The 56,823-nt window shown below is 61.8% G+C and carries 53 protein-coding genes (1 of these 53 only partly in view); 35 read left to right on the plus strand and 18 right to left on the minus strand.

Features of this window, described 5'->3' with window-relative positions; translation table 11 throughout:
- Positions 1 to 634: 634 nt before the first annotated feature.
- Complete coding sequence (locus AD665_RS22605; protein ID WP_053193863.1) at positions 635 to 1,114, minus strand: nuclear transport factor 2 family protein; 480 nt, start codon at positions 1,112 to 1,114, stop codon at positions 635 to 637.
- 57 nt (positions 1,115 to 1,171) lie between these two features.
- The gene (locus tag AD665_RS22610; RefSeq protein ID WP_024777329.1) at positions 1,172 to 1,741 is read right to left on the minus strand and encodes a TetR/AcrR family transcriptional regulator; all 570 of its coding nucleotides are present in this window, start codon (positions 1,739 to 1,741) and stop codon (positions 1,172 to 1,174) included.
- A 194-nt stretch (positions 1,742 to 1,935) separates the two neighbouring features.
- On the opposite strand from AD665_RS22610, the gene pssA reads away from it, so the two are divergent.
- Both pssA and AD665_RS22620 read left to right on the plus strand, forming a co-directional pair.
- On the plus strand, positions 1,936 to 3,279 hold the full coding sequence (gene pssA / locus AD665_RS22615; RefSeq protein WP_024777328.1) for a CDP-diacylglycerol--serine O-phosphatidyltransferase: 1,344 nt from the start codon (positions 1,936 to 1,938) through the stop codon (positions 3,277 to 3,279).
- A gap of 11 nt (positions 3,280 to 3,290) precedes the next feature.
- Positions 3,291 to 4,307: an AraC family transcriptional regulator gene (locus tag AD665_RS22620; protein ID WP_024777327.1), complete on the plus strand. Its 1,017-nt coding sequence runs from the start codon at positions 3,291 to 3,293 to the stop codon at positions 4,305 to 4,307.
- A 25-nt stretch (positions 4,308 to 4,332) separates the two neighbouring features.
- Here the strand turns inward: AD665_RS22620 and AD665_RS22625 are convergent, their stop codons facing one another.
- Genes AD665_RS22625 through arnB form a run of 8 tightly spaced genes read right to left on the minus strand, consistent with a single transcriptional unit; the run spans position 4,333 to position 13,130 of the window.
- Positions 4,333 to 5,712 carry a UDP-glucose dehydrogenase family protein gene (locus tag AD665_RS22625; RefSeq protein ID WP_024777326.1) on the minus strand — a complete coding sequence of 460 codons (1,380 nt, stop codon included), beginning with the start codon at positions 5,710 to 5,712 and terminating at the stop codon, positions 4,333 to 4,335.
- Positions 5,709 to 6,110 carry a 4-amino-4-deoxy-L-arabinose-phosphoundecaprenol flippase subunit ArnF gene (arnF, locus tag AD665_RS22630; RefSeq protein ID WP_024777325.1) on the minus strand — a complete coding sequence of 134 codons (402 nt, stop codon included), beginning with the start codon at positions 6,108 to 6,110 and terminating at the stop codon, positions 5,709 to 5,711. Before arnF ends, AD665_RS22625 begins: the two co-directional genes overlap by 4 nt.
- Entirely contained in the window at positions 6,107 to 6,451 is a 345-nt protein-coding gene (gene arnE / locus AD665_RS22635) for a 4-amino-4-deoxy-L-arabinose-phosphoundecaprenol flippase subunit ArnE (RefSeq protein WP_024777324.1), read from the minus strand. The genes arnF and arnE overlap by 4 nt, the downstream gene beginning before the upstream one ends.
- The gene (gene arnT / locus AD665_RS22640; RefSeq protein WP_024777323.1) at positions 6,448 to 8,097 is read right to left on the minus strand and encodes a lipid IV(A) 4-amino-4-deoxy-L-arabinosyltransferase; all 1,650 of its coding nucleotides are present in this window, start codon (positions 8,095 to 8,097) and stop codon (positions 6,448 to 6,450) included. The genes arnE and arnT overlap by 4 nt, the downstream gene beginning before the upstream one ends.
- A complete protein-coding gene (gene arnD, locus AD665_RS22645; protein WP_024777322.1) occupies positions 8,094 to 8,978 on the minus strand; it encodes a 4-deoxy-4-formamido-L-arabinose-phosphoundecaprenol deformylase in 885 nt (294 codons plus the stop codon). The genes arnT and arnD overlap by 4 nt, the downstream gene beginning before the upstream one ends.
- Positions 8,978 to 10,969, minus strand: coding sequence for a bifunctional UDP-4-amino-4-deoxy-L-arabinose formyltransferase/UDP-glucuronic acid oxidase ArnA (gene arnA / locus AD665_RS22650; protein WP_053193867.1), 1,992 nt, complete (start codon positions 10,967 to 10,969; stop codon positions 8,978 to 8,980). The genes arnD and arnA overlap by 1 nt, the downstream gene beginning before the upstream one ends.
- The gene (arnC, locus tag AD665_RS22655; protein ID WP_024777320.1) at positions 10,966 to 11,985 is read right to left on the minus strand and encodes an undecaprenyl-phosphate 4-deoxy-4-formamido-L-arabinose transferase; all 1,020 of its coding nucleotides are present in this window, start codon (positions 11,983 to 11,985) and stop codon (positions 10,966 to 10,968) included. Before arnC ends, arnA begins: the two co-directional genes overlap by 4 nt.
- Positions 11,982 to 13,130, minus strand: a complete 1,149-nt coding sequence (gene arnB, locus AD665_RS22660) for a UDP-4-amino-4-deoxy-L-arabinose aminotransferase (RefSeq protein WP_053193870.1) — start codon at positions 13,128 to 13,130, stop codon at positions 11,982 to 11,984. The genes arnC and arnB overlap by 4 nt, the downstream gene beginning before the upstream one ends.
- A gap of 577 nt (positions 13,131 to 13,707) precedes the next feature.
- Between arnB and AD665_RS22665 the strand changes: the two genes are divergently transcribed.
- The 9 genes from AD665_RS22665 (at position 13,708) to AD665_RS22705 (ending at position 23,081) form a co-directional block, all read left to right on the plus strand.
- Positions 13,708 to 14,679, plus strand: coding sequence for an NAD-dependent epimerase (locus AD665_RS22665; RefSeq protein ID WP_024777318.1), 972 nt, complete (start codon positions 13,708 to 13,710; stop codon positions 14,677 to 14,679).
- 30 nt (positions 14,680 to 14,709) lie between these two features.
- The gene (locus AD665_RS22670) at positions 14,710 to 15,453 is read left to right on the plus strand and encodes a glycosyltransferase family 2 protein (RefSeq protein ID WP_024777317.1); all 744 of its coding nucleotides are present in this window, start codon (positions 14,710 to 14,712) and stop codon (positions 15,451 to 15,453) included.
- A 1-nt stretch (position 15,454) separates the two neighbouring features.
- Positions 15,455 to 15,748, plus strand: a complete 294-nt coding sequence (locus AD665_RS22675) for a lipid-A-disaccharide synthase N-terminal domain-containing protein (RefSeq protein ID WP_024777316.1) — start codon at positions 15,455 to 15,457, stop codon at positions 15,746 to 15,748.
- The gene (locus AD665_RS22680) at positions 15,711 to 17,273 is read left to right on the plus strand and encodes an ArnT family glycosyltransferase (protein WP_080996611.1); all 1,563 of its coding nucleotides are present in this window, start codon (positions 15,711 to 15,713) and stop codon (positions 17,271 to 17,273) included. Before AD665_RS22675 ends, AD665_RS22680 begins: the two co-directional genes overlap by 38 nt.
- Positions 17,274 to 17,514: 241 nt before the next feature.
- Entirely contained in the window at positions 17,515 to 19,179 is a 1,665-nt protein-coding gene (locus tag AD665_RS22685; protein ID WP_024777314.1) for an AMP-binding protein, read from the plus strand.
- A 16-nt stretch (positions 19,180 to 19,195) separates the two neighbouring features.
- The gene (locus tag AD665_RS22690; RefSeq protein ID WP_024777313.1) at positions 19,196 to 19,957 is read left to right on the plus strand and encodes an SDR family NAD(P)-dependent oxidoreductase; all 762 of its coding nucleotides are present in this window, start codon (positions 19,196 to 19,198) and stop codon (positions 19,955 to 19,957) included.
- 12 nt (positions 19,958 to 19,969) lie between these two features.
- Entirely contained in the window at positions 19,970 to 21,157 is a 1,188-nt protein-coding gene (locus AD665_RS22695) for an acetyl-CoA C-acyltransferase (RefSeq protein ID WP_024777312.1), read from the plus strand.
- Positions 21,158 to 21,166: 9 nt separating this feature from the next.
- A complete protein-coding gene (locus AD665_RS22700; protein WP_024777311.1) occupies positions 21,167 to 22,294 on the plus strand; it encodes an acyl-CoA dehydrogenase in 1,128 nt (375 codons plus the stop codon).
- A gap of 13 nt (positions 22,295 to 22,307) precedes the next feature.
- Positions 22,308 to 23,081 carry an enoyl-CoA hydratase gene (locus tag AD665_RS22705; RefSeq protein ID WP_024777310.1) on the plus strand — a complete coding sequence of 258 codons (774 nt, stop codon included), beginning with the start codon at positions 22,308 to 22,310 and terminating at the stop codon, positions 23,079 to 23,081.
- Positions 23,082 to 23,295: 214 nt separating this feature from the next.
- Here the strand turns inward: AD665_RS22705 and AD665_RS22710 are convergent, their stop codons facing one another.
- A complete protein-coding gene (locus AD665_RS22710; protein ID WP_338107578.1) occupies positions 23,296 to 24,963 on the minus strand; it encodes a diguanylate cyclase domain-containing protein in 1,668 nt (555 codons plus the stop codon).
- 180 nt (positions 24,964 to 25,143) lie between these two features.
- Entirely contained in the window at positions 25,144 to 25,245 is a 102-nt protein-coding gene (locus tag AD665_RS28310; protein WP_448649300.1) for a small membrane protein YohP, read from the minus strand.
- Between the two features lie 160 nt (positions 25,246 to 25,405).
- On the opposite strand from AD665_RS28310, the gene AD665_RS22715 reads away from it, so the two are divergent.
- Complete coding sequence (locus AD665_RS22715; RefSeq protein ID WP_024777308.1) at positions 25,406 to 26,185, plus strand: DeoR/GlpR family DNA-binding transcription regulator; 780 nt, start codon at positions 25,406 to 25,408, stop codon at positions 26,183 to 26,185.
- Between the two features lie 175 nt (positions 26,186 to 26,360).
- Here the strand turns inward: AD665_RS22715 and AD665_RS22720 are convergent, their stop codons facing one another.
- Complete coding sequence (locus AD665_RS22720; protein WP_053193879.1) at positions 26,361 to 27,281, minus strand: DMT family transporter; 921 nt, start codon at positions 27,279 to 27,281, stop codon at positions 26,361 to 26,363.
- 74 nt (positions 27,282 to 27,355) lie between these two features.
- Between AD665_RS22720 and AD665_RS22725 the strand changes: the two genes are divergently transcribed.
- The gene (locus tag AD665_RS22725; RefSeq protein ID WP_024777306.1) at positions 27,356 to 28,210 is read left to right on the plus strand and encodes a LysR family transcriptional regulator; all 855 of its coding nucleotides are present in this window, start codon (positions 27,356 to 27,358) and stop codon (positions 28,208 to 28,210) included.
- A gap of 18 nt (positions 28,211 to 28,228) precedes the next feature.
- Here AD665_RS22725 and AD665_RS22730 read toward each other — a convergent pair whose 3' ends face one another.
- Positions 28,229 to 30,280, minus strand: coding sequence for a methyl-accepting chemotaxis protein (locus AD665_RS22730; RefSeq protein ID WP_053193882.1), 2,052 nt, complete (start codon positions 30,278 to 30,280; stop codon positions 28,229 to 28,231).
- Between the two features lie 361 nt (positions 30,281 to 30,641).
- Here AD665_RS22730 and AD665_RS22735 point away from each other — a divergent pair, with 361 nt between their 5' ends.
- From AD665_RS22735 to AD665_RS22750, 4 genes are all read left to right on the plus strand, one after another.
- Positions 30,642 to 32,090 (plus strand): APC family permease, encoded by a 1,449-nt coding sequence (locus AD665_RS22735; RefSeq protein ID WP_024777304.1) that lies wholly within the window; start codon positions 30,642 to 30,644, stop codon positions 32,088 to 32,090.
- A gap of 88 nt (positions 32,091 to 32,178) precedes the next feature.
- On the plus strand, positions 32,179 to 33,600 hold the full coding sequence (locus tag AD665_RS22740; protein WP_053193884.1) for an aldehyde dehydrogenase family protein: 1,422 nt from the start codon (positions 32,179 to 32,181) through the stop codon (positions 33,598 to 33,600).
- 11 nt (positions 33,601 to 33,611) lie between these two features.
- Positions 33,612 to 34,961 carry an aminotransferase class III-fold pyridoxal phosphate-dependent enzyme gene (locus AD665_RS22745; RefSeq protein WP_053193887.1) on the plus strand — a complete coding sequence of 450 codons (1,350 nt, stop codon included), beginning with the start codon at positions 33,612 to 33,614 and terminating at the stop codon, positions 34,959 to 34,961.
- Between the two features lie 85 nt (positions 34,962 to 35,046).
- Positions 35,047 to 36,372, plus strand: coding sequence for an alginate export family protein (locus AD665_RS22750; RefSeq protein WP_053193890.1), 1,326 nt, complete (start codon positions 35,047 to 35,049; stop codon positions 36,370 to 36,372).
- Positions 36,373 to 36,412: 40 nt separating this feature from the next.
- On the opposite strand, the gene AD665_RS22755 is transcribed toward AD665_RS22750, so the two are convergent.
- Positions 36,413 to 37,171 (minus strand): IclR family transcriptional regulator, encoded by a 759-nt coding sequence (locus AD665_RS22755; RefSeq protein ID WP_024777300.1) that lies wholly within the window; start codon positions 37,169 to 37,171, stop codon positions 36,413 to 36,415.
- A gap of 126 nt (positions 37,172 to 37,297) precedes the next feature.
- On the opposite strand from AD665_RS22755, the gene AD665_RS27470 reads away from it, so the two are divergent.
- From AD665_RS27470 to AD665_RS22840, 18 genes are all read left to right on the plus strand, one after another.
- A complete protein-coding gene (locus AD665_RS27470) occupies positions 37,298 to 37,447 on the plus strand; it encodes a hypothetical protein (protein WP_155514795.1) in 150 nt (49 codons plus the stop codon).
- A complete protein-coding gene (locus AD665_RS22760; protein ID WP_024777299.1) occupies positions 37,444 to 38,985 on the plus strand; it encodes an acetolactate synthase large subunit in 1,542 nt (513 codons plus the stop codon). Before AD665_RS27470 ends, AD665_RS22760 begins: the two co-directional genes overlap by 4 nt.
- Positions 38,986 to 38,995: 10 nt before the next feature.
- Positions 38,996 to 40,486, plus strand: coding sequence for an aldehyde dehydrogenase family protein (locus AD665_RS22765; protein ID WP_053193892.1), 1,491 nt, complete (start codon positions 38,996 to 38,998; stop codon positions 40,484 to 40,486).
- 26 nt (positions 40,487 to 40,512) lie between these two features.
- Positions 40,513 to 41,307: an SDR family NAD(P)-dependent oxidoreductase gene (locus AD665_RS22770; protein ID WP_024777297.1), complete on the plus strand. Its 795-nt coding sequence runs from the start codon at positions 40,513 to 40,515 to the stop codon at positions 41,305 to 41,307.
- A 12-nt stretch (positions 41,308 to 41,319) separates the two neighbouring features.
- The gene (locus tag AD665_RS22775; protein ID WP_024777296.1) at positions 41,320 to 42,360 is read left to right on the plus strand and encodes a YCF48-related protein; all 1,041 of its coding nucleotides are present in this window, start codon (positions 41,320 to 41,322) and stop codon (positions 42,358 to 42,360) included.
- Positions 42,361 to 42,371: 11 nt separating this feature from the next.
- Positions 42,372 to 42,821, plus strand: a complete 450-nt coding sequence (locus AD665_RS22780) for a VOC family protein (protein WP_024777295.1) — start codon at positions 42,372 to 42,374, stop codon at positions 42,819 to 42,821.
- Positions 42,822 to 42,835: 14 nt separating this feature from the next.
- Positions 42,836 to 43,438, plus strand: coding sequence for an amino acid synthesis family protein (locus AD665_RS22785; RefSeq protein ID WP_024777294.1), 603 nt, complete (start codon positions 42,836 to 42,838; stop codon positions 43,436 to 43,438).
- Between the two features lie 27 nt (positions 43,439 to 43,465).
- A complete protein-coding gene (locus tag AD665_RS22790; protein WP_053193895.1) occupies positions 43,466 to 44,332 on the plus strand; it encodes an alpha/beta fold hydrolase in 867 nt (288 codons plus the stop codon).
- The gene (locus tag AD665_RS22795) at positions 44,332 to 45,939 is read left to right on the plus strand and encodes a bifunctional 3-(3-hydroxy-phenyl)propionate/3-hydroxycinnamic acid hydroxylase (protein ID WP_053193898.1); all 1,608 of its coding nucleotides are present in this window, start codon (positions 44,332 to 44,334) and stop codon (positions 45,937 to 45,939) included. The genes AD665_RS22790 and AD665_RS22795 overlap by 1 nt, the downstream gene beginning before the upstream one ends.
- Complete coding sequence (locus AD665_RS22800) at positions 45,936 to 46,715, plus strand: 2-keto-4-pentenoate hydratase (protein ID WP_053193901.1); 780 nt, start codon at positions 45,936 to 45,938, stop codon at positions 46,713 to 46,715. Before AD665_RS22795 ends, AD665_RS22800 begins: the two co-directional genes overlap by 4 nt.
- A 79-nt stretch (positions 46,716 to 46,794) precedes the next feature.
- Complete coding sequence (locus AD665_RS22805; RefSeq protein WP_024777290.1) at positions 46,795 to 47,730, plus strand: helix-turn-helix domain-containing protein; 936 nt, start codon at positions 46,795 to 46,797, stop codon at positions 47,728 to 47,730.
- Positions 47,731 to 48,014: 284 nt separating this feature from the next.
- A complete protein-coding gene (locus AD665_RS22810) occupies positions 48,015 to 48,683 on the plus strand; it encodes a GntR family transcriptional regulator (RefSeq protein WP_024777289.1) in 669 nt (222 codons plus the stop codon).
- Positions 48,684 to 48,758: 75 nt separating this feature from the next.
- On the plus strand, positions 48,759 to 49,565 hold the full coding sequence (locus AD665_RS22815; RefSeq protein WP_053193903.1) for an ABC transporter substrate-binding protein: 807 nt from the start codon (positions 48,759 to 48,761) through the stop codon (positions 49,563 to 49,565).
- An 11-nt stretch (positions 49,566 to 49,576) separates the two neighbouring features.
- Positions 49,577 to 50,353, plus strand: coding sequence for an amino acid ABC transporter permease (locus AD665_RS22820; protein ID WP_024777287.1), 777 nt, complete (start codon positions 49,577 to 49,579; stop codon positions 50,351 to 50,353).
- 2 nt (positions 50,354 to 50,355) lie between these two features.
- Complete coding sequence (locus AD665_RS22825; RefSeq protein WP_053193906.1) at positions 50,356 to 51,135, plus strand: amino acid ABC transporter ATP-binding protein; 780 nt, start codon at positions 50,356 to 50,358, stop codon at positions 51,133 to 51,135.
- A gap of 28 nt (positions 51,136 to 51,163) precedes the next feature.
- Positions 51,164 to 52,774, plus strand: a complete 1,611-nt coding sequence (locus AD665_RS22830) for a gamma-glutamyltransferase family protein (protein ID WP_053193909.1) — start codon at positions 51,164 to 51,166, stop codon at positions 52,772 to 52,774.
- 136 nt (positions 52,775 to 52,910) lie between these two features.
- A complete protein-coding gene (locus AD665_RS22835) occupies positions 52,911 to 53,606 on the plus strand; it encodes a hypothetical protein (protein WP_024777284.1) in 696 nt (231 codons plus the stop codon).
- Positions 53,603 to 54,511, plus strand: coding sequence for a hypothetical protein (locus AD665_RS22840; protein WP_053193912.1), 909 nt, complete (start codon positions 53,603 to 53,605; stop codon positions 54,509 to 54,511). Before AD665_RS22835 ends, AD665_RS22840 begins: the two co-directional genes overlap by 4 nt.
- Before the next feature lie 108 nt (positions 54,512 to 54,619).
- On the opposite strand, the gene AD665_RS22845 is transcribed toward AD665_RS22840, so the two are convergent.
- The 3 genes from AD665_RS22845 to AD665_RS22855 form a co-directional block, all read right to left on the minus strand.
- Positions 54,620 to 55,183, minus strand: coding sequence for a cytochrome b (locus AD665_RS22845; protein ID WP_024777282.1), 564 nt, complete (start codon positions 55,181 to 55,183; stop codon positions 54,620 to 54,622).
- Between the two features lie 105 nt (positions 55,184 to 55,288).
- Positions 55,289 to 56,743 carry an aldehyde dehydrogenase family protein gene (locus AD665_RS22850; protein WP_053193915.1) on the minus strand — a complete coding sequence of 485 codons (1,455 nt, stop codon included), beginning with the start codon at positions 56,741 to 56,743 and terminating at the stop codon, positions 55,289 to 55,291.
- Between the two features lie 43 nt (positions 56,744 to 56,786).
- Positions 56,787 to 56,823: the 3' portion of an aspartate aminotransferase family protein gene (locus AD665_RS22855; protein ID WP_053193917.1), read on the minus strand. Its footprint extends 1,340 nt past the window's final position; the window shows 37 of its 1,377 coding nt (coding positions 1,341-1,377); its start codon lies off the right edge, out of view; it ends in the stop codon at positions 56,787 to 56,789.

Below are 56,823 nucleotides of genomic sequence, written 5' to 3' on the forward strand. Positions count from 1 at the left end.
ACATCGACACCTACGATTGGCTGGGTGATGGCGATGGGCATTGCCATTGAAAATCCTCCGGGCTAAGGTTTGAACACTTGAAGGGTTCACCCAGAGGCGCAGGCTTGTTCCTATCGTCGGTCTAGGCCAGATGCATTCTTTATCGGCGCTTGGGTGAAAGGAGGAGGGGCGAAATCTCCCACGGTCTGTACTGCTGCTAACAGTCAGAATCGAGCCTTGTCCCTCCTCCTCCCTTCAAGTCCTACCATACAAGCGAGCCTGCTCGCGATGACGGCGGAACCTTCAACACAGGAGCAAGCAGACCCACCGCTATCGCGAGCAGGCTCGCTCCCACAATGGGCCAAGGTGCCAGCAGGATTTGAGTCCCACCGCAGGTTCTCTGTGGGAGCGAGCCTGCTCGCGATGACGGTGGCACATTCAACACTGGAGCGGGCAGACCCACCGCTATCGCGAGCAGGCTTGCTCCCACAATGGGCCAAGGTGCCAGCAGGATTTGAGTTTCACCGCAGGTTCTCTGTGGGAGCGAGCCTGCTCGCGATGACGGTGGCACCTTCAACACAGGAGCAAGCAGATCCACCGCTATCGCGAGCAGGCTTGCTCCCACATTGGGCCAAGGTATTGGCAGGTGTTGTGTCTACAACCCCAGCTCGGACAACCCAGGGTGATCATCCGGCCGGCGCCCCAGGGGCCAATGGTATTTGCGTTCGCTTTCCTGGATCGGCAGGTCGTTGATGCAGGCGTAGCGGTTGCGCATCAGGCCTTGTTCATCGAACTCCCAGTTCTCGTTCCCATAAGAACGGAACCAGTTGCCCGAATCGTCGTGCCATTCGTAGGCATAACGCACGGCGATGCGGTTGTCGGTGAACGCCCAGAGTTCCTTGATCAGCCGGTAATCCAGTTCCTTGGCCCATTTTCGGGTCAGGAAGGCCTTGGCGTCTTCGCGACTATGGACGAATTCGGCGCGGTTGCGCCATTGGGTGTCCAGGGTGTAGGCCAGGGACACTCGCTGTGGGTCACGAGAGTTCCAGCCGTCCTCGGCCAGGCGAACTTTCTCGATAGCCGATTCACGGGTGAAGGGCGGCAACGGCGGACGAACTTCAGCAGGGGACGACATGGCAATTCTCCGGCGAGTGATGAATCAAGTTTCATGACCTTTGATGAGGCAGGCTTTTTACTGCTTTTCAACCAACAACACTTTCAACATGTCCTGGGCGTGATCGGCGGCACTGTGATCGCCCATGACCAGTGCGACAGTAATGGCCCCATCGATCAGAATGAGCAGTTGTCGGGCCAGGGCTTCGGGATTTTCGGCGCCTTGTTCAACGCACAACCGGGTGACGTAATCGAGCAACTTCTGCTTATGCAACTTCGCCAATTGGCGAACCGGGTCCTGTGGGTCTCCGGTTTCACCGCTGGTATTGATGAACGCGCAGCCTCTGAAGCCGTCGCTGTCAAACCAGCCCTTGAGCACGGTGAACAGGTTGTACAGCCGTGCAGCCGGGGTAGGGGCCTTGTCGACCTCGGTGCTGAACCAGTGCATCCAGCGCTCGTCCCTTCGGGCGAGGGCGGCCAGGATCAGCTCGTCCTTGTTGGCGAAATAGCGGTAGATGCTTTTCCTGGAGACGCCGGCGGTTTTCACCAGAAGATCCATGCCGGTGGCGGCAATGCCACTCTTATAGATCAACTTTTCGGCGACATCGAGGATGATGTCTCGTGTGTCGTTACTGATGATTTCGTTCATGGCGAATACAGTGGAACGACCGTTCTCCTTGGTCAAATGTTTTTTTCCTGTGGCTGCCCTTTTTGAAACATGGCTTGCTGGCAATGGGGCTCCGCCATCGTGATCGCGAGCAAGCTGTGCTCCCACAGAGTCCCAAACCCATCCGCCATGGTGTAAGCTCAGCGGCTCTTCGGAATCGACCTTTTGCGAGCCCTATGCCGTCGCTTTTCAAACGCTCCCTGCTGCCCAAGCTGCGCAGCTTTGCACTGACCGCCGATGCCGTGACCATCCTCGATGGCGCAGCCGAGTTTCGCCGTTGCCTGCTGGAAAAAATCGCCCAGGCCACCCAGCGCATCTACATCGTCGCCCTGTATCTGCAACAGGACGAAGCCGGCCAGGAAATCCTCGACGCCTTGCATGCCGCCAAAGCGGCGCGCCCGGAACTGGAGGTGGTCGTGGTGGTGGACTGGTTGCGGGCCCAGCGCGGGCTGATCGGCGCCAAGAAGCAGCCGGGCAACTCGGCGTGGTACCAGGAGCAGACGCGCACCCATGCCAGCAAAGTGCCGATCTACGGCGTGCCGGTACAGACCCGCGAACTGTTCGGGGTGCTGCACCTGAAAGGTTTCGTGATCGACGATTGCGTGCTCTACAGCGGCGCGAGCTTGAACAACGTCTACCTGCACAAGTTCGACAAGTACCGCTACGACCGCTATCACCTGCTGCAGAACACGGCGCTGGCCGATTCGATGCACCACCTGGTGCAGCACGGCCTGATCACCTCCAAGGCCGTGCATCGCCTGGACCTGCCGAACCTGCCCAGCACCCGCAGCTTGCGCAAGGACATTGGTGACCTGCGCAGTCGACTCAAGTACGCGGCCTATGACACCACGTCCGGTAGCCTCGACAAGAGTGGCCTGTCAGTGAGCCCGTTGCTGGGCGTCGGCAAGAACAATCCGTTGAGTCGGGTCATCGGCGAACTGATCGCCAGCAGCCGCCAGCAACTGACTATTTGTACGCCTTACTTCAACCTGCCCCTGGCGGTGACCCGGGAGCTCAACCGCGCCCTGGCCCGTGGGGTAAAGATCGACATCATCGTCGGCGACAAGACCGCCAACGACTTCTTCATCCCGCCCAGCGAACCGTTCAAGATCATCGCCGCGCTGCCTTACCTGTATGAGATCAGCCTGCGTCGTTTCGCCAAGCGGCACCAGCGCTACATCGACAGTGGTCAATTGAACCTGCACTTGTGGCGTGACGGCGACAACAGCTATCACCTCAAGGGCATGTGGGTCGACGAGCGCTACACCTTGCTGACCGGCAACAATCTCAACCCACGAGCCTTCCGCCTGGACCTGGAAAACGCCTTGCTGCTGGACGACCCCAAGGGTGAGTTGCTGGGGCCTCGTCAGGCCGAGCTCGAGCAGATCTACCGGCACACCCGCCGAATCGACCGCTACCTGGACCTGGAAGCGCTGCCGGACTACCCGGCCGCGGTGGCCAAGTTCCTGAAACGGGTCAGTCGGGTGCGGATCGAACGGCTGCTTTACCGGATCCTGTGAACGCCGGCACCATGGCCGAAAAAGACACCATCTCGATACAGCTGGTGCGTGAGGCGCTGCTGCAAAGCTGCGCCCCAGGCCCTGCAACCGATGAAGTGTTGAGCAAGGTCGGCATCGATCCCGGGTGGCTCGACAATCCCCTGGCGCGGGTGCCTGCCGCAGCCTATGCGCGGCTCTGGCGCTTGCTCGCAAGGCGCCTGGACGATGAGTTCTTCGGCATGGATCCGCGCAAGCTCAAGTCCGGCAGCCTGGCGTTCCTGTGCCAGTGCGCCATGGCGCAGCCAACACTGGCGACCGGCCTGACAGCGGGGCTGGGGTTCCTGTCGCTGATGCTTGAGCAGTTGCCTGCCCAATGGGTGCGCCAGCAGAGCCTGGCGGAAATCGTCTTGCTGGAAGACGATCAGGAGCCACGTCGGGCCTTTACCTACTTCACCTATTGGATGATCGTCCATGGCGTGGCCTGCTGGCTGGCTGGACGGCGCATTCCCATCCTCTCCGTCGAGCTGCGCTGCCCGGCGCCGGATTTCTGCGACGACTACCGGGTGATGTTTTCCCAGAACCTGCGCTTCGACCGCCCCCGTACCCGGATGATCTTCGCCGCCGAGTACCTGGACCTGCCCATTCGCCGCAGTGTCGAAGAACTCAAGCGTTTCCTGGCCCGGGCGCCGGCCAATATCCTGGTCAAATACCGCGACCCGCAGAGCCTGGCCAGCCGGATCCGGCACGACCTGCGCCAGTTGCCGGCCGAGCAATGGCCGGAAACCGAAGCGCTGGCCCAGCAGTTGTGTGTGTCGGCGTCGACCCTGCGCCGGCGCCTGGCGGAAGAAGGGCAGACCTATCAGGGACTCAAGGACAGCGTGCGCAAGGAGCTGGCGATCACCTGGCTCGCCGAACCCTCCATCAGTTTCGTCGACATCGCTTCGCGCCTGGGTTTCGCCGATGCCAGCTCGTTCTACAAGGCATTTCGCAAGTGGTCCGGGTCCAATCCGGGGCATTATCGCAGCTTGATTCTCAACGACCCCCGCTGATTCATCGGGCCCCGGCTTTCAGCTTTCAGCGCGCGATACGGGGCTCCCACTTTGTTTGATGCGAGATCGGCAACTTGCACGAATCGCCACGGCCTATCGGAAAGTACTGGAACCCCCGCTGCGCCAGGCGCTCCGCGTCGTACAGATTGCGGCCATCGAAGATCACCGGGGCCTTGAGCCGTTTTTGGATCAGGTCGAAATCCGGCGCCTTGAACTGTTGCCACTCGGTGCAGATGATCAGCGCATCGGCACCGCTGAGGGTCGCTTCCGGTGTGCCCATCAGGCTGAGATTGAGATGATCCTGGTACAACGATTGGGTCTGGCGCATGGCCTCCGGGTCAAATGCCCGTACGTGAGCGCCGGCTTCCCATAGCGCTTCCATGAGTACCCGGCTGGGCGCGTCCCGCATGTCATCCGTGTTGGGCTTGAATGCCAGGCCCCACACCGCGAACGTCCGGCCTTGCAGGTCGCCCTCGTAGAACGCATTGACTCGCTCGAACAGTTTTTGCTTCTGTCGCTGGTTGATCGCTTCCACCGCCTGCAACAGGTCATTGGAGCACTGGACCTGCTGGGCGCTGTGGATCAATGCGCGCATGTCCTTGGGAAAGCAGGAACCGCCATAGCCGCAGCCGGGGTAGATGAAGTCATAGCCGATGCGCGAGTCGGCGCCGATGCCCAGGCGTACCGATTCTACGTCGGCGCCCAGGTGCTCGGCCAGCTCGGCGATCTGGTTGATGAAGCTGATCTTGGTGGCAAGCATGCAGTTGGCCGCGTACTTGGTCAGCTCGGCGCTGCGCAGGTCCATGAACATGATGCGTTCATGGTTGCGATTGAACGGTCCATACAGTTCACGCATCACGTCGCGGACATCATCCCGCTCGCATCCGATGACGATCCGGTCGGGACGTCTGCAGTCAGCAACGGCTGAGCCTTCCTTGAGAAACTCCGGGTTGGAGACGATAGCGAAATCCAGTATCCGGCTGTGGTGTCGCAGGGCCTCGTTCATTCGGTCACGCAGGGCATCGCCGGTGCCCACGGGGACCGTGGATTTTTCAACGACGATGACGGGCTCTGTACGGTGCCGGGCAATGGCTTCCCCCACTGCGAAGACGCTGCCCAGGTCTGCTGAACCGTCCGGGTGCGAAGGGGTGCCTACGGCAATGAACAGGACCTTGCCATGCTCAACGGCAAGCTTTTCCTCGTAGGTAAAACGCAGCCTTCCATTATCCAGATTGTCCTTTACCAGCGCGGCCAGGCCAGGCTCGAAAATGCTGACGTGGCCCTGATTGAGGGCCGACACTTTTTCGGCGTCGATGTCCATGCAGACGACATCGTGACCGACCTCTGCCAGTACGGCTGCCTGGACCAGACCGACATAGCCGCTACCGAATACGCTGATTTTCATACGACCTTCCTGGGTTCGGATGCTTGAACGGGGCGAGAGTTGATGGTGAGGACGCCGAGGATGACCAAGGTCACTCCGAGGCTTTTCGAGAGGCTGAAGCTTTCATTGAAGAGTGGCAGCGCGGCGGCAAGCAGGTACACCAGCGCATAGCTGATGCTGAGCAGCGAATAGGCGCGGCCCAACGGCAGGTCCCGCAACGCAAACAGCCAACAGAGCATCGACAAGGCATAGGCAAAAATGGCTCCCAGGACCACGACCAGCGCCATTGGGTCGACGCTGCCCGCGAGCCACTGCCCAGGCAGCGGAAGGCGACTCATGCTCCAGCGCAAAGCCAGCTGCGCGATGCTGACCAGCAACACGCTGCCCAGCGCAAAAATGACACCGCGGCGAAGATTCATGCGTGCTGTCCCAGCAACATCACCCCGACGATCACCAGGGCGACGCCCAGCCAATGGCGACGGTCAACGGTCTCGTGGAATACAAAGCGGGCGACAAGGGTGATCAATACGAAATTCAGGCTCAGCATGGGGTAGGCGATGCCCACTTCGAGGCGCTGCAGTACCAGCAGCCACACCAGCAGGCCAGCCCCCAGCGCCGCAAGCGCCAGCCACAACCACGGCGAGCGCAGTTTCTCGCCCCAGCCCGACGACCGGCCGCGCCAACCCTCGACGGCGTACTTCTGGGCAATCTGTCCCAGACACGTCAGCACGCAGGCAGCCAATAGCAGCAACAAGCTCATGATGCGTCCTGAGAAAAGATCAGGATGACCAGGTTGCCCTGTTCATAACGTTTTCCGTCCTTGGGTAACCGTTCGATTTCCTCCAGCTCCTCTTCACCCTTGACGCGCATGACCACGCCGACCGAACCGCCTCGACGGGCGTCGCGCATCCATTGCTGCACCTGTGGCGGGTCGACCCGTTGCTGCAGGCCGTCAGGGTAGGCAAGGCCATACTTCAATTCACCGATGGTGTTGTACAACGCCACCTCCGGACGCTTCAGGCGCCAGGCGAGGGCGGATGCGGCGCCAAGGTCGTTGGCCAGCAACTTGTCGGTATGACTTAGTTCATCGAGGTGTTCGAGGATGAACTGGTCGGGCATCTTGTTGGTGACCACGGACGCGGGCATCGCCATTGGTAGCAAGCCGATCAGCAGCAGGCTGCCGAAGGCCGGGGCCGCCCAGCAGCGCAAGGGCCTGAGGGCTTGCAGCAGGTTGCTCATGATCCAGCCGATCAGGCCGACAGAAACCAACACAAGATTGTGCGGCTCATGGGCGTACAGCGGTTTCTTCAGTTGCAGATAGACCAGGGCAAGCAACGCCAGCAAGCCCAGCACCAGGTTGAGCCAACCGTTCATGGCAAGGGAGCGGCCTTGCTTGTGCTCCAGCCGGTCCGCCAGGGCATGGCCCAACAGCAGCGCCAGCGGCAGCAGGCACGGCAGGATGTAGCTCGGCAGCTTGCCTTTGCTGAGGCTGAAAAACAGCAGTGGCATCAACAGCCACAACAACAGGAACGCGATACTCGCCTGACGCCGTGTCTGCCACGCTTGCCGTAGCGCAGGCGGCAGCAGCGCCACCCACGGCAGACTGAACGCCACCAGCAGCGGTAGATAGAACCACCAGGGCGAGTCATGCTGGGCATCGTCCCCGGCAAAGCGCCGGATATGCTCATGCCAGAAAAAGAATCGCCAATAGTCCGGTTCCTCGGCGTGCACCGCCAGGGCCCAGGGCAGGCTGACGATAATCGCCACCGCGATTGCCAGTGGCCCGAAGACCAGCAACTCACGCCAGCGTCGTTGCCAGGCCATCCAGGGCAGGGCGATCAGCACCGGCAGCAACCAGGCGAGAAAACCCTTGGTCAAGAAGCCCATGCCGCATGCCAGCCCCAGCATCGCCCAGCCGATCAGGCGCTGGTTGCGGCCGTTGCTGTCCAGAGCAAACCACAAGGCGGCCAGACTCAGGTTGACCCAGAAGGTGAACTGCGGATCGAGGTTGGCGTAACCTGCCGCGCCTGCGACCACGGTCAGGCTCATGTACAACAGCGCGCAGACGAAACTCTTGCGAGGATCGTTCCATAGCCGGCGGGCAAGCAGGTAGCACAGCATCACGCTGAGCCCGATGCTGATGGCCGAGGCAATGCGCACACCGAACAGATTCTCACCGAACAGTGCCTGGCCGAGGGCGATCATCCAATAGCCGGCCGCCGGTTTTTCGAAGTAGCGCAGGCTCATGAAGTGGGGCGAAACCCAGTCGCCACTCAGCAGCATGCCCTGGCTGATCTGGGCGTAACGGGTTTCGTCGGGAATCCATAGCCCATGACTGGCCAGCGGGAGCAGGTATGCCAACAGGCAGGTCGCCAGCAGCAGGGGGAGTGCCCAGGGCTTGCTCATGCGCCTTGCACTCCCAGCCAGCCTTCACGCCCTTCGAGCGTGCCGCGCTTCACCCGACCTGCTGGCAAGCCTTCAATGGCTGCAGGTAGCAGATCGCCCAGGGGCTGAAAGCGGATGCTTCGTCGGCCCGCTTGCGCCAGCAATTGGCGGAAAGGGTTGGCCATCAGTATCCCTTCGACTTCGGCATGGATCGTGTAGACGTTGAGTTTTCCGGCGGCAAAGCGCTCAAGGATGAAAGCGTTGTAATCCTTGGCCATGACGCTTGGGCCAACCACCTCGTCGAAGGTCGGCAGGTCCACGGGGATCTGTGGCGTGCCCAGGTCCCCGCCGGCCAGCACGGGCCGGAACAGGCTCTGTCCCCGGCAATCGCTGTTGTAGCGAAAGCCGAACCCTTGCTTGGCCTCGATCACGCGTTCATCGGCGCGCCAACCAGCTGCCGCCGAACATGTAACGGGTTCGCCGAGGATATCGCCGAGGCTGTCTACGCCTCGGCGAATCTGCTCGATCAGCCGTGCCTGTCCCCAGCGCCCTGCGTTGGCCTGCCAGCTATGGTGATCCCAAGCGTGCAAACCAACCTCATGCCCAGCCGCCCGAGCCTGACGCATCAGGTGCCCGAGATCGCGGCCGATAGGCTTGCCGGGCCAGGCGGTACCGGCCAGGAGAATGTCCCAGCCATACAGCCCAACGGCGTTGGAGCGCAGCATTTTCCATAGGAATTGCGGTCGCAGCAGTCGCCACAGATGACGTCCCATGTTGTCCGGCCCGACGCTGAAGAAAAACGTCGCCTTGACCTGTGCCTCCTGGAGAATATCCAGTAACTGCGGTACGCCTTCGCGCGTGCCCCGGTAGGTGTCGACATCGATTCGAAGACCCGCCTGCATCAGCGTTGGTCCGCGATTTCAAGCATCGCTTCGCGCAGGAAGAAGTCCAGCGTGTTGGCGATGGTTTCACTCATCTGCACGGTTGGCGTCCAGTCCAGCAGGCGCTTGGCATTGGCGATGCTTGGTTTGCGGTGTGAGACGTCCTGGTAACCGGTGCCGTAGAAGGCCTTGCTTTCGACGTCGCGGAACCCGGCGAAAGGCGGAAAGTTGTCGCGCAACGGGTGCGCCTCGAACTGTCTCAGCAGCTCCTCGCCCAACTGGCGGATACTGGCTTCGTTGTCCGGGTTGCCGATGTTGATGATCTGCCCGTTGCAGGCGTCATTCTGGTTGTCGATGATCCGCGCCAAGGCCTCGACACCGTCGGCGATATCAGTGAAACAACGCTTCTGTTCACCACCATCAAACAGGCGGATCGGCGTACCTTCCACCAGGTTGAGGATCAGTTGGGTAATCGCCCGGGAGCTGCCGATGCGTGCCGAATCCAATCGATCCAGGCGCGGCCCCATCCAGTTGAAGGGGCGGAACAAGGTGAATTTCAGGCCTTTCTGGCCGTAGGCCCAGATCACCCGGTCGAGCAGTTGCTTGGAAATCGAGTAGATCCAGCGCTGCTTATTGATCGGGCCGACAACGAGGTTGGAGGTGTCTTCGTCGAAGTTGTTGTCCTGGCACATGCCATAGACTTCGGACGTCGAGGGGAAGATCACGCGCTTGTTGTACTTGACGCAGTAGCGCACCAGTTTCAGGTTCTCTTCGAAATCCAGCTCGAACACCCGCAGCGGATTACGGGTGTACTCGATGGGTGTGGCGATGGCTACCAACGGCAGGATGACGTCGCATTTCTTGATGTGGTATTCGATCCATTCGGAATGGATGCTGATGTCGCCTTCGACGAAGTGGAAATGCGGGTGACTACGCAGGCGCTCGATGGCATCGGAGCCGATGTCGAGGCCATAGACATCGTATTTGTCGTCGCGCAGCAGTCGTTCCGACAGGTGATTGCCGATGAAGCCGTTGACGCCCAGGATCAACACCCGGGTACGCCGTGGACCTCGGCGAGACTCCGTGCCGCGTAGCACCGAACCGTCAACCAGTCCCAATTCGTTGGCCAGTTGTGGCCCGCCCAGGTACAGGCCGTTTTCGTTGCGTTGGCCCGAGGTGATCACCAGCGAATCCACACCACACGCAATGCGCAGCGGGTCGACGCTGATGACGCGCCCCGGATCCTGGCCTTCGTTGCCCTCGACGACTTCCGCGCTCCAGACGATCAGCTTGTGTTCGCCAACGGCGCAAAACGCCCCGGGATAGGGTTGGGTCACGGCTCGGACCAGATTGAACAGTTCCTCGGCCGGGCGCTGCCAGACCAGCTTGCCGTCAGCCGCCGTGCGCCGACCGAACACCGTGGCCTTGGATTCGTCCTGCTCTCTTTCGCGGACCTCACCGGCAAGCAGGCTGGGCAGCGTGTCGCGCAGCAGGTCGATGGCCGCCTGGCGTAATTTGCCATGCAAACTCAACGCGGTGTCGCTGCGCTCGATGGCGACCTTTTGCTGGGCCAGGATCGCACCGGCATCCGCGCGTTTGACCATGCGATGCAGGGTTACGCCAGTCTCGGTTTCACCGTTGACCAGCACCCAATTGGCCGGCGCCCGTCCGCGATAGCGCGGCAGCAGGGAACCGTGCAGGTTGAACGCGCCTTTAGGAGCAATGGCGAGCAGCGGTTCGCTCAACAAGTGACGGTAGTAGAAGGAGAACAGGTAATCAGGAGCGAGCTTGCCGATGCGCTCGATCCACAGCGGATGATTGACGTCTTCGGGAGCATGAACCGGGATGCCCTTGCGCGCGCACAATTGCGCGACGGAGCCGTAGAAGGTGTTCTCCTTGGGGTCGTCGGCGTGGGTAAACACCGCGACAATGTCGAAGCCGGAATTGAGCAGGGTTTCGATGCCGGCACAGCCGATATCGTGATAGGCGAAAACTACGGCTTTTGTGCTCATGAGTGAACCTGATCTGAAGAAATGGAAGTAAGGCCGTCAACGGTGATAACGGGAGCCGGCGTGGCAGGTTGTCCACGCAGGACTTTTTCGACGAAGAAACGGGGGCGGGCACGCACATCGCTGTACATCCGCCCCAGGTATTCCCCCAGCAAGCCCATGCCAATGAATTGCCCGCCGGTGAACACGAACAGCACGGCGAACAGCACGAAGGTTCCGCCGCCGGCCCAGCCGGCACCGAAGACCAGCCGCAGGACGATCAAGGCGATGGCGAACAACACGCCCAGACCGGCCATGGCGAAACCAACGATGCTCAGCAGCCGCAGAGGTGTGGTGGTCATGCAGGTGATCAGGTCGAACATCAGGTTGACCAGGCGCATGGCGCTGTACTTGGATTCCCCGTGCTCGCGCTCGGCGTGGCTCACCAGGATCTCCGTGGTGTGCCGGGCAAAGCTGTTGGCGAGGATCGGGATGAAAGTGCTGCGTTCGCGGCATGCGAGCATGGCGTCGACGATGGACCGACGATAGGCACGCAGCATGCAGCCGTAGTCGCTCATGGCAACGCCGGTAGAGCGTTGCACCGCCAGGTTGATCAGCTTCGACGGCCAGCGCCGCAGGGCCGAGTCCTGGCGGTTGTTGCGCACCGTGGCGACTACGTCATAGCCCAGTTCGGCCTGGGCCACCAGGCGCGGAATCTCTTCGGGCGGGTTTTGCAGGTCCGCGTCGAGGGTGATGATGACGTCGCCCTTGCAGTGTTCGAAACCGGCCATGATCGCGGCGTGCTGACCATAATTGCGGTTCAGGATCACCGCGACGATCGGGCTGCCCCGCAGCGTCGCGGCTTCTTCCAGTATCTGCGCCGACTCGTCCCGACTGCCGTCGTCGACCAGCACGATTTCGTACTTGTGGCGCAATTGCCGACATGCCGCTTCGGTACGCCGAAGCAATTCGGGCAGACTTTCTTCCTCGTTGTAAACCGGAATGACAATTGACACGCAATTGATCGGATAAGGTTTCACAGGTGTGCATCCAGGACGTTTTCAATGGTGTCGACGACGCGACTCACGTCATCGCCGGTCATGTCGGGAAACAGCGGGATCGAGCACAGACGAGCCGAATTCCATTCTGTGTTGGGCAGATGGACGTCAGGGAAGCGCTGGCGGTAGTAGGTGTGCAGGTGCGTTCCGATAAAGTGGATGCCCGTGCCGATATTTTGCTCCTGCAAGGCTTTCATGAACGCTTCGCGGTCCAGGCCGCAGCGCTCGGCATCGATACGCAGGACGAACAGGTGCCAGGCGTGCTGCTGCGCATAGGTCGGGATCGCCAATGGCTGTACCTTTGAACCTTCCAGCCGTTGCAAGTACACCTTGGCCAGTTCCGTGCGCTTGGCGTTGATGTCGTCCAGGCGCTCCAATTGCACGAGAGCTATGGCGGCGTTGATGTCGGCCAGGTTGTATTTGAAGCCTGGCTCCATCACTTGCGCCTGGGGCTTGCGACCATGGGTGAGGCGGTCGTAGGCGTCGACGCCGAGGCCATGGAACTTGAGCATGCGCACCCGAGCGGCGAGTGCTTCATCGTCCGTGACGAACATGGCGCCTTCGGCGCAGGTCATGTTCTTGATCGCATGGAATGAGAAAATGGCCGTGCCCTTGGCGCCGACGTGGCGATCTTTGTAGCGGGTGCCGGCCGCGTGCGCGGCGTCTTCGATAACGGCGATACCGTGTTTTTCCGCCAACCCATAGAGAGGGTCGAGGTCGAACGCGGCACCGGCATAGTGCACCGGGACGATCGCCCGGGTACGCGAGGTAATGGCCGCTTCGATGCTCGACAGATCACTCATGAGCGTGTCGCGGTCCACGTCGACGAACACCGGTGTGGCGCCTAGCAGGCAGATCATGTTGGCCGTCGACACCCAGGTCTGGGACGGCGTAATGACTTCATCGCCCGGGCCAATGCCTAATGCAAGTAACGCGATATGCATACCGCCGGTGGCCGAAGAAAGTGCAACGGCGTGCCGGCAGCCGACATAGGCGGCGAACTGCTCTTCAAGTTGCTGGCTTTTCGGGCCCGTGGTGATCCAGCCGGAGCGCAGTACCTCATTTACAGCGGCAATCTCTTCCTCGCCGATACTGGGGCGAGAGAAGGGCAGAAACGTTCGACTCATGGGGGCCTCAGGGACTGAAGAGTAACCGTTGAAACGAGAGATTGGATCCAGCGACAGCGTAGACGCTAAAAGAAAAGCTGCATCAAAGAGTTACCTTGTAGGAAACACATCCTTGTCATGTTTTCACCACCGGTTGGCGGATGCACACTTATGACAAGTGGCCCCGTATTCATTGAGGTTAGGCGATTTTCTTTGAAAGGATTGTGAAAAAAAGATCAGTGAAAAAAACTTAACTTGTCAGGTGCGACTCAGGTTTAAGTCTGTTTCGTACATCGCTAGTAGCGGAATGCTTACAGGCGATTTTTAATATGTATTACATTTTCGTTACTGGGCAGATATTTTTCTGATACCTATCAACAGGATCGCGCACGGAACGTTTTTTTACTGTTGTCACTCCCGCATTTGAGCAAGTCATGTTTCGATCATAAAACCGTCATTTGTTTTTGATAGAAGCTCTGCAAGTGCCGAAAAAGTTGGGCCATCAAACAGAGTGAAGTATGCAAGTGACCGTTTTGAGTAGCCGGTATGTCAGTTTCAAGGCGCGCGCCTGTCTTCCAGTTGGACAGGAGTCCGTCGCATGACCATTCTGGTCACCGGCGCCGCCGGCTTCATTGGCTTCCATACCGTCAAGCGGCTATGCGCCGATGGCCATCAGGTCATTGGCATCGATAACCTCAATAGCTACTACAGCGTCGAGTTGAAGCGGGCCCGGCTGGCACAGCTGGATGCCTGCTCCAACTTTCAGTTCCGCTGGCTCGATGTCGCCGACAATCAGGCGTTGCGGGAGCTGTTTGCCGAACAACCTTTCGAGCAGGTCATCCACCTGGCTGCCCAGGCCGGCGTGCGTTATTCCATCGACAATCCCGACACCTACGCGCAAAGCAATCTGGTGGGGTTCCTCAATATCCTCGAAGCCTGCCGTGCCCATGGACCGGCGCATCTTGTCTACGCCTCGAGCAGCTCGGTATATGGCTTGAACGAACACCTGCCATATGCCACGACCGACCCGGTCGATCGGCCCATGTCGTTCTACGCCGCGACCAAGCGCGCAAACGAGTTGATGGCCCATTCCTACTCCCATCTCTATGGCATCCCTACGACCGGCCTGCGCTTTTTCACCGTGTACGGACCTTGGGGGCGACCCGACATGGCGCTGTTCAAGTTCACTGACGCTATCCTGAACGGCCGCGCCATTGATGTGTACAACGATGGCGCGATGTCTCGGGATTTCACCTACATCGACGACATCGTCGAAGGCATCGTCCGACTGCTGCCACTCCCGCCCACCGACAAGAGCGGTGCACCGAACAAGGTCTACAACATCGGGCACGGTTCGCCGGTGAAGCTTCTGCATTTTGTCGAGTGCATTGAAGAGGCGACGGGCTTGCGCGCCATCAAGAATTTCTTGCCGTTGCAATCAGGCGACGTGGTCGACACGTGGGCGGACACCCGCGACTTGGAAGAACGGGTGGATTTTCGCCCTCGGACCCCGGTGTCCAGCGGCGTGCGGTCGTTTGTCGATTGGTACCGCGACTATTACCGCGTTTAACCGCGCATTTGGAATATCTATAGGAAAGTCATGCACGAAACCCCTTATGTATCCGTCTTGATCCCGGCGAAGAACGAAGCAGGCAATCTCATCCCCCTGTTGGAGGAGGTGCGTGCGGCGCTGGTCAACGAGGCATTTGAAGTGATTGTGGTGGACGACGGCAGCACCGATGCCACCGCGGCCGAACTGCGCACGCTGCAAGGCCAGGGCTACCCTCAGTTGCGGGTGCTCAGCCATGCGCGCTCCCTGGGGCAGAGCACCTCGATCCACCATGCCGCGGTGGTGGCTCGCGGGCACTGGTTGGCGACCCTGGATGGCGATGGCCAGAACGATCCGGCCGATTTGCCGAAGATGCTCGACCTCGTACGTGGTTCGGAAGGCAAGCCCGCGGGCGTCAAGCTGGTGGCGGGGCATCGGGTGAACCGTCGCGACACGGCGAGCAAGCGCTGGGCTTCACGATTTGCCAACAAGCTGCGGGCCAGCCTGCTGAAGGACCAGACCCCGGACACTGGATGCGGCATCAAATTGATCGAGCGCGAGGCATTCCTGCGCCTGCCGTACTTCGATCACATGCACCGCTTCATTCCTGCCCTTATCCGTCGTCATAACGGTCGGATGCTGGTTCAGCCGGTCAATCACCGTGAACGCGGGGCAGGGGTGTCCAACTACGGGAACCTGGACCGGGCCCTGGTGGGCATCGTCGATCTGTTGGGGGTGTGGTGGTTGATCAAACGCACCCGTCTGGACGTCAACGCGCAAGAAAGCGAGGCCTGACATGGGCAGGGAATCGATGTGGTTGGCCGTGGGATTCATGGGCCAGTTGGTCTTTACCGGGCGCTTTGCCCTGCAGTGGCTCTACAGTGAGTACAAGAAACGCAGCATGATCCCGGTCGGCTTCTGGTACCTGAGCATCGCTGGCAGTGCATTGCTGTTGGCGTACGCCATTTATCGCGAAGACCCGGTCTTCATTCTCGGCCAGTCCTTTGGCTTCATCGTGTATCTGCGCAACTTGCAACTGATCGCTCGGCAGCATGAAAACAAAGGCCTTGAGCTGGATAAAAGAGGCTGAAACGGTGCGGATACGATTAGCTTCCCCTCGGTTGGAATTACTGGGCTTTGCAGTGTTGGCGCTGGTCATGGTGGGGGCCGGGCTTGGCTGGCGGCAACCGCTGAATGTCGATGAAGAGCGTTTCCTCGGCGTGGCTCTGGAAATGCTGCAGAATGGCTCGTGGTTCATTCCTCACCGGGCCGGGGAAATCTACGCGGACAAGCCGCCTCTGTTCATGTGGGCCGTGGCGCTGTTCGTGCAACTGACGCACCTGCCCAAAGTTGCCCTGTACTTGCCGGCGCTGCTGGCCGGCAGTGTGACCACGGTTTGCCTGTATGACCTGGGCCGGCGCTTATGGGGGCGACGTATCGGTGTGATTGCTGCGCTGCTGTTCCTGGCGACCTACCAGACCTACAGCATTCTGCGCACTGGACAGATCGATGGCTTTCTCGCGCTCTGGACCATTCTGGGTCTCTATGGCCTGTGCCGGCATCTGTTGCTTGGGCCGGACTGGCGCTGGTACTACGTGGCCTGTGCGGCGATGGGATTCGGCATCATCAGCAAAGGAGTTGGCTTTCTGCCGGTGTTGATGCTGATTCCTTACGCCTATGCAGTGCGCAAGGGCTGGAAAGGCGTGGTGCCGATGCCTGGCAAGGCCGGTGCCTGGTGGCTGGGGCTGCTGGTGGCGCTCGCTGCCGTTGCGGTATGGCTGGGCCCGCTGTTGCTGATCGTGGCGCAGGGCAGTGCCGACAGCCTGGCCTATGCCCAGGAAATCCTGTTCAAGCAAACGGCGGGGCGCTACGCCAACGCGTGGGAGCATCGCGAACCCTTCTGGTACTTCTTCGTCGAGGTGATTCCCAAGTACTGGTTACCCATATTCTTCATGCTGCCCTGGCTGGTGCCAGCCTGGCGCAAGCAGTTGCTCAAGCACGATGGTCGGGTGTTGGTATTGCTCGGCTGGGTGGTGCTGGTACTGCTGTTCTTCAGCCTGAGCAGCGGCAAACGCAAGTTGTACATTTTCCCCGCTTTGCCCGGGTTGATCCTGCTGGTGGCACCGCTGGTTCCGTGGATGTTGCACCGCTGGTTCAGCCAGCGTCCGCGAGGCAGGACGGTATTTACCGTGCTGACCGTGGCGTGGCTGTGCGCCTGGTTTGTTCGCGGGTTCATCGAGCCGCACAAGGAGGGCGTCAATCCCCACGAAACCCTCATGGCTGACGTCGCGCGACTGAGCAATAACGCCGAACTGGTGTTGGTGGGATGGCGCGAAGGGCACTGGTTGTTCGCCCGACAACCTATCGTGCACTTCGGTTTCTATAGCAATCAGTCCCTGGAACAGTCCGCGCTGTGGCTTCGCAGCCATCCGCAGGCCTATGCGCTGGTGCCTGAGCGGGACCTGGCGCGCTGCTACGACCCGCAAAAGGCCCGCAGCGTCGGCGAGACCTCCAGGGCCGAGTGGTTCCTGGTGGGGGCCGATGCGGATAACCAGCAGTGCCAGCCTCCGGCACCGGGGAAGGTGTATTCATTCGCGTGGAAGCAGCCTTTGTAGCGACTGGGAGATTGCTATCGCGGGCAGGCTCGCTCCCACAGGGGATTTGTGTTCACCGTGAAACCCTTGTGGGAGCGAGCCTGCTCGCGATAAGGCCATGACCGGCAACCCACCCCCAAACCATGGCCAAACCAGTCAGCCAACTTGATAGCTTTGACCATTGCCGCCCAAGTCCTTCGGCGCGAGTATTCCCCTGTTTACGGTTCCCCCAACCAATAAAAAGTACAGAGGGATTCTGGTCATGCGCGATTATCTGTCCGCTACGTCGCAGTTCGATTACCTGCACACCGTCAATACCGCACTGCACGGCTCGCTCGAGGCGTTGAACGCCTGCGTCGAGTGTTGCGACCGGCATGCGTTGCCGGGACGCATCGCATTGTTCTGGGAGGGCCGTGACGGCAGTGACGCGACCTGGACTTATCGTGATCTGCAGGACCGCGCCGCACGCTTCGCCAACTTCCTGCTGGCCCAAGGCGTAAACAAGGGCGACAAGGTGGCCGGTCTGCTGCCGCGTACCGCAGAGTTGCTGATCGTGGTGCTCGCCACGTGGCGTATCGGGGCGGTGTATCAGCCGTTGTTCACCGCGTTCGGCCCCAAGGCCATCGAGCATCGTCTCGGCAGTTCCGGCGCCCGTATCGTCGTCACCGACGGGGTCAACCGGCCCAAACTCAATGAAGTGAGCGGTTGCCCCACCGTGGTCACCGTCGGCGGCGAAAAAGGCCGGGGGATCGTGCGGGGCGACTACAGCTTCTGGGCTGAAGTCGAGAACCACTCCAATCAATGCGAACCGGTCATGCTCACCGGTGAAGACCCGTTCCTGCTGATGTTTACGTCCGGTACCACTGGGCCAGCCAAGGCGTTGTCCGTGCCGCTCAAGGCCATCGTTGCCTTTCAGAGCTACACCCGGGACGCTGTGGACCTGCGTCCCGAAGATGCCTTCTGGAATCTGGCTGATCCGGGCTGGGCCTATGGCATTTACTTCGGCGTGACCGGCCCGTTGGCGATGGGACATCCCGTCACCTTCTACGATGGTCCGTTTACCCTGGAAAGCACGTGCCGGGTCATCAACAAGTACGGCATCACCAACCTCACGGGCTCGCCCACGGCCTATCGCCTTTTGATTGCCGGAGGCGAGCAGTTCGCCCGGTCGATCAAGGGTCGGCTGCGTGTTGTCAGCAGCGCCGGCGAGCCGCTGAACCCGGAGGTGATCCGCTGGTTCGCCGATCACCTGAATGTGGTGATCCACGACCATTACGGCCAGACCGAACTGGGCATGGTGCTGTGCAATCACCACGGGCTTGAACATCCGGTTCACCTGGGGGCGGCCGGCTTCGCCTCGCCGGGCCACCGGATCGTGGTGCTGGATGAAAACCACCAGGAACTGGACGTCGGCCAGCCGGGCATTCTCGCCGTCGACCGCAGCCAGTCGCCGATGTGCTGGTTCGCCGGTTATCAGGGCGGGCCCACCAAGGCGTTCGTCGGCAATTATTACCTGAGCGGCGATACCGTCGAGCTGAACCCGGACGGCAGCATCAGTTTCGTCGGTCGCAGTGACGACGTGATCACCACCTCGGGCTACCGCGTTGGTCCCTTCGATGTGGAAAGCGCCTTGATCGAACACCCTGCGGTGGTGGAAGCCGCCGTGGTCGGCAAGCCCGACCCGGAGCGTACCGAGCTGGTGAAAGCCTTTGTCGTGCTCAATGCCCAGTATCGCGCCGAGCCGGAGCTGGCCGAAGAGTTGCGCCAACACGTGCGCAAGCGCCTCGCGGCCCATGCGTATCCCCGTGAAATCGAATTTGTCAGCGACTTGCCGAAAACCCCAAGCGGCAAATTGCAGCGCTTTATCTTGCGCAACCAGGAGATCGCCAAAGCTCAAGAGGCCGCGGCGGCTAACGTTTCAGCTTGAATCCAAGGAAACCATGATGCAGATCGACAACAAGATTTTCCTCGTCAGCGGCGGTGCGTCCGGCCTCGGTGCGGCCACCGGCGAGCTGTTGGTCAAGGCCGGCGCCAAGGTGATGCTGGTGGACCTCAATGCCGAAGCCGTGGCCACCCAGGCACAGAAGCTCGGCTGCCAGAGCGTGGTGGCGGACATCAGCAACGAGGCGGCGGCCGAAGCGGCAATCAAGGCCACCGTCGAGGCATTTGGCGGCCTGAACGGCCTGGTGAACTGCGCCGGCATCGTGCGTGGCGAGAAGATCCTCGGCAAGAACGGCCCTCACGGGCTCGCCAGCTTCAGCCAGGTGATCAACGTCAACCTGATCGGTAGCTTCAACTTGCTGCGCCTGGCCGCTGCGGCCATCGCTGAAACCGAGGCCGATGCCGACGGCGAGCGTGGCGTGATCATCAACACCGCGTCGGTGGCCGCCTTCGACGGCCAGATCGGCCAGGCGGCCTATGCGGCATCCAAGGGCGCCATTGCCAGCCTGACCCTGCCCGCTGCCCGGGAGCTGGCGCGTTTCGGCATCCGTGTGATGACCATCGCACCGGGGATCTTCGAAACGCCGATGATGGCCGGCATGACCCCGGAAGTCCGCGATTCCCTGGCCGCAGGCGTACCATTTCCGCCGCGCCTGGGCAAACCCGCCGAGTACGCGGCGCTGGTCAGGCATATCATTGAAAACAGCATGCTCAACGGCGAGGTGATTCGTCTCGACGGCGCCTTGCGCATGGCAGCGAAGTAAGGAGAATTTGTCATGACCCACGATCCGATTGTCATCGTCAGCGCCGTCCGCACGCCAATGGGCGGCTTCCAAGGTGAACTCAAGAGCCTCAGCGCCCCGCAATTGGGCGCGGCCGCGATCAAGGCCGCCGTGGAGCGCGCCGGCATCAGCCCTGGCTCCGTTGAAGAAGTGCTGTTCGGTTGCGTGCTCGCCGCAGGCCTGGGCCAGGCCCCGGCGCGGCAGGCGGCGTTGGGTGCCGGGCTCGACAAATCGACCCGTTGCACCACCCTGAACAAGATGTGCGGCTCGGGCATGGAAGCGACCATGCTCGCCCATGACATGCTCGTTGCCGGCAGTGCCGAGGTGGTGGTGGCCGGTGGCATGGAAAGCATGTCCAACGCCCCGTATCTGCTCGACCGCGCCCGTAGCGGCTTGCGCATGGGCCACGGCAAGGTCCTGGACCACATGTTTCTCGATGGCCTGGAAGACGCCTACGACAAGGGACGCCTGATGGGTACCTTCGCCGAGGACTGCGCCGAAGCCAACGGTTTCAGCCGTGAAGCCCAGGACGCCTTTGCCATTGCGTCCACCACCCGCGCCCAGCAGGCGATCAAGGACGGCAGTTTCGACGCCGAGATCGTGCCGCTGCAGGTCATGGTCGGCAAGGAGCAGGTCACGGTGAGCCACGACGAACAGCCGCCAAAGGCACGAATCGACAAGATATCGTCCCTCAAGCCGGCGTTCCGCGAGGGCGGCACGGTGACGGCGGCCAACGCCAGCTCCATCTCCGACGGAGCCGCTGCGCTGGTGCTGATGCGCCAGAGCCAGGCGACTCAGCGGGGCTTGAAGCCCCTTGCAGTGATTCACGGCCACGCGGCGTTTGCCGACACTCCGAGCCTGTTCCCCACCGCACCGATCGGCGCGGTGAAAAAGCTGATGCAAAAGACCGGCTGGTCGCTGGATCAAGTCGATCTGTTCGAAATCAACGAAGCGTTTGCCGTGGTAGGGCTGGTGACCATGGACAAGCTGGAGATTCCCCACGACAAGGTCAACATCCACGGTGGCGCCTGCGCCTTGGGCCACCCGATCGGTGCATCCGGGGCTCGGATCCTCGTGACACTGCTCTCGGCCCTGCGTCAGAAAGGCCTCAAGCGCGGTGTTGCGGCGATCTGCATCGGCGGCGGCGAAGCTACGGCCATGGCCGTTGAATGCCTGTATTAAGGAATCACCATGCTCCCAACTGAAGAACAGATACAAATCAGCGACGTGGCCCGGCAGTTCGCCCAGGAACGCCTGAAGCCGTTCGCCGCCGAGTGGGACCGCGAGCACCGCTTTCCCAGGGAAGCTATCGCCGAGATGGCCGAACTGGGCTTCTTCGGCATGCTCGTGCCGGAGCAGTGGGGTGGTTGCGACACCGGTTACCTGACCTATGCCATGGCCCTGGAGGAGATCGCCGCCGGTGACGGGGCGTGCTCGACCATCATGAGCGTGCACAACTCGGTGGGCTGCGTGCCAATCCTCAAGTTCGGCAGCGATGAGCAGAAGGCCCGGTTCCTCACGCCCCTGGCCAGCGGCGCGATGCTCGGCGCCTTTGCCCTGACCGAGCCCCAGGCCGGCTCGGACGCCAGCAGCCTCAAGACCCGTGCGCGACTGGACGGCGATCATTACGTGCTCAACGGTAGCAAGCAGTTCATCACCTCGGGGCAGAATGCCGGGGTGGTGATCGTATTCGCGGTGACCGATCCGAGCGCGGGCAAACGGGGTATCAGCGCGTTCATCGTGCCCACCGATTCACCGGGGTATAGCGTGGCGCGGGTCGAGGACAAACTAGGTCAACACGCCTCCGATACCTGTCAGATCCTGTTCGAGGATGTGAAGGTGCCGGTGGCCAATCGGTTGGGGGAGGAGGGTGAAGGCTACAGGATCGCCCTGGCGAACCTGGAAGGCGGGCGAGTCGGCATCGCGGCGCAAGCGGTCGGCATGGCACGCGCGGCATTTGAAGCGGCCCGGGATTATGCCCGCGAACGTCAGAGCTTCGGCAAGGCGATCATCGAACACCAGGCCGTGGCGTTCCGCCTGGCGGATATGGCGACCCAAATCGCCGTGGCGCGGCAGATGGTGCATTACGCCGCCGCGCTGCGGGATAACGATCAGCCTGCACTGGTAGAGGCTTCCATGGCCAAGTTGTTCGCCTCGGAAATGGCCGAAAAAGTCTGCTCCATGGCGTTGCAAACCCTGGGTGGATACGGTTATCTCAATGACTTCCCGCTGGAACGCATTTACCGCGACGTACGGGTCTGCCAGATCTATGAAGGCACCAGCGACATTCAGCGCATGGTCATTTCGCGCAATCTTTGAACAGGAGTCCTGCATGAGCTACGAAACGATTTTGTTGGAAATCAAGGACCGCGTCGGCCTGATCACCCTCAACCGGCCCCAGGCGCTGAACGCCTTGAACGCGCAGATCGTCAGCGAGTTGAACCACGCGCTGGACAGCCTGGAAGCGGACCCGAAGATCGGCTGCATCGTACTGACCGGCTCGAAGAAAGCCTTCGCCGCCGGGGCCGATATCAAGGAAATGGCCGAGCTGACCTATCCGCAGATCTACCTCGACGACCTGTTCAGCGACAGCGACCGCGTGGCCAACCGCCGCAAGCCGATCATCGCGGCGGTGAACGGCTTCGCCTTGGGTGGCGGTTGTGAGCTGGCCCTGATGTGCGACTTTATCCTGGCCGGCGACAATGCCAAGTTCGGCCAGCCGGAGATCAACCTTGGCGTGCTGCCGGGCATGGGCGGCACCCAGCGCCTGACCCGGGCGGTGGGCAAGGCCAAGGCCATGGAAATGTGCCTGACCGGACGCTTCATCGATGCGGTGGAGGCGGAACGTTGCGGCATCGTGGCGCGGATTGTACCGGCTGATGAGCTGTTGGACGATGCCCTGAAAACCGCTGCACTGATCGCCTCCAAGTCGGTGCCGATCAGCATGATGGTCAAGGAAAGCGTCAACCGTGCGTTTGAAGTGAGCCTGTCCGAAGGCGTGCGTTTCGAACGACGCGTGTTCCATGCGGCGTTCGCGACCCAGGACCAGAAAGAAGGCATGGCGGCCTTCGTGGCCAAGCGGCCGGCGGAGTTCCAGGACAAGTAAGCGGCGCCCTGACAGACGCCATCGCGAGCAGGCTCGCTCCCACACGGGATCGGCGCTGTACGCAGCCTTTGCATACGCCGCAGGATCCTGTGGGAGCCGGGCTTGCCCGCGAAGACGGCAGTCCATCCAACATCACCGTGGTAGACACGCCGCCATCGCGAGCAGGCTCGCGATGGCGGCCTATCGGCTTGCAGTCATTTGACTGGCAGGTTCGCTACGCGGCCTCGTGGAACTTCGCCTGGGATTTGCCGGCACGCTTGGCCCGGTACAGCGCTTCGTCGGCCTGGGCCAGTGCGTCGGCAAACGCGCCGCCGGTCCAGAGCGTCCCACCGATACTGCAACCGATCTTGATCGACTGTCCGGCTAATACGACCGGTTCGGCCAGCTTCGCCAGGATGCGTTGCGCAGCGCCCTGGATGCTGGCCAGGGTTTCTCCGTTGTTCAGGCGCAGCAGGAGCACGAATTCGTCCCCGCCGTGGCGCACGGCAATGTCGCCCTCGCGCACTGCCGTCAGCAGCCGAATGCCGACTTCATGAAGTAACGCGTCGCCAGCGGCATGGCCGAAGTCATCATTGACGGGTTTGAAACCGTCGAGATCCACGCACAGCACGCCGAAGTCGCACTGTGTTTCAACTTCGCGACCCACGGCTTCGACATACTTGTTCAGGGCCGCCCGGTTAGGCAGGCCAGTGACGACATCGCGATAGGCAATGCCTTCGACCACCGCCAGTTGGCCTCTCTTTCTGGTCAGGCTGTCGACGAGGTGGCGGATCGCAACACTCAGCGTTTCGACCTCCCGACTGCCCTTGAGCAGAGGGATGCTGACATCGGCGCCCTCGGACAGCCGGGCGGCCGCCTCGGCGATTTTATTGATGGGGCCGGTAATGATGCCCGCGACAAACCACCCGATCACGGCAAACAGGACGGACAGCAGGGCACCCCACATGAGGATATCGTTACGCAATCGATGCGCTTCAGCGAAAGCCGCTTCAGTCGGCTGTCGCGTGACCACAGTCCAGCCCAGGCCGCGATAATCGCCGACGCCAACGCTCCGGGCCGAACCTGCCATGTACACGTTACCGTCCTGCCAGCGCTTGACCGACCAGCTTTGCCCGACACCTTCGTTGACAGTGATGCCGATAGGTTTACCGATCATTTCGTCAGGCCCCAGGATGACGGTGCCATCTTTGCTGATCACCAGGAACTCCAGCCCAGGCAGGCGCTTTTGCAAGGGTGCGAACAATGACCGTCCAACCTCGTCAGCCCACTTCCACGACAGGTGCGCCGCCAGCACTCCCATGAATTGGCCGGAGTTGTCCCGGACTGGCATGCTGATGTCGACAAACTTCATCGCTTCACCGGAAGGGTTGGGCAGCAGCTTCGCTAGCATGACCGCCTCATGGACATCGCCGATAAAGGCCTCGTCCTGACCATTGACGAAGACAGGGCGGTGTGAAATGTCGACGCCTTCGAGCAGTCTTTCGGTCGAGGCGACCACGGTGCCATGGGCATCGGTAAGGCCGATCCATGAATAGCTCGGGAACTGATCGCTGAGATGATTGAGCAGTGCCCGTGCTTCGTCGATGTTCGCAGCGTTGCGCAATGTCTCCAACTGACTCAGGACGGTGAGCGCCTTTGACCGGTTACTCATGTCGCGATCAAGGCGATCAACCATCGAGTACGCATATTCGCTCAGTTGAAGACCGGTTTTGCCTTTGAGCCTGGAGATGGACGATTCGCCTATAACGGTACCGAACAGGCAACTGAGGACCAGCACGACCAATGCGACAGTCAGCGCAAGTCGCGCTCGTAAACTCTGAAAGGGAAGGGAATACATGTGAGCCGCCAAAGGGATGGAATCGAATACCTGGGTCCCTGGCATCCTGTTGTTTCGTTATCGTCTCAGAATTCCCTCGTCCAGGGTACTGCAGTCGGTAAATGGAGATGGCTACGCGCCGTCTCCACGCTGACTCGATAGGTAGTTGGCGCACAAAGCAGGAGAATATCCGCCGGGCTCACGACGCACGGGAGACGCGCGACCCAAACCCGGCAGCTGTTTCAGTCAGAAGATGAATTTGAGTAGCGCGATGACCACGATCAGGCCGATCAGGAAAATAATGCCAACGGTACTGCCAAGAAATTTCAACATGGGAAGTGCTCTCATCGGATGGGCTTAATGGTCTAGACCTCTGGTGCGGGAGCTCGTTTCGATTATTTTTCGATGGCTTCCACCTATCCGAATGCTCGGTTTGACGATCCTCGACATAAGCGGCATTATTGCTCGATTGCGAGCATTGTTGCTCGATTGTGCGGATTGTGAACTCATGGGCTCATCCAACGACGTATTTCCCGGCGAACGCCAGCAATTGATCAGCGAACGCCTTGCCCGATATGGCCGTGTGATTGCGGCTGACCTGGCCAGTGAACTGAATGTATCCGAGCACTCGATCCGACGTGACCTGGGCGCGCTGGCGGCGGCAGGGTTGTGCAAGCGCGTGTATGGTGGCGCTATCCTGCTGCCTGCGGCGGAACGACCGATAGGTGTTCGCGTCAGGCAGGATGCCGGACGCAAGGACTGTCTCGGCCAGACCGCTGTCTCGTTGCTGAGCGCCGGCCAGCACGTTTTCATCGATGCCGGGTCGACCAACCTCGCTATCGCCTGCGCCATTGATCCCCAGCTCCCGCTCACCATCACCACCAACTCGCCGTTGATTGCGGTGCAACTGATGAAGTTGCCTCGCGCCGAGGTCATCGTGTTGGGCGGGCGCTTGAACACTGTCGCGGGAGGCGCAATCGGGCTGGCTGCAGCACAGCAACTACGGCAGTTCAGTTTCGACCTGTGCTTTCTCGGCGCTTGCGCCATCGATCCGGACAACGGCATTACAGCCTTCGGCCTGGACGACGCCGAGTTCAAGCGCGCAGTGGTCGCGGCGAGCGGCCAGGTGGTCGTGGCAGTGACCAACGAAAAACTCTCCAGCGTTGCGCATTATCAAGTGGCCGCGTGTGGCGAAGTGTCTACCCTGGTGGTGGAACACGATGCGCCGCGGGAGCGCCTGGAGCCGTTTTTCAACCGGATCTCCAATGTCGTCACGGCCGCTCGTTAAGTCGCTGGCTGTCGGGCTTGCCCCAATGCCAGTCAGTTGAGGAGCAAACGGCGCAAATCCTGTGGGAGCAAAGCTTGCTCGCGACAGCGACAGACCAGTCAACATTGTTGCTGACTGACTTACCGCAATCGCGAGCAAGCTTTACTCCCACAGGTTGTGGCTTAACTGATTGGCATTAGGCTTGCCGGGCCTCGACGCGAACGACCATCCAGATGCCGCCCCCGGACACCAGTATTCCCAATGCCATCGGCCACGACAGTGGTTCGTTGAACATGGCCCACGCCCAAAGCATCGTAACCGGTGGGCTGAGGTAGAGGATGCTCGCAACGCGAGTGGCAGTTGCGCGGCGCAGGCAGAGCCAATAGAGCCCATAGCCGCCTATCGTGGACAACCCTACCGTCCATAGCACGCTCAAGGCAAACCCGGCGCTGGGTATCGGAACCAGGCTAGCCGGTATGCCTTCAAGAAGAGCGAATACCACGCCCGAAACACAGCATTGCAGCCAAAGGTTGGGCATCAGGCCCAGTGATTCGGACGCTGGCAAATACTTTTGCCACAAGGTCGCGACAGCCAGGGAAAGCATGCCCAGCAGGGGCAGGGCGTAGGCCCACCCTGGCGCGTTTCCCCAGGTGAGTGCACCGTGGGTGGCCAGCGCAGCGCCAGCCAGGCCGATTATCAGGCCTGCCCAGACCTGCCAGGCCAGTCGTTGTCCGAGTACGCAAGCCGCCAACAGCGCCATGCCCATCGGCAAAAGGTCGGCAAACAGCGCGGCAAGGCCCGCTGGCACGCCCAGGGCAATGCCTTGGGTAATGCCGGCGAGATAGCCCCCCATGGCCAGCAGGCCGATGCCGGCGTTTTTCAGGAGCACCGCCACCGTCGCCTGTCGTAACTGCTTCGCGACGAAGGGAAACAGTACCAGCGTGACAACCAAGCAGCGCCAGAACACCACCAGCAACGGAGGAGCGTAATCGATGGAAAAGCGCGCGCCGACAAAACCGGAGCTCCACGTCAGGATCAACGCGGCTTCCAGAAAGGGTAACGGAATCATCCAGTACCAGGCTGAACGGGGTGAGGCTGTGCATGGGGTCGCTTTCATGACTCCACGCTACAAAAACGGCGTAATCTGATAAATCAAAATGTATTGCAGCAGTCCTTCATAAAAGGTGAATCATGGCGGCCGTACTCGACATTGAGCTGATTCGTACATTTCACGCCGTCGCGCGTATCGGCAAGTTCAGCGCCGCGGCAGAACACCTGCATAAAAGCCCGGCGGCGGTGAGCGTGCACGTGCAGCGGCTGGAGACGGTTGCCGGGGGGCGCTTGCTCAACCGTGATAATCAGTCGGTCTCGCTGACGGCGCTGGGCAAGCGCCTGCTCGTGTCGACCACAGAGCTGCTGAGCGCCCACGACCGGGTGCTGGCCGACCTGCATGGCAACCGTCTGGCTGGACGCATCAGCCTGGGGGTGCCGGACGAATATGCGAACCATGTCATCCGTGACATTCTTCCGACGTTCGTAGCGGCCTGGCCGAACGTGGTGCTGGAGCTCAAGACTGCCCCCAGCTATGCGCTACAGGACCTGGTGCAGCGTGGAAAACTCCAGGCGGCTGTCGTTACCCGGCCGAAGGAACGGCCGGACGCGCCAGGGCAGGTGCTGGTACCCACAGCGCCCGTCTGGGTCGGACCGATCAACATGATGCTGGCCTCATCGCAGCCGCTCCCACTGGCCGTGCACGCGGCACAATGCCCTTACCGACAAGCCATGCTCGAATCGCTCAGGCACAGTGGACGCAAGGTGCGCATCGTGCTGGAGAGTCCCTCCAACCAGGCCGTCAAGGCGTGCGTCGAGGCCGGATTGGCAATCAGCCTGATCGATCGCGCCCGTGTGACGGAGAAGATGCAGATACTCGCCGGCCTGCCGGTCATCCCGGAGCATGAGGTGGTGTTCATGCGCTCGCGCATCGGCGAGACCGATGCAGCGGTGGATCTGCTGGGCCAGGCCATGGGGCAGCTGTTTCGGCTCTAGGGACTGTCGGTACGTCCCTCAGGTGCGGAAATGCCCCACCCGTTGCTGCTGATGGTTCGCCATCTCATAGAGCTGGAGGCTGGCTTGCGACGCGTCCTGCATCCGGCTGGTCAATGTTTCGCTGATCGTGCGGATGTCGCTGACGCGATGACTGATGTCTTCGACCACTGAGCTTTGTTCCAGGGCAGCGCTGGCGATCTGCTGGTTCATTTGTTCGATCACTTCCACGGCGTCGCTGATGTTCTGCAGCGCCACCTGGGTCTGTTCGACCTGAACCACGCTGCCCCTGGCCAGTTCACGGCTGAGTTGGGTGTTGTGCACCACCTCCTGGCTGAGCTGTTGCAGCGCTTCGATCACCCTGCGGATATGTTCGACCGAGTTCTGGGTGTTGCTGGCCAGGTGCCGGACTTCGTCGGCCACCACTGCGAAGCCGCGCCCCTGTTCACCGGCCCTGGCCGCTTCAATCGCAGCATTGAGGGCTAACAGGTTGGTCTGCTGGGCGATGGCGCAGATCACATCCAACACTTGGTTGATCTGCTGGCTGTTGTCGGCGAGGGTCTGCACCTGACCGAGGGTGGTTTCGAGGCTTTGATCAAGGGTGCCGATACTGCTGAAAGCGTTGGCGAACAGGGCTCGTCCGGATCGGCTGGCACTTTCGGCGCGAGTGGCCGCATCGGCCGCTTGATGGGAATGACGGGCTACTTCTTGGGCGCTGGCGCTCATTTCATGCAGGGCGGTGGCGGCCAGTTCGACATCCCGGTACTGCCTGGACATGCCGGTGCTCACCTCCTGGGCCACTTGCGAGGAGGTGTCGGCAGTGTTGCGGGTGTCTCGAGAGGCTTGCTGGATATCGCGGATGATGGGTTGCAGTTTGGCGAGGAAGCGGTTGAACCCATTGGCCAGTTGGCCCAGCTCGTCGCTGCGGTGGTCGGGCAGGCGCCGGGTAAGGTCGCCATCGCCTTCGACAATGGCATTGAGCATGTCGGCGACGCTGAGCAGCGGTCGAGTCACGCCGTAGGCGGTCAGCCATATGAGTGACAATCCCAGCCCGCCGGCCAGCAGTCCCAGTCCGAGATTGACCCAGTTGGCGTATTGCTGCCTTTCATCCAACTGAGCCTGCATCTGCAAGGCCGGCGCCTGAACCAACGCCTCGGGAACGCGTATCTGCAACTGCCAGGGGGCGCTGTTGGCGACCGTCTGCACAGCCTGATGCACGTCGACCGAGGTCTCCGACACGCTGCCGCTGTGGCCGGCAGGCTGGCCCGACGGGGACAGAATGCTGATCTCGCTATGGCCTGGATACAGGTCATCGGCCAGGGTCGCGGCGAGCTTCTGCAGGGTATCGAGGCTGATGTCCATACCCACGACGCCAATGGCCTGGCCGTTGTCCATCAACGGGATCGAGATGCTGCTCATGAGAGTTTTCCGGCCCTCGACTTCAACCTCGTAGGGTTCCGTCATGCAGGTACGCCGCTCGGTCTGTGGGCAGAAGTACCAGGCGTTCCCCGGCTCGCTGCCTGGCGGCGCAGTGTTGGCAATGATCTGGGCTTCGCTGAGCACTTCCTGAACCAGTTGCCCAGGCTGGCTTTGCGACCAATACAAGGCAAAGCGTCCCCTTTCGTTCCCGGCCAGGTTCCGCTGGCCGGAGAAACCGGCATCGGCTCCGGCGAGCGCGTCAGGCAACAACACAACGTACAGCCCGAGGATCTTCTCGCGTTTAAGCAGAGCCCGGCGGGCGGCGCCGATCAGCGCCTGGCGCAGTTGGGTGGCGGTCAATCGCCCATCCAGGGTTTGGGCGCGTAGCTGCAGAACCTCTTGGGCGAATCCTTCCCCATACAGCGCTGTTTCGTTGAAAAAACGCTCCACCCGCTGGCCATGGGCGAGGGCTTGGGCCTGCAAGCGCTCCAGGGCTGACCGGCCCAGCAGAAGACTGCTCTGATGCTTCAACAACTTTGCGCTCTGTTGGTTCTGGTACAGGGACGCGCCGGTCAGCGCGCCGACGACGGCCAGGAGGGACAATCCACTCAAGAGTGTGATCCGCCACTGAATACTGAGACGCGCGAAGAACATGCCGGGACTTCCTGCTGGAGGCTTCAGATCGCACGCAGACAAAGCCTGGGGTGGCGTTGGAAGGCGCGTCCCACCTGATTGTTATTGTTGGGTACCCGGCACTTGGTTCAAGGCCGGCGAGGCCATCTTGCTGGACGCAATGTCCGCGCCGTTAGCCCGAATCGGCAGCAACTGCCGGGTACCGGACTTCAAGGCTGCCCCACTTTGGGGCGAGGCTCCCGATGCTGCCGATTTGGGATAGCGAACGGTTTTGGCGAGGGCATAGGATCGACCCCGGCAACACACAACAAGTCTGTGCGGAACGGTAAGTCTGGCGTGCACCGATCCTGCAACAGCGGCCTCATACAATAAGGTTAAAAAAATGAGCGTATCTTTTCCGATCAGCAGCTCCACGGAGTTGAAGCGAGGCGCCTTGGGTGTCGGCTTCATCATCTTCTTTGTGGTATCGGCGGCGAGCCCACTGAGTGTCATCGCGGGGGGCTTCCCCATCGGCATCATGCTGGGTAACGGTGCCGGTACGCCGGCGTTGTTGATCCTGGCCCTGCTGGTGTTACTGGCGTTCTCGGCGGGATACACCGCCATGTCCCGGCACATGACCAACGCCGGCGGTTTCTACGCCTTTACATCCCGCGGCCTGGGCGGTCTGGCCGGCGGCGCGGCGGGGGTATTGGCAATGTTCGCCTACAACATCCTTCAGGTCGGCCTGTACGGCATGTTCGGCGGAGTCGTCAGCGGCACGATGGCCAGCGTGTTCGGCCTGGAGCTGCCCTGGTGGGCTTATTCGCTGATGGCCATGGCGAGCGTGGCGATTCTTGGCTATCGCAAGATCGACCTCTCTGCGCGGGTGCTCTCGGTGGTGGTCATCGCCGAGTACCTGGCCATCCTGATCCTGGACTTCGCCATCCTCAAGACCGGCGGCGACAGTGGCATCAATTTCGATTCGTTCGACCGCAGCCACGTGTTCAGCGGCACGCCGTCCATTGGCCTGCTGTTCTGTTTCGCCGCCTTTATCGGCTTTGAGGCCACCACCATTTATGGCGAAGAAGCCCGGGATCCGCACCGCACCATTCCGATTGCCACCTATAGCTCGGTGCTGTTGATCGGCGGCTTCTATGCCTTGTCGGTGTGGGCCATGGTGGTGGGCGTGGGGGCGGACAAGATTGTCCCGACGTTGCAGGCATTGCAGGACCCGACCACGTTCATCTATGGCATGTCCGATCACTTTGTCGGCCCGTACCTGACCCAGGTCATCCGTATCCTGTTCATGGTCAGCATCTATGCCGGACTGCTGGCGTTCCACAATGCCGCGGCCCGTTATTTCTACGCCATTGGGCGTGACGGGCTGCTGCATCGCCAATTGGGCACGACCCACCGCGTCCACCAGAGCCCGCACATGGGCTCGGCGCTGCAAAGCCTGATTGCCGCCGTGGTGGTGCTGATTTTCGCCGCGCTGGATGCCGACCCGATCCTGCAACTGTTCGCCTGGTTCTCCAACCTGGCGACCCTGTGCGTGATCCTGCTGATGGCGCTGACCTCGGCCGCAGTGGTGGTGTATTTCCAACGTCACCCGGAACTGAAGCTCGGGGTTTGGCGCGGACGGATCCTGCCGGTTTTTTCCTGCCTGGCATTGTTGGTGGTCCTGGCGCTGGCGGTGATTCATTTCGACGTGCTGACCGGGGCCAGCGCGCTGCTGTCCTACGCCCTCTGCGCCATCATCCCCGTCGCGCTGATTGTCGGTGTAGGCCTGGCGATCCGGCTGCGCAGGATTTCCCCCGAGCGGTTCATGGCGTTGGGTAGCCACAAACTTTAGGGCCTCACGCGGCACTGTTCAATTCTCACGAAAAATACCGGTCCGCGCGGTACGGGACGGCCCGTCCGCGCGCGAAAGGGAGGTACTGATGCACGATTATCAAATGCTCATCAACGGGGTTGCGGTCAGCGGCGAACAGGGTGGCTTCGATGTCATCAACCCGGCCACCGGCAGCGCCTTTGCCCGCTGCCCCGCCGGCTCCCTGGCCCAGTTGGACCTGGCGGTCGATGCAGCCCAGGCGGCTTTCAGCGAGTGGCGCCACAGCACGCACGAAGACCGGCGGGAGCGCTTGCTGGGCATCGCCGCGGACATCGAAGCGCAAGCCGAGGCGTTGGCACGATTGATTGTCCAAGAGCAGGGCAAGCCGCTGGCTCTCGCGCTTTTCGAAGTCATGGGGGCGGTGGCCTGGACGCGCTACACCGCCGAACAGCAGATTCCGGTGGAGCGGGTGGAAGAAACCCCGACCCAGCGTATCGAGCTGCACCGCAAGCCGTTGGGGGTGGTGGCCTCGATCACGCCTTGGAACTGGCCGTTCATGATCGCCATCTGGCACATCATGCCGGCGCTGCGGGCCGGCAATTGCGTGATCAGCAAACCGTCCAGCCTCACCCCCTTGAGCACCCTGAGCCTGGTGCACCTTATCGCCCGGCATGTGCCCAAGGGCGTGATCAACGTCGTGACCGGAGAACAGGGTTTCGGCAGCGCGATCACCTCTCATGCCGGCATCCACAAGATCGTATTCACCGGCTCGACGGCCACCGGCCAGAGCGTGATGCGCGGCGCCGCGAGCAATCTCAAGCGCCTGACGCTGGAGCTGGGGGGTAATGACGCCGCCATCGTGTTGCCCGGCACCCCGGTGGAGGCCGTGGCCGAAGACATTTTCCAGGCCGCCTTCCTGAACATGGGCCAGACCTGTGCCGCCCTCAAGCGCCTGTACATCCACCAATCCCAATACGAGGCCTTTGCCGACGCGCTGGTGCGGATCGCTGCGCGCCAGGTGGTGGGTGACGGCCTGGAGCCCGGCGTCACTTTCGGGCCGGTGCAGAACCTTGAACAGCTGGAACTGGTCGAGGCGCTGGTCGCCGATGCCCGTGCCCATGGCGGCCGGGTGTTGTGCGGCGGTGCTCGGTTGGACCGGCCGGGGTTTTTCTATCCACCGACCCTGGTGGCCGATGTGACAGACGGGCATCGCCTGGTCGATGAAGAACAGTTCGGTCCGGTCCTGCCGCTGATTGCCTATCAGGATGTCGAGGATGTGCTGCGCCGCGCCAATGCCAGCGACATGGGCTTGGGAGGCTCGGTATGGGGTGGCAACGTCGAGCAGGCACAGGCCTTGGCCAGTCGCCTGGAAAGCGGCGTGGCCTGGGTCAACTGTCACGCGCAGATCCAACCGAATACGCCTTTTGGCGGCAGCAAAATGTCCGGGTTCGGTGTCGAGTTCGGTCTTGAAGGGTTGCTGGAGTTCACAGGCCAACAACTGCTGTTTGTACGCACCCGTGAAACTGAGTGAGGACTTGAATCATGTACGAGCAATACAAGACAGCGCAGAAGAAGTTCTGGCATCCGATGAGCTCCGCGGCACCGGCCCAGCGTTCGAAAACCCTGATCATCGCCAAGGGAGACGGCAACTACATCACTGATATCGACGGCCAGCGCATGCTCGACGGCGTCGGCGGCTTGTGGAACGTCAACGTGGGCCACAATCGAGCCTCGGTAAAGGCCGCCATTGCCGCGCAACTGGACGAACTGGCGTATTACCAGACGTTCGATGGCATCGCCCATCCGCGGGTGTTCGACCTGGCTGAGCGGCTGATCTCGATGTTTGCCCAGGAGAACATGGCCAGGGTGCTGTTCAGCGCCGGTGGTTCGGACGCGGTGGAGACCGCATTGAAAATGGCCCGCCAGTACTGGATCGCCAGCGGCGAGCCGGGGCGTACCCGTTTCCTGTCATTGCGCAACGGTTACCACGGCGTGCACATGGGCGGCACTTCGGTGGGCGGTAACGGTGTGTATCACTACAACCACGGGCCATTGCTCGCGGGCTGCCATTTGCTCGACACGCCGTGGCTGTATCGCAACCCCTGGGATTGCCGCGATCCGGAAGAACTGACTGCCCACTGCATTCGTCAGTTGGAAGACCAGATCGCGCTGTTGGGCGGGCAAACCATCGCTGCGCTGATCGCCGAACCGGTGCAGGGGGCGGGCGGCGTCATCGTGCCGCCGGCGAACTACTGGAAGAGGCTGCGGGAAGTCTGCGATCGCCACGGCATTCTGTTGATCGCCGATGAAGTGGTGACGGGGTTCGGCCGCACGGGTTGCATGCTCGGCAGTCGGGGTTGGGGCGTCGCGCCGGACGTGTTGTGCCTGGCCAAGGGCATCACCGCCGGTTACATCCCGATGGGCGCCACGGTGTTCAACCAGCGGATCGCCGATGCCATTGAGAGCGGGCCGGGGTTCAGCAGTGTGATCATGCATGGCTACACCTATAGCGGCCACCCGACCGCGTGTGCCGCGGCCCTGGCGGTGCTGGACATTGTCGAGGCCGAGGATCTGCCGGGCAACGCCGGGAAAATCGGCGCTCAGTTGCTGGAGCAGCTGCAACCGCTGGCGGAGCGCTACGCGGTGGTCGGTGAGGCGCGCGGCAAGGGCTTGATGATCGCCCTGGACCTGGTAACGGACAAGGCCACCCGCGAGCCCCTCGATCCGGCGACCGGCCTTGCTACGCGGATTGCCGATGAAGCGCGCCGTGGCGGTGTGCTGGTGCGTCCGATCGGCAACAAGATCGTCTTGTCGCCGCCGCTGACCCTGACATCAGAAGAAGCCGGTTTGATCGTTCGGGCCCTCGATCACGGCCTGGCCACCTGCCGCTGACCTGCAAAGCCGGTGCGGTCATCTGCACCGGCTTCACGAATCGCCAAGACAGCCTTTGAAAGGCGCACCACAAGGAGCTTCAGCCATGCGGTATCCATCGCGTATTGAATTTTTCAGCAGCGGTCTCGCCTGCACGTTGGCGTTCTGCGCCATGGGCCAGGCCCAGGCCTATGAGCTGTACGCCGACGAAGACAGCCACCTCAACGCCGACCTGCTGGCGGTGTTCGGTCATTTCAACAGCCGCAAGAACTACGACGGCACACCGGGCGGGTCTACCTGGCGGGAAGGTTTCATCAAGTATGGCGTGAGTGGCGATCAGGCCCTGGCCGGCCGTGGCACCGCCTACGGCGCATTCAGCCTGGTCAGTTCCGCGACCTGGGGAGACGGTGACGCGGCGGGGAACAGCCTGGGCACCGAGCGGACCACGAAAATCGAAGACGCTTACCTGGGCTGGCGATCCGCCGATCTGTTCCCGCTGTTGGGCCAGGACGGCGTCGACATCTCCGGCGGACGCCAGGTGGTCAAGTTGGGCAGGGGATTCTTGATCAACGACGACGGGCCGAACATGGGCAAGGGACCCGCCGATGGCCGCCTGAACCGCGGTGGCGCCTATTACCTGGCGGCTCGACACGCTTTCGACCAAACCGCCGTGGTGCGCCTGGGTGGGCAGGACGGTGTGCATGGCAGTGTGGCGTGGCTCAAGTCCGACAACCGCGCCCAGGCCGAAACCGAACTGGCCGCCAGTACCCTGGACTACACCGCCAAGGCCGGAACGCTGGGGCTGACCTGGGTCCATGGCATTGACGTGAGTGACCGCTGGGCCAGTGATTTCCAGAAACAACGCAAAGGCATGAACGTCTACAGCATTCGCGGTGAGGGTGACGCAGGCATCGAGAACGCCAGCCTGGCGTTTGAATATGCCTGGCAAGACAAGGACGCCGGTCCCGAGAAAGCCTGGTACGCCGAGGCCGGATATACCTTTGCCGACGTGACCTGGTCACCGAAACTGACATACCGCTATTCCCGCTACTCGCAGAAATGGGACTCGCTGTTTACCGGCCAGAGTACCGGCTACGGGACCTGGTTCCAGGGCGAAGTGGCCGGCAACTACGCCGGGCCATTCAACAGCAATACCGCCATCCACCACGTCGGCCTGAAGGCCGCCCCACTGGAGAACCTGACCCTCGGCGTGCTGTTCTTCGATTTCAACACGGTGCGCAAAAGCAATGCGCTGGACCTGGATGCGCGGGAGCTGGACCTCTATGCCGAGTGGGCCGTCAATCCGCACCTGATCGTCACCCCGCTCATAGGGCTCTACAAACCGGACCGGGACTCGACCACAGGCGGCAATCAAGCCACCGGCAACGGCACCAACGTGTACAGCCAGGTGAGTGTGGCCGTTCCGTTCTGAGGCACGGGCTGCGGCTGTCATGACGCCGCGGCGTCGCGGTCTAGCGCTGAAGGGGAGCGGGTGGATTCTGCATTTTTTCGGCAATGCGCCGGGTGGTCTCCATCACCATTTCAACCACGGTTTCCTGGCGCAGCAGCTTGAAGCTCTGGGTGCTGCCGACCGCGGAAAGGCTGCCCACCACCTCGTCGATCTCGGAATTGATGATCGGCGCGGCGATACCGGTCAGTCCCTGGTTGAGTTCGTCATGGGTCAGGCAGTAGCCATCCTTGCGGATCTTTTTCGCCGCCTTGGAAAAGCTGGCCCAGTCGTAGGGATTGTCCGGGTCGTTGGCCAGGTGCTCGTCGTACAGGCGTTGCAGGCGCCGGCTCTTCTGGAAGGCGATCAGAACCTTGGACTGCGCACCGCGAAAAAACGGCAGCGGCTGGCCGCGACCGAAGGCAAAGCGGTACGTGTCAGTGGGTTCGGCGATGTAGGTGTTGATGATGTGACCGTCGTAGAAAACGCTGGCGAACACTGCCAGGCCGGTTTCTTCGGACAGCTCGTGCATCAGCTCGCGGCCGGCCACAAGGATCGGATCGTACTGCCGCATCATCCAGTCCAGCTCGATGATCCGTGGACCCAGGCCATAGCTGCCGGCATCCACCCGACTCAGCAGGCCGGCGTCGCACAGGTCCTTGACGTAGCGGTACACGGTCGCCCGTGAGAGGCCCATGTGCTCGGCGATGGTGTCGGGGTCGATCTTCAACCGTTGCGGGCCGAACAGGTCCAGGACACTCAACATTTTACTCAGACTGCTCATTTGGCTCCTAAAGGGGAAGGGCGCGTGGCTGGCCGTTTGGTGAGCACTATAGGTAGACGCGCCTGGGATGGAAAGCCTGCTCACCGGCTGATGCAAGCGCTGCCACGTTACTCCAGAGCTTGAGAAATGCAAGCGGATTTGCAGGTTGTGATGCGCTATAAACTCACGTTAATCTCAAAATACGAGCTTTATGCAAATAAAATACTTGTTTTGTTGGTTTTGATGTGTGATAAATCTCAGCCATTGCAAACGCTCGAACAAGAGGGCTGGAAATGAATGGCGCGCAATTGATAGTGAAGGCGGCGGTGGCAAGCGGTATCGAGTACTGCTTCGCCAACCCCGGAACGACCGAAATCCCCCTGGTGGCCGCCATGGCCAGCGCCCCGGCCCTCAAGCCGGTCCTGTCCTTGTTCGAAGGTGTGTGCACCGGCGCCGCGGACGGTTACGGCCGGATTGCCGGCAAGCCGGCGATGACCCTGACGCACCTGGGGCCTGGTTTCGCCAACGGCATTGCCAACCTGCACAACGCCCGTCGCGCCAACACGCCGATTGTCAACGTCATCGGCGATCACGCCTCCTGGCACGTCAACTACGATCCGCCGCTGGCCAGCGATATCCAGGCATTGGCCGGGAGCGTCTCCGGCTGGGTGCGTACCTCGCGCACGGCATCGGGTATCGGCGAGGATCTCCAGGAGGCCGTGCGGTCCGCCTGGCAAGCCAAGGGCCAGATCGCCAGCCTGATCCTGCCGATGGACCTGCAAGCCAACGAAGTGGCGCGGGAAACGGCCTTCAGCACCTTGCACGCGCCGGTTCGGCGGTTTGCCGGTGACCGGATCGAAGCCATCGCCCAGGCACTGCGCAATGGTCAGCGGCTGGTGTTTATCGTGGGTGACCAGGGCCTGTCGGTTGCCGGCCTTGAAGCCGCGGGACGCCTGGCGCGATTGCCCGGCGTGCACCTGTTCGCCGAAACCTTCCCGCGCTTGAGCTATCGCGGCGGTGGTCTGCCGGACCTGGATCGCTTGCCCTATTTCCCCGAAGTGGCCATCGGCGTCCTGGACCAATACGACGCGGTGGTGTGTGCCGGCATTCCAGAGCCGATCAGTTACTTCGGCTACGAAGGTATTCCTTCTCGCCTGGCGGAACGTGATCGCCTGCTTTACCTGGCCGACGTCGGGGACGACGTGGCCGGTGCACTCACCGCACTGGCCGATGCACTGGAAGCACCGGCCTTCGTGCCGACGCCGATGGGTGTCGAGTTGCCGCCCGCCACCGACGAGTTGACCCCGCAGTCGATAGGGCAGGTGTTGGCCGCTTCGTTGCCGGATGACTGCATTGTCTCGGTGGAGGGTGGCACTTGCGGCTACCCGTTCTTCACCGCGTCGGCCCGTGCCGCACGGCATCGGGTGCTGACCAATACCGGGGGCGCCATCGGCCAGGGCATTCCGGTGGGGTTCGGTGCTGCGCTGGCCGAGCGAGGCAATCGGGTGTTCTGCCTGCAATCGGACGGCAGTGCCCAGTACACCATCCAGACCCTGTGGAGCATCGCCCGGGAACAGCTGCCGGTGGTGATTCTGATCGCCGCCAACCATCGCTACGCAATTTTGCAGAACGAGTTGCGCCGGTTTGGCATGACCGATTTCGGTCCCGAAGCCCTGAGCCTGACCGTGCTGGACCGTCCACGCATCGATTGGAAGGCCCTGGCCAAGGGCTACGGCCTGGCGGCGAGCACGGTGCACACCAATGCCGAATTGCAACGCGCCTTGGCCAATGCGGCCGTCGATGGCGGTCCTTGCCTGATTGAAATGGCGCTGTGAAGGAGGGGATATGAGCCAGATCCAATTGTTACCTGCCGTCGAGAAATTCCTTGCGCAACCCGGCCGCTTGTTCATTGGCGGCACCTGGCAGGACGCCGCCAGCGGTCGCCGGTTTGCCGTGGAAAACCCGGCCAGCGAAAGCAGCGTGGCTGAAGTGGCGGAAGGCGGTGAACGCGATGTCGACGCGGCCGTCGCAGCGGCCCGCGCAGCTTTCACCGGGCCGTGGGCGCAGCATTCGCCGGCCCAGCGTGGCCTGTTGTTGTTCCGCCTGGCGGAATTGCTGGATCAGCACCGCGAAGAACTGGCCCAGTTGATCACGCTGGAGAACGGCAAGCCGATTGCCATTGCCCGCGGTGAAGCGGCCAGCGCCGCCAACATAATTCGTTATTTTGCCGGCTGGCCGACCAAGATCGAGGGCAGCACGCACCCGGTGTCTCCCGCCAGCGGCGCGCCGATGCTCAATTACACCGTGCGTGAGCCCGTGGGTGTCTGCGCATTGATCGTGCCTTGGAACTTCCCGTTGACCATGTGCGTGTGGAAGCTCGGCCCGGTGCTGGCGACCGGTTGCGTCGCGGTGCTCAAGCCGGCCGAACAGACGCCCCTGGCTGCGATTCGCCTGGTGCAGTTGATCGAGGCCGCCGGCTTCCCGGCCGGGGTGGTCAACCTGATCACCGGCCTGGGCGCCCATACCGGCGCGCCGCTGGCCGGGCACCCGGACGTGGACAAGATCGCCTTTACCGGTTCGACCCAAGTCGGTCGGCTGATCGCTCAAGCGGCCACCGGCAACATGAAAAAGGTGTCCCTGGAGCTCGGCGGAAAGTCGCCCAACATCATCTTGCCCGACGCCGATATCGTGCGCGCCGCCAAGGGCGCCGCCGATGGCATCTTCTACAACCAGGGCCAGGTCTGCACCGCCGGCTCGCGTCTGTATGTGCACGCCAGCGTCCTCGACCAGGTACTGGAAGAGCTCCAGCGCCACGCAGCCGCCCATGTGTTGGGCCCTGGGCTGGATCCGGCCAGCAGCATGGGGCCGCTGGTGTCGGCCCGCCAACTGGGCTCGGTCCGTGGCTATCTGCAGCGGGGCCAGGAAGAAGGCGCCGAGCTGATCTGCGGCGGCGACCGGCCGGCCCACCTGGAGCGCGGCCATTTCATTCAGCCCAGCGTGTTCCTTGACCGCGCCGAGCGGGCCTGCGTCGCCCGCGAGGAAATCTTCGGCCCGGTGCTGACTGTCATGAGCTGGACCGAGGTCGATGAGCTGGTCCTGCGGGCCAACGACTCGCCCTACGGCCTGGCGGCCGGTCTCTGGACCCGGGACTTGCGCTCCGCGCACCGCATAGCCGCGCAGCTGAAGGCCGGTTCGGTGTGGATCAACTGCTGGAACGTCGTCGACCCGGCCTCGCCATTCGGTGGCTACAAACAGTCCGGATGGGGACGGGAAATGAGCAAGAACGTGATCGACGCCTACACCGAAACCAAAAGTGTTTTCGTCGATCTCGCCTGAGCCGAACAATCACAAGAGGAACTGCTATGGATCTGGAATTACAAGGCCGCGTGGCCATCGTCACCGGCGGTGGCATGGGCATCGGCAAGGAAGTCGCACGCTTTCTGTCCCAGGAAGGTTGCAAGGTGGTGATCTGCGCGCGGCGCATGGAGTATCTCGAACAGGCCGCTGAAGAAATCACCGCAGAGACCGGCAACGAAGTGCTGCCGCTGTTCTGTGACACCAACCAGATGTCGGCCGTGTCCGACATGGTGCACGCCGCCCACAAGCACTTCGGCCGCATCGACATCCTGGTCAACGGTGCCGCGGCGCCGTCCGGCGTGGTGCGCAATGACATCGAGCACGCGGGCGACGATGAACTGCTCTCGGACCTCAACACCAAGGTCATCGGCTATTTCCGGTGTGCCAAGGCCGTGACCCCGCACATGAAGGCGGGCGGCTTCGGTCGCATCATCAACATCGGCGGCCTGACCGGTCGCGGCAGCAAGGTCCTCTCGGGGATGCGCAACCTGGCCATTGCCCACATGACCAAGACGCTCTCCGACCAGCTCGGCCCAGCCGGCATCACCGTCAACCTTATCCACCCCGGCGTGGTGGACACCCCGCACATCCAGGAGCTGTACGAACGCGAAGGGATCAAGCAGGGCAAGACACCGGGGCAGGTCGAGCAGGGCTACATCGACGCGACGCCGATCCGACGCACCCTCGCGCCCATCGAAATGGGATGGCTGATCGGCTTCCTGGCATCGCCCAAGGCCGGCGCGGTGACGGGCGAATCCATCGGCATCGATGGCGGCCTGACACGTGGCATCTTCATTTGAGGAGCAGCAGCAATGAGTAACGGAACCCTTTTGGTCGCCACCGTCGGGCAGGCGGTGATCCGCAGTGCCGACGACGGCCGCACCTGGCACCGCCTGGGCCTGGGGCAGGACCTTGAGTTCGATGCAATCACCCGATCCCTGAGTGTCCACCCTGGCACGCCTGAAGTGATCTATGCCGGCACCGACGTCGGCCTGTGCGTCAGCCACGACACCGGAGGTCACTGGCAGCAGGTGGACTCGCCGTTCAACGGCCAGACCGTGTGGAAGGTGGCCGTGGATCCGGCGGATGCCCAGCGCATCTTCGTCGGTACGGGCGCTCCTTCCCGAGCCGTGCTCTGGCGCACCCTCGACGGTGGCCGGAGCTGGGACCGTGCCCCGGTGGAAATTCCGGAGTTCTGCGAGGGTGTCAGTCGACCACGCTTGCTGGCTTTCGCCTATGACCCCACGGATCGCAACCAGCTCTGGTTCGGCCTGGAAGAGGGTGGCCTGTTCCACAGCCACGATGGCGGAGACAGTTGGACCCGCGTCGACGACCGACTGCTGTGGGACTTCAACTCGGATGTCCACAACATCCTGGTGCTGCCCAACCATGGCCAGAAAGTCATCGTGGTGGTGTGCGTCAACGCGGTCTACCGCAGCCTCGATGAAGGACAGACCTGGACCGGGATCATTGCCCGCGAAACTTTCGGCTTGTACTACGTGCGGGCCATGAACGCACCGTTGGGCAGCGAGAACACGCTCTACCTGAGCATTTCCGACGGCACGCCCGGCACCACCAGCAAAGTGCTCGTCTCCCGCGATGCGGCGGTCAGTTGGGAGGTGTTGCCACTGCCGCAGCAACCCAATTCGTGCGTCTGGGCGATTGCCTGCAACCCGGCTGATCCGCGCCAGATCGTCGCCGGCACCAAGTACGGGCACCTGTTCACTTCCGAGAACGGCGGTGACGGCTGGCAGAAGCAGTGGCGTGAGTTCAGTGAGATCGCTGATGTGCTCTGGACGCCGGCGGTGGCGCAGATCAAGTCCGGGCACCAATCCATCATCAAGAAGAACTGAGGTATCGCGCGATGAAAGTCGAGGTCGTTCGTACTCACCTGTCGCTGTTCGTTCGCGACCCGGAAACGTCGGCACGCTGGTACGCCGATGTGCTGGGCATGCACGAAAGTGCCCGGGGGGAGAGCTGGATCATGATGGCGTTCGGTGCCAAGCACCACGACATCGCGTTACTCCGCGCCGAGCCGGGGGCCCATCAGGGTGGCCTGGGATTGCAGCACTACGGGCTGGAAATCGCAGGTGACTTGACCACGCTGCGCCAGCTGTACGGCATGTTGCTCAGCAAGGGGATCGAAGTGGTGAAAATCACCGATCACGAAATCGGCAATGGCGTGTACTTCAACGACCCCGACGGCAACCGCATGGAATTCTTCCTCGAGACTGAACATGACGATGAGCGCGGCAAGGCCCGTTTCAGGGCCGCCGGAGCACCCAGTCGCAAGTTTGATCTCGATCCACTTTGAAAGAGCACCGAGCCATGAAAACCGCGAATTTTGCTACTTACCACATCCGTAAATGGTACAGCTTCGTCGAAGAAACCCTGGCCAACGAAAGTGGCCAACTGGCCGATGGCGAGCCCTTGTTCAAATATGCCATTGGCGCCGTGATCGCCAATCCCTATGCCGGGCGCTTCAGCGAAAGCCTGGCCGAGTTGATCGAGCCGTCGCCCTTGCTGGGCCAGGAGTTCGGTCGGCGCATCCAGGCACTGGCGGGCGAGCACGAGATCGTCAGCTATGGCAAGGCGTGCCTGGTCGGCAGCCAGGGCGAGTATGAGCATGGCAATGCGCTGTTGACCAATCCGGCGGCGGATCCGATTCGTGTCGCCCTGGGCGGCGGCAAGTCCTGGGTACCGTCCACCGGCAAGCGTGGCGGCCCTGGCGTGACCATCGACGTGCCGCTGGCTCACAAGGATGCGCTGTACGTGCGTTCGCACTACGACAGCATTTCGCTTTCATTTGGCGACGGCCCCTCTGCTGACGAACTGGTCATCATCTGGGCGTTCGCCACCCGTGGGCGTTTGCACGCGCGTCTGGGCGGCCTGCAAGCCGCGGACGTCAAGGGCAACGACGGCTTGTATTAAGGGGCGTTGATCGTGGGAACCGAACGAATGTCCGCAAACAGCCATTTCTTCAGCAATCGGACGGGGATGCGCCTGCACTATCTGTCCTGGGGCAGCCCGTCAGGCATCCCGGTGGTGCTGCTCCATGGGCTGCGATCCTACGCCCAGACCTGGCAATCCCTGGCCGATGCCTTGGGTGCGCCCTATTGTTGCTATGCCCTGGACCAGCGTGGCCGAGGGCACAGCGACTGGGCGCCCGCCGACACCTACCGGACCGAGGCCTATGTCAGCGATCTGGAAGACCTGGTTGCGCACCTGGGGTTGCAGAGATTCGTCCTGCTGGGCCACTCCCTCGGGGGTACCAATGCGCTGGAGTATGCACGGCTCAATCCCGGGCGGCTCCAGGCGCTGGTGATCGAGGATATCGGGCCCGGTTCCTCCATCAGCGGCGATGGCGCCGAGCGCATTCGCCGGGAAATGAGCGAAACGCCCCTGTGTTTTCCTGACTGGGAAAGTGCCGCTCAATTCTGGCTGCAGGCGCGTCCGGGGTTGTCCCAGCAGGCGCTGGCGTCCAGGTTGACGTATTCCATGAAGGAAACCCTCAAAGGCATCGAATGGCGTCACGACCAGCAAGGCATTGCCCAGGCACGCCTGAGTATTACGCCGACGGACCTGTGGCCGGCGGTGCGGGCGCTGGATTGCCCGACGCTGTTCATCCGTGGCGGGCGTTCCGACTTTCTTCCGGCGGCAACCCTGGAAGCCATGAAGACCGCCAATCCGCTGGTGCACACCACGGAAGTCGCCGATGCCAGTCACTACGTCCATGATGACCAGGGGAAAACCTTCAACCGTGTCGTCAGGGATTACTTGCACGGCCAGCACCTACAACCACAACAACGAAGCGGTGAAGCGTGATGAAGCAGGACAAAACCCAGGTGGTCATCGTGGGCGGTGGCCCGAACGGGATCACCGCCGCGCATTACATGGGCCTGTACGGTATCGATTGCGTCGTCCTCGAACTGGCGGACGGGATCCTGCCGTACCCCCGCGCGGTGGGCATGGATGATGAAGCGTTGCGGGTGTTGCAGGGCATCGACATCGCTGAGCTGGCCAGCCGGGACATGATCTGCAATGTGCCCTTGCGCTACTACAACGCCCGCGGCGTGTGCTTTGCTGAAGTCAAGCCGAGTACCGCCCACTATGGTTGGCCGATGCGCAACATTTTCATGCAGCAGTTGCTGGAAGGGACGTTGCGGGAACAACTGGACCGGCACCCCGGTGTCGATCTGCGCCAGGGGCATGAAATGCTCGACCTGGAGCAGGACGGGCAAGGGGTGACGTTGCAGGTGCGCGACGCCCAGGGCGAGTTGTACCAGTTGCAGGCGCAATACGTGATTGGCGCCGATGGCGGCCGTTCCAGCGTGCGCAAGAAGCTCGGCATCGAGCTGCTGGGCCTGACCCATCCGCGCAAATGGGTGGTGGTCGACACGGCCAACGATACCCAGGATGCACCCTATACGGCCTTGCACGCCGATCCTCAACGGCCCTTCGTCTGCATCTACCTGCCGTACCAGCAGCGCCGCTGGGAGTTCATGCTGCTGGAGGGCGAAGATGAAAACACGATGTGCGAGGAAGCGACCATCCGTGGCTTGATCCGCGGGCACATCGGCAATGCCGCGGATGAACTGGAGATCATCCGCATACGCGCCTACACCCATAACTCCCGGGTCGCGGCGCGGTTTGTCGAAGGGCACGTGGCCTTGGTGGGCGATGCGGCGCACATTTCCCCGCCGTGGGCCGGGCAGGGGCTCAATTCGGGTCTGCGGGACGTGGTGAACATCGCCTGGAAAATCGCCGCCATCATCCAGGGGCGTGCGTCGGCATCGATACTTGCCAGTTACGACCAGGAGCGACGTGGGCACGCCACCGACCTCATTGCCTTGGCCGATAACATGGGCGCCGTATTGGGGCTGACCAATCCGCTGATGGCGGGTGTGCGGGACTGGCTGTTCCAGGCCGTCAACAGTGTCGACAATCTGCGCTCGCACCTGCTGGAGTTCAAGTTCAAACCCAAGGCGACCATTACCAAAGGCCTGGTGCATCACGAACGGGCGGAGCTGCACGAGGATGACCTGGTGGGGCAGTTGTTCATCCAGCCGACCGTCGAAGATGAGCAAGGCCAGCGTCGGCGCTTGGACGAGGTGCTGGGAACTTCATATGCCGTGCTGGGTTATCGGGTCAATCCGAACGAGCCGCTCAGCGAAGAGACCCGTGCCTACTGGGCGCGCTGGAACACCCGCTTCATTCAGGTCAACCGTTCCCGAAGCGGCAAGGGGCGTAACCAGCCGTTGTCCGCGAGCCAGGCGATCTGCGTCGAAGACGTCGATAACCGCTTGGGAGAGTGGTTTGCCAAGGTGCGGGACTGCGTCGTGGTGGTGCGGCCAGACCGTTTCGTTGCCGCGATTACCACGCCCGAGAGGCTGGAAGGCGTACTGCGCAAACTCGCGGAGCAGCTGTCATGAAGCCATGGGATGAACTGCCGGGCCAGCTTCATCAGGCGACGTTGACGGCGCGGGCGCTACCGCCATTGGCCCCCCAGGCCTTTGACTTGTCGACCGGCTACGTCCTGCAGCGCGAGGCGTTGCGCCAGCGTCAGGCCCGAGGCGAGCAGTTGAGCGGATGGAAGGTGGCCTTCGCCGGGGGCGCGGCGCAGAAGCGGATGGGTATCGAAGAACCGGTGCTGGGTGCGCTGACCGACGCCATGGCCGTCGAGCCCGGCGGTTCGGTAGACCTGGCGAGCCTGATCCAGCCCAAGCTGGAGATCGAAATGGCATGCTTCCTGGGACGGACCCTGGCGCCGGGTGAGCACAGTGACGAGGCGATCCTGGCGTGCGTGTCCGCAGTCGCCCCGGCCTTCGAGATCGCCGATTGTCGATGGCAGGGCTGGAGCTTCGGCGTCGGGGCGTTCCTGGCCGACAACGCGGCGGCGGGGCGGTATTGCGTGGGCCCGCGTATTGAACTCGAGCCGGGCCAGTTACCCCACGTGAGCTATTGCCTGGAACGGGATGGGGTGGACTGCGGTAACGGTGACACCCAAGCGCGGGAGGATACGCCACAGGTCAATCTCTGTTGGCTGATCCGGCGATTGCTGGCGGATGGGCAGCGCCTCGAGGCGGGGCAGGTCGTATTGTCGGGGGCGTTGCTGCCGCCCATGGACATCCAGCCCGCGCAATACCGTTTGCACATGCTTGGCACGGAACTGGCTATGGCTTTCCGGGCGGGCGCTGGCGCTCCGTAAACCCTGCCGCTGTCATGGACGATCGAGCACCTTACGCACGGTCGGTCAATCAAAGACCGACCCTCGAGGAACACTGATCATGCTCGCCGAAGTCCGTACCTTCAATGATCCTCAACAGCATGCCGGCTCGATCCTGGGCTGGCAGCAGGTCTATGACCAGCTCGGGCGCGGATGCCTGTCCAGCGAGCTGCAGCAGATTTGCGCCGAGCGTTTCCAGATCTTCCAGGAAGTGCTGGATAAGCGTGTGGTGCAGCGCGGCTGCGCGCCAAAGGGACGCCTGTGCATTGCCATGTCCCTGGGCAGCGCGCCGGTGGTCCAGGGGCATCAGGTCGATGCTCACAACGTCGTGCTGCTGCGCGACGGAGAAGACTTTGTCCTGCACGCCCCGGAAGGGACGCGGTTCTTCGCGATCAACGTCGACATGGTGCGTTTCGCCAAGCTGGCGGCCTATGAGCTGCCGGACGAGCAGCTCAAGCGCTTGAAAAACGTGTCCCAGGTCAGCGTGGATGAGACGGTTCTGCTGCGTGTTCAGCAGAGGATTCATCCGCTGTTTCGCCGACTCCTGGAGCAGCCGGACGCGATCACTCCGGCCTCGGAAAAAGTTCTGGAGGACGTCCTCCTCGATGCCTTCCTCGATCTGTTCAGCCATGCCTCGGACGAAGTCCGGGGACGGCGCGGTAATTTTGCCGTCAGCGCCTATCTGGTCAAGCGCTGCCAGGAGCTGGTAGGGGACAGCGATACATCCCTGAGCATCCTCGATCTTTGCGAGCAACTACGGGTCAGTCGCAGGACCCTGCAGAACAGTTTTCAGGCCGTGACCGGTATGCGTCCGGTCGAGTACCTGCGCAACCTGCGGCTCAATGCCGTGCGGCGTCGCTTGATCACTACCCAGGCAACCGCGCAGAACGTTGGCGAGATCGCCGTGGCCATGGGCTTCTTTCACCTGAGCCACTTCGCGACGCATTACCGGGAGTTGTTCGGCGAGTCACCCTCGGAAACCCCCAGGGTCAGATAATGCTGTTCACTTAAGAAAAGCGATGAACCGCATTACAGGAGCCAGAGGTGGATAACCTGGCAATGTTACCGGGCTACCTCTTTGCACATTAATGGGCGTCCCTGAGCCAATAAGTAGCACACCAGCACGGCCTCGCCGTGATTGCTGAGTACCTAACCAGCCTGTCTGGCTATTCCCAATCCCTTTAAATCAATCACTTGTGCGTGAGCCGGATGTCTTGGCACGCATCCTGCTATTTTTTGAATCCATGGATAATTGGATACAAAAATACAAGGGGTGCGGCCATGCAATTTGCTCCGTCTTACACTGAACGTCCCCCGGTGACCGCCGAGGAAGAGGCTTACAACTTTTTGCTGGAGGCCATCTGCGGTGGCCGGTTCCATAAGGGGGATCGGCTGATCGCCGAGGACATCGCCAGTGAAATCGGCATGAGCCGGATGCCAGTGCGCGAGGCGTTCCGGCGCCTGGATGCCCAGGGCCTGGTCACGCTCCGACCCAATCGCGGAGCCGTCGTCAGCGGCCTGGACATCGACGAACTGCAGGAAGTGTTCGAGATGCGCAGCGCCCTCGAAGGCCTGGCGATCCGGGTCGCGGTGGGGCGCATTGGCGATCGCCAGCTGGCTGCCCTGGAACGTCTGCTGGACGAGATGGACGACTACCGCGACGAAAGCGCCGAGTGGGTCAGCCGTCATCGGGCTTTTCACGAATACCTGTGCAGCCTCAGCGGTCGTCCCAGACTGCTGAAGCAGATCAGTGCCCTTTATTCCCTGGTGGAGGCGCCCATGCGCCTGTGGTTGCAGCACGTTGAGAAACCCGTGAGCGCGCGCCAGGAACACGTGGTGATCCTCGAAGCGATCCGGGCCGGTGACGCCGACAAGGCGGAGGCGGTGGTACGTGCGCACATCGAAGGCACCATCCCTGAATTGATCGAGTTCCTGCAAGCGAAAAAATAAGCAGAGCAGGCCTGAGCCTGCCCGTGTTCTGACTCTGAGTACTGCCCGTTACCCACTGAACTGGAGTGTCTGGTCATGCATAAGCCTCGCGTGTTGATTGCCGCAATATCCTTGGGATTCTGTGCACAGTGGGCGGCTGCCGCCCCCGTGGTGCCGGAGCGCTTGATCAAGGCCGACAAACTGGTCTATTGCTCGGGTATGGACTCCCCGCCGCTGGTGTCCTTTGACGAGGCACAGAAACCCAAGGGATTGACCGTCGACCTGGGCCTGGAAATCGCCAAGCGCCTGGACGACAAGAAGGTGGAGTGGCGGGTCGTGCCGTTTTCCGGGTTGCTCCCCGCGTTGCTGGCCAAACAGTGCGACATGATCGTCGACCAGCTGTTCGACAAGCCCGAACGCCGCGAGGTGATCGATATCGTCAACTACATGTACTCCAGCCAGGCGGTGGTGGTGCCCAAGGGCAATCCCAAAGCCATCAAGACGCTCCCGGACCTTTCCGCGCGCAAGGTGGCGGTGCTCAACGGCTCCACCATCAAGACCCTGCTCGATGCCGAGAATGAGAAGCTGACCAAGGCCGGAAAACCGGCGATGAAGCTGGTGGTCTATAACACCGACACCGATGCGTTCCAGGCGCTGCGCATCAGTCAGGTCGATGCCTATGGCACCACCGTGGAAACCGCCGGTTATTACGCCGCCATGGCCCCCGACTTGTTCGAGGAAGGGGTGCCGGCCTTCAGTCGGATTCTCACCGGCATCGGCATCCGCAAGGACGATCCGCAACTGAGCGTCGCGGTGCAGCAGGTGATCAGCGACATGCGCGGCGACGGCAGCTACAGCCAGTTGCTCAACAAATGGCATGTCGCCGGTGACTCTCTCGATTGAGGTAAGCGTTGATGAATTTCAATTGGGATGTGTTCTGGCAGTATTTGCTGCAGCCCAGTGGGGTCTATCTCACCGGGCTCTGGCTGACTTGCCTGATCAGCGTGCTGGCGATGTTGCTGGGCTGCGCCCTGGGTCTGGCGGCGGCGCTCTTGCGGCTGTCGAAGAACCCGTTGCTGCACCTGCCGGTGCGCTTTTACGTGTGGCTGATGCGCGGCACGCCGCTGCTGGTGCAAATTGTCTTTCTCTACACCGCACTGGCCGCCGGCGGGATCTTCCGCTTCGAGGACATCGATCTGTTCGGCTTGGTGATACCCGGCAATATCCAGGCGGCGATCATCGCCCTGGGCCTGAACGAAGGCGCCTACATGGCCGAGATCATTCGCGCCGGCATCGGCGCGGTCGACAAGGGCCAGTACGAGGCCGGGCGGTCCCTGGGCATGACCTTCGCCAGGCTGATGCGCCGCATCATTCTGCCCCAGGCGTTCCGGGTCATCGTGCCGCCGCTGGGCAACGAGTTCAACGTGATGCTCAAGAACACCACCCTGGTCAGCGTGATCGGCGTTCAGGAATTGCTGCTCAGCACCCAAATGGTGACGTCGGCGACGTTCCGAGTGTTCGAGCTGTACCTGGTGGTGGCGATCTACTTCCTGCTGCTGACCACCCTCTGGGGCTTCTTCCAGCGCTGGCTGGAGGCCCGCTTCGGTCAGTCGGACCGTCCGTCTTCGCCGCCGCCAGCCGCTACGCGGATGTTCGGCCGCAGCACCTTGAAACTGCTGAGGGAACGTTAACCATGGCGCACAAAAGTGAAGAGCTGATCATCGAGGCGCTGGATGTCCACAAATCCTTCGGTGATCTGCAGATCCTCAAGGGTATTTCCCTGCAGGTACGCCGTGGCGAAGTGGTGGTGCTGATCGGCGCCTCCGGATCCGGCAAGACCACCTTCATCCGCTGTATCAATCTGCTGGAGGACATTCAGGGCGGGCGCATCCGCGTCAATGGCCAGGCCATGGGCTACCGGGAACGGGCCGACGGCAGCCTGGTGCGCGATTCGGAGCGCAACATCGCCCGCCAGCGCCGGGACATCGGCATGGTGTTCCAACGCTTCAACCTGTTCCCCCACATGACCGCCCTGGAGAACATCATCGAGGCGCCGATCCAGGTCCTCGGGATACCGCGCGCCACCGCGTTGGAGCAGGCCCGCAGCCTGCTGGCGCGGGTCGGCCTGGCGGACAAGGCCAGCCATTACCCCTCCATGCTCTCTGGCGGACAGCAACAGCGCGTGGCGATAGCCCGGGCGTTGGCGATGAAGCCCCAGGCCATGCTATTCGACGAGCCCACCAGTGCCCTCGACCCGGAAACCGTGGGCGAGGTGCTGCAGGTGATGAAGGAACTGGCGGAAGAGGGCATGACCATGGTGGTGGTGACCCACGAAATGGGCTTTGCCCGGGAGGTGGCCGACCGTGTGGTGGTCCTGGACCAGGGCGAGCTCATCGAGCAAGGTCCGCCGGAGCAGATTTTCAGCCACCCCAGCCATCCGCGTACCCAGGCCTTTCTCAGTCGCGTGCTCTGACTCATTTTGTCTGTGAAGAGATTCTGCCATGTTGAAATTTTCTGCTCACGAGTACCCGTATCCGTCGCAACGCCAGAGCGTCTTTGCCCGTCGCGGCATGGTCGCCGCCTCTCAACCCCTGGCCGCACAGGCAGGTATCGAAATCATGCACAAGGGCGGCAACGCCATTGACGCCGCCATTGCCACGGCGGTGGCGCTGACAGTGGTGGAGCCCACCGGCTGCGGCATCGGCGGTGATGCCTTTGCCTTGGTCTGGTGCAAGGGCCAGTTGCACGGCCTTAACGGCAACGGGCATGCGCCGGCGTCTCTGAGCGTCGAAGCGGTGCAGGCGGCGGGCCATGAATGCATGCCGCTCTATGGCTGGACGCCGGTGACGGTGCCCGGTTGCCCATCGGCCTGGGCCGAATTGTCGCAACGCTTCGGCAAGCTGCCCTTTGCCGATCTGTTGCAACCGGCGATCAGCCTGGCGCGGGGTGGCTTTGCGGTGTCGCCGGTGGTTGCCCATCAATGGCAGATCGCCGTGAAGGAGTTCACCCCCCATCGCGACCCGGTGCTGGAGGCGTGGTTCGATACCTTCCTGATCGAAGGGCGCGCGCCGCGGGCAGGAGAGATCTTCCGCAACCCCGCCCAGGCCCGCACCCTCGAAGAACTCGCCGCCACCCGTTGCGAAAGTCTCTATCGCGGTGCCCTGGCCGAGCGCCTGGATAGCCATTCCCGCGCCACCGGCGGCTACCTGCGCAGTACCGACCTCAAGGATTATCGCGCCCAATGGGTGGAGCCGATCCACGTCAGTTACCGAGGCATCGATGTCTGGGAAATCCCGCCGAGCGGGCAGGGCCTGGTGGCCTTGATGGCGCTGAACATACTCGAAGGCTTCAGCTTCGATCACCGCGACAGCCAGCAGACCTGGCACCGCCAACTGGAAGCGATGAAGCTGGCCTACAGTGACGGCCTGCACTACATCACCGATCCACGGCACATGCGCGTGGCGGTGGCCGACCTGCTGAGTGACGCATACAGTGCCCGGCGCCGTGAACAGATCGGCGAGCAGGCATTGTCGCCCGCGCCCGGCGATCCCCACGCCAGTGGCACGGTGTACCTGGCGACCGCCGACGAAGAAGGCAACATGGTTTCGTTCATCCAGAGCAACTACCACGGCTTTGGCTCCGGTGTGGTATTGCCCCACAGTGGGATTGCCCTGCAGAACCGCGGGCAGGAATTCAGCCTTGACCCGACACACGCCAACTGCCTTGCGCCGGGCAAGAAGACCTTCCACACCATCATCCCCGGCTTCCTCACCCAGAACGGTCAGGCCCTTGGTCCTTTCGGCGTCATGGGCGGCTACATGCAGCCCCAGGGACACGTGCAGATGGTCATGAACCTGGTGGACTTCGGCCTGAATCCCCAGGCGGCCCTGGACGCGCCGCGCTGGCAATGGCTGGGCGGGATGAAGGTCGGCATCGAGCACGGCGCCTCACCGGACCTGGTCAATGCTCTGGCGCGTCGCGGTCATGAGGTGCAGGTCAGCAGCGACCTGACCGACTACGGGCGCGGGCAGATCATCCTCCGCGATCCGGTCAGTGGTGTGCTGTGCGGAGGGACCGAGCCCCGGGCAGATTCGCATATTGCGGTTTGGTAATGCGGTAGGCTTCTGCCGCGGGAAAGCCTTTCGCATCGGTCGTGTGGTTGAAAAAAAATGTATCACTGTGCCACTATTGTTCTGGCCATTGCTGCCGACACAGGCAGCATCGTTTTTAATCATAGGGACTTGATGCATGTCTTTTCGTACACTCCGCACTCTTGCGGCACTGTCGCTGTTCGCCTGCTTGACACTGACCGGCTGCGCCCACGTTCAACCCCCGGTACCGCTGGATAATCAATTCTGGGATGCCAAAGAGCCAACGATCGGTGTGGCAATTACCGTGGTGCCGGAACCGGTGTTGGCACTGACCGGCAATCAAGGCATTCTGGATTTTGCAATCAACAAAGGTGTCAACAGCAAGCTCAGCGATAATGTCGAAAAATGGCAAGTGCGCGACCTCAACACCTTGCCCGATGCCATTGTTGCCAAGTTGCAGGCCAAGGGTTTCAAAGCCAAGCGAATCAATGAGCCAGTGGACCTGAAGATATATAAGGAAGTCAGTTTCCGCGAAGGTTACATGGCCCGCGACCTGACCCCAATCAAGGCGGCCTATGGTGTTGATCGTCTGTTGTTGGTGAACATCCTCGGCACGGGCGCCACTCGTAGCTACTACAGTGTCGTGCCGACCAGCGTGCCCATGGCCCAAGTGGGCGGGCAAGGGATGGTGGTCGATCTGGCCGACAACAAATTGCTCTGGTTCAAACCCTTCGCTGTCGTGCAAGCCGCTCAGGGCGAGTGGGACGAGCCGACCTACACCAATCTGACCAATGCCTTCTACCAGGCCATGGACACCAGCCGTCAGCAAATGATCACCCCATTCGAACAATGAGGTGCTCGCTGATAGCGTTCAGTGCGCTGACATTGCTGACGCTGGCCGGCTGTGCACAGAAACCGGCACCGGAAACCGGTTTCAAGTCGCAAGAGGCAGTAGCCTACGTCCAGACCCATGGGGTCAAAGTAGATGTGCAACTGCCTCAAGCATTTGTAGGGGCCAGTACCGTAGTGGATGCCGCGGCCGCGCAGAATGCCGCGACGGCGAGTTATACCCTGGTTGCGAGTTCTGGTAACTCTGCCGGGGTCGCCGGTTTGCTGGTCGCCAGCCTGATCAATACTCAGATGGGCAGCGGCAGCTTGCAACGTGACGCGGAAAATACCGCCGCCAAGGAGTCACGACCGCTCGCCGACTTGTTGGCCGGGGTGCCATTGCAGGAGCGTTTGCAACAACGCTTTCAGCAAGCGTCGGCGGCGGCCGGTATCAAGCAGGGAGCAGGGCAGGTCAGCGCACGTCTGTTGATCGAGCCTAAACTGATACTCACACCGGATCGCGGCAGTTTCGTACTGGTCAATCAGGTGCAAGTCCAGGATATTGCCGGTTCGGCGCTGTATCGCATGCGCATTGAAGTTACCAGCCAGCCGATTCGACGCTGCGGCAAACAATGCGTGGATGACGGCACCCTGGAGCTTTCTCAAGTCACGACTGTACTCGACGAATGCATCGATGAGTCGATGCGCGTGCTTGCCACTGACATGATGCTGCCGACACCGCCACAGGCTGCCCAGGAAACCTTGCGCTATGTTCTGGATGGACAACGGGTAGTCGAGCGTGGCTATCAGTTGGCGAGTCATGGAAACTATCGGCGTTATCGCAACCTTTACGGTGCGGTGAAATCCATTCCGGTGCCCTTCGAGGATGCGTTGACGCAGGAACAGTTGCGGGCGGCTTATGAACGCTAGCTAAACCCCTCCCTGTCGAACTGTCGGCGGGTCATGCCATCAGGGGGTTGCTTCAGAGGGGGCAGCATGAAGCGGGCGTAGACGTCTTGCGCCCACGCCCTCGTGCAGTCAAAGCATGCGACGCAGAACGTCTTTTTCTGGATCCCGGTCGAGGAACCGATGCTTGAGAGCGCCGGCGATGTGCAGCAGTATCAGGACGAGCAGGGAATAGGCGAGTACTTTGTGCAGCCACTGGAACACGACGAACCAATCATCATTTTTCGGGAGCAGCTCCGGGAGGTTGACCCCGAAGAAGAACACCCCGTCACTCATCGTGTAGGTGCTCGACATGGAGTAACCCATCAACGGCACGATCACCAGCAGCCCATACATGACCCGTTGCACCAGGTTTGACATCACCTGTTCAGGCCCGGTCAGCGTGTGCAGCGGCTTCGGCAACCTGGGCGTCATGTAGCGCAGGGCGATCTGGACCAGCACCACCATGAACGTCAACACGCCGAAGGATTTGTGCCAGGGGTAATAGAGTTCGTACTTGCTTGCCACTTCATCATTCATCCCGGTCATGTGCCAGCCTGCCCAGAGGAGACCGGCTACGAGCACGGCACGCACCCAGTGCAACAGCAGCAGGGACGTTGGATACCGATCAATTATCTCTTGATTTGTGGTGTTCATCGCAGTCGCCTCATCAATCGTCAAAGACATCGGGAACGCACTTGAACCACCACCCTCGGCACCTCGCAGGGTTTGGAGGGTGGTTCGCTCAGTGCAATATTGTTCTCAGGCCGGTAGCAGTACGGTAATGACCTTCTCCTCGGTGTAGGCCAGTGCGCCGCTGAACCCTCCTTCACGGCCAATGCCGCTGTCCTTGACGCCGCCCCAGGGCAGGTTGGCGTCCAGCGGGCTCCAGCAGTTGATGCCTACGGCACCGGCCTTCACCGCAGCGGCCACGCGATGCGCTCGCACCAGGTCGCTCGTCCACACCGTGGCGGCGAGACCATAGCTGGAATCGTTGGCCAGCGCGACAGCCTCATCTTCGGTGTCGAAGACGATCACCGTGCCGACCGGGCCGAAGATCTCGTCCCGGGCGATCGCCATGTCATTGCGGGCATTGGCGAAAATCGTCGGCCGCACGAACCAACCTTGCTCAGGGTTCGATACACCACCGGCCAGCAGCGTAGCGCCTTGATCGATGCCCAGTTGGATGTAGCGGTTGACCCGATCGAACTGCGCTTTCTTGGCCACCGGTCCCATCTGCACGTCGGGCTGCCGGGGGTCACCCACCTTGACGGCACACGCGGCATTGGCAAGCGCGGCGGCGAAACGCTCTGCGAGGCTGCGCTGGACCAGGATGCGCGAACCGGCGGCACAGACCTGGCCCTGGTTGGCGAACAGGCCGAGGGTACAACCAAACAGCGCATCGTCGAAGGAGGCGTCATCGAAGACAATCTGCGGGCTCTTGCCGCCCAGCTCCAGTGCCACGCGCTTGAACAGTACACCGGCAGTGCGCTGGATCTCGCGTCCGGCCTCGGGGCTGCCGGTGAAGCTGATCTTGGCGACATCCGGGTGCTCGCACAGGGCACGGCCGACTTCATTGCCGTAACCGGTGACCACGTTGATCACACCGTCGGGAAAGCCCGCTTCCTGGGCCAGGGCCGCCAGGTGCAGGGCTGACTGCGGCGTTTCTTCCGACGGTTTGATCACCACGGTGCAACCTGCCGCCAACAACGCGGCGAGTTTCCAGACCGTGATCATCAGCGGTGAATTCCAAGGCACGATGGCCCCGACCACGCCCACCGGTTCGCGTACCGTGTACGAGAGGGTCTTGGTGCCAAAGTAGCCACCGGAAGGGATGGTGCGACCTTCGAACTGGTTGGCCCAGCCGGCGGCGGCACGCAAGTTGGCGAGCACGTTGGGAATGTCCAGGCGACGCGGCTCGATCGGCGAGCGCCCGATGGCGTCGGCGTCCATGTCGGCGAGCAAGTCGGTGTCGCGTTCCACCAGGTCCGCCAGCTTCAGCAGCAGCCGGCCGCGCTGGGCTCCGTCGAGCTGGCTCCAGGCGCCACCTTCAAGCTGCTTGCGCGCCGCTGCCACGGCGCGGTTCACGTCCTCGGCCGTACCGCGCGCGGCGCTGCCGTAGACCTGTTCCGTCACGGGGTTGATGAGGTTCGTTCGACGGCCGTCGGAGGCCTCGAAGGAGCCGCCTTCGATGAAGTGATTCAGATGCTGTGTCATGTTTGGATCCATGAATGTTGTGCAGTGGTCAGGTAGACCCGTTTCATGCCTTGAGCGAGGCCAGGGCGTCGCCGAAGATG

This window comes from Pseudomonas corrugata (assembly GCF_001269905.1).
GTDB lineage: Bacteria > Pseudomonadota > Gammaproteobacteria > Pseudomonadales > Pseudomonadaceae > Aquipseudomonas > Aquipseudomonas corrugata.

Coding starts and splice junctions, on each gene's coding strand:
- AD665_RS22765 (WP_053193892.1), top strand. CDS start 38,996: ATGAGCCAGATCCAATTGTTACCTGCCGTCGAGAAATTCCTTGCGCAA.
- AD665_RS22725 (WP_024777306.1), top strand. CDS start 27,356: ATGGCGGCCGTACTCGACATTGAGCTGATTCGTACATTTCACGCCGTC.
- AD665_RS22720 (WP_053193879.1), bottom strand. CDS start 27,281: ATGAAAGCGACCCCATGCACAGCCTCACCCCGTTCAGCCTGGTACTGG.
- arnF (WP_024777325.1), bottom strand. CDS start 6,110: ATGAATCTTCGCCGCGGTGTCATTTTTGCGCTGGGCAGCGTGTTGCTG.
- AD665_RS22705 (WP_024777310.1), top strand. CDS start 22,308: ATGAGCTACGAAACGATTTTGTTGGAAATCAAGGACCGCGTCGGCCTG.
- AD665_RS22845 (WP_024777282.1), bottom strand. CDS start 55,183: ATGAACACCACAAATCAAGAGATAATTGATCGGTATCCAACGTCCCTG.
- pssA (WP_024777328.1), top strand. CDS start 1,936: ATGCCGTCGCTTTTCAAACGCTCCCTGCTGCCCAAGCTGCGCAGCTTT.
- AD665_RS22750 (WP_053193890.1), top strand. CDS start 35,047: ATGCGGTATCCATCGCGTATTGAATTTTTCAGCAGCGGTCTCGCCTGC.
- AD665_RS22625 (WP_024777326.1), bottom strand. CDS start 5,712: ATGAAAATCAGCGTATTCGGTAGCGGCTATGTCGGTCTGGTCCAGGCA.
- AD665_RS22840 (WP_053193912.1), top strand. CDS start 53,603: ATGAGGTGCTCGCTGATAGCGTTCAGTGCGCTGACATTGCTGACGCTG.
- AD665_RS22620 (WP_024777327.1), top strand. CDS start 3,291: ATGGCCGAAAAAGACACCATCTCGATACAGCTGGTGCGTGAGGCGCTG.
- AD665_RS22785 (WP_024777294.1), top strand. CDS start 42,836: ATGAAAACCGCGAATTTTGCTACTTACCACATCCGTAAATGGTACAGC.
- arnE (WP_024777324.1), bottom strand. CDS start 6,451: ATGAGCTTGTTGCTGCTATTGGCTGCCTGCGTGCTGACGTGTCTGGGA.
- AD665_RS22715 (WP_024777308.1), top strand. CDS start 25,406: ATGGGCTCATCCAACGACGTATTTCCCGGCGAACGCCAGCAATTGATC.
- AD665_RS22690 (WP_024777313.1), top strand. CDS start 19,196: ATGCAGATCGACAACAAGATTTTCCTCGTCAGCGGCGGTGCGTCCGGC.
- AD665_RS22685 (WP_024777314.1), top strand. CDS start 17,515: ATGCGCGATTATCTGTCCGCTACGTCGCAGTTCGATTACCTGCACACC.
- AD665_RS22810 (WP_024777289.1), top strand. CDS start 48,015: ATGCAATTTGCTCCGTCTTACACTGAACGTCCCCCGGTGACCGCCGAG.
- AD665_RS22605 (WP_053193863.1), bottom strand. CDS start 1,114: ATGTCGTCCCCTGCTGAAGTTCGTCCGCCGTTGCCGCCCTTCACCCGT.
- AD665_RS22665 (WP_024777318.1), top strand. CDS start 13,708: ATGACCATTCTGGTCACCGGCGCCGCCGGCTTCATTGGCTTCCATACC.
- AD665_RS22680 (WP_080996611.1), top strand. CDS start 15,711: ATGAAAACAAAGGCCTTGAGCTGGATAAAAGAGGCTGAAACGGTGCGG.
- AD665_RS22800 (WP_053193901.1), top strand. CDS start 45,936: ATGAAGCCATGGGATGAACTGCCGGGCCAGCTTCATCAGGCGACGTTG.
- AD665_RS22825 (WP_053193906.1), top strand. CDS start 50,356: ATGGCGCACAAAAGTGAAGAGCTGATCATCGAGGCGCTGGATGTCCAC.
- arnB (WP_053193870.1), bottom strand. CDS start 13,130: ATGAGTCGAACGTTTCTGCCCTTCTCTCGCCCCAGTATCGGCGAGGAA.
- AD665_RS28310 (WP_448649300.1), bottom strand. CDS start 25,245: ATGAGAGCACTTCCCATGTTGAAATTTCTTGGCAGTACCGTTGGCATT.
- AD665_RS22850 (WP_053193915.1), bottom strand. CDS start 56,743: ATGACACAGCATCTGAATCACTTCATCGAAGGCGGCTCCTTCGAGGCC.
- AD665_RS22675 (WP_024777316.1), top strand. CDS start 15,455: ATGGGCAGGGAATCGATGTGGTTGGCCGTGGGATTCATGGGCCAGTTG.
- AD665_RS22735 (WP_024777304.1), top strand. CDS start 30,642: ATGAGCGTATCTTTTCCGATCAGCAGCTCCACGGAGTTGAAGCGAGGC.
- AD665_RS22820 (WP_024777287.1), top strand. CDS start 49,577: ATGAATTTCAATTGGGATGTGTTCTGGCAGTATTTGCTGCAGCCCAGT.
- AD665_RS22780 (WP_024777295.1), top strand. CDS start 42,372: ATGAAAGTCGAGGTCGTTCGTACTCACCTGTCGCTGTTCGTTCGCGAC.
- AD665_RS22790 (WP_053193895.1), top strand. CDS start 43,466: ATGTCCGCAAACAGCCATTTCTTCAGCAATCGGACGGGGATGCGCCTG.
- AD665_RS27470 (WP_155514795.1), top strand. CDS start 37,298: ATGCAAGCGGATTTGCAGGTTGTGATGCGCTATAAACTCACGTTAATC.
- AD665_RS22795 (WP_053193898.1), top strand. CDS start 44,332: ATGAAGCAGGACAAAACCCAGGTGGTCATCGTGGGCGGTGGCCCGAAC.
- AD665_RS22670 (WP_024777317.1), top strand. CDS start 14,710: ATGCACGAAACCCCTTATGTATCCGTCTTGATCCCGGCGAAGAACGAA.
- AD665_RS22755 (WP_024777300.1), bottom strand. CDS start 37,171: ATGAGCAGTCTGAGTAAAATGTTGAGTGTCCTGGACCTGTTCGGCCCG.
- AD665_RS22830 (WP_053193909.1), top strand. CDS start 51,164: ATGTTGAAATTTTCTGCTCACGAGTACCCGTATCCGTCGCAACGCCAG.
- arnA (WP_053193867.1), bottom strand. CDS start 10,969: ATGAGCACAAAAGCCGTAGTTTTCGCCTATCACGATATCGGCTGTGCC.
- AD665_RS22760 (WP_024777299.1), top strand. CDS start 37,444: ATGAATGGCGCGCAATTGATAGTGAAGGCGGCGGTGGCAAGCGGTATC.
- AD665_RS22730 (WP_053193882.1), bottom strand. CDS start 30,280: ATGTTCTTCGCGCGTCTCAGTATTCAGTGGCGGATCACACTCTTGAGT.
- arnT (WP_024777323.1), bottom strand. CDS start 8,097: ATGAGCAAGCCCTGGGCACTCCCCCTGCTGCTGGCGACCTGCCTGTTG.
- AD665_RS22700 (WP_024777311.1), top strand. CDS start 21,167: ATGCTCCCAACTGAAGAACAGATACAAATCAGCGACGTGGCCCGGCAG.
- AD665_RS22805 (WP_024777290.1), top strand. CDS start 46,795: ATGCTCGCCGAAGTCCGTACCTTCAATGATCCTCAACAGCATGCCGGC.
- AD665_RS22745 (WP_053193887.1), top strand. CDS start 33,612: ATGTACGAGCAATACAAGACAGCGCAGAAGAAGTTCTGGCATCCGATG.
- AD665_RS22835 (WP_024777284.1), top strand. CDS start 52,911: ATGTCTTTTCGTACACTCCGCACTCTTGCGGCACTGTCGCTGTTCGCC.
- AD665_RS22695 (WP_024777312.1), top strand. CDS start 19,970: ATGACCCACGATCCGATTGTCATCGTCAGCGCCGTCCGCACGCCAATG.
- arnD (WP_024777322.1), bottom strand. CDS start 8,978: ATGCAGGCGGGTCTTCGAATCGATGTCGACACCTACCGGGGCACGCGC.
- AD665_RS22775 (WP_024777296.1), top strand. CDS start 41,320: ATGAGTAACGGAACCCTTTTGGTCGCCACCGTCGGGCAGGCGGTGATC.
- AD665_RS22610 (WP_024777329.1), bottom strand. CDS start 1,741: ATGAACGAAATCATCAGTAACGACACACGAGACATCATCCTCGATGTC.
- AD665_RS22740 (WP_053193884.1), top strand. CDS start 32,179: ATGCACGATTATCAAATGCTCATCAACGGGGTTGCGGTCAGCGGCGAA.
- AD665_RS22770 (WP_024777297.1), top strand. CDS start 40,513: ATGGATCTGGAATTACAAGGCCGCGTGGCCATCGTCACCGGCGGTGGC.
- AD665_RS22710 (WP_338107578.1), bottom strand. CDS start 24,963: ATGCCAGGGACCCAGGTATTCGATTCCATCCCTTTGGCGGCTCACATG.
- AD665_RS22815 (WP_053193903.1), top strand. CDS start 48,759: ATGCATAAGCCTCGCGTGTTGATTGCCGCAATATCCTTGGGATTCTGT.